Raw genomic sequence first — 57,671 nt, forward strand, 5'->3', positions numbered from 1 at the left:
GAATCTCCCGCGTCGCTCGACCTGCCGCTGCTCGGCGGACTTGCCGCCGTACCGGCCGGTCGGCGTCCTGAGCCTGCCCGCCACTGACCCTCCCTCGTCGCTCGGTGCTCCCCCACCGCCAATTTTGTCGTGTACGAAGTCTTGTGGCGCAGGGCCCCCCTTCCTTACTTTCCAGTAAGTAAAGTCTGAACGCTTCCGTGTTCAGATGTGGGCGGACCTTTCCGCCCTGCCCCCACGTCTTTCACCCGCAGAGGAGAGAGCAGTCATGCCTGCCTTCAGATCCAGGCACCTTTGCTCCGTAGCCGCCGCCCTCGTCCTGACCGTCACCGCTCCCGCCACCGCCGCCACCGCCGTCTCCGACGCCTCGACCGCCGCCGCACTGCGCGAGGTGCTCTTCGTCGGCAACAACTGGGAGGGCACCGCGGACGTCATCAGGTCCAGCGGTGATTTCGCCAAGGTCGGCCGGATCAACGTGATCCCCGACAAGAGCGCCCGGATGGCGGAGATCAACGCCGACCCGATCAAGTGGATCTACTTCCAGGCCATCCGCAACGGTGTCGGCGAGGGCCACGACCAGTTCGTCGACGACATGTACACCACGCCGGACGGCGGCTCGGTGGTCGTCTCCCGGCCCAGCTTCGCCGATGTCGTCTCCATCGACCTGGCCTCCGGGAACATCAACTGGCGCTTCCCGGTGTCCGGTTACCGCTCCGACCACATGGCCGTATCGCCCGACGGCACCCGGGTCGCCGTCTCCGCGTCGATCTCGAACACCGTGCACGTCCTGAACATCGCCACCGGCAAGCAGCTGGGCTCGTTCAAGACCGGCGACAAGCCGCACGAGAACATCTTCACCAGGGACGGCAAGTACATCTACAACATGTCGATCGGCGACGTGAACACCTCGCAGGACGCCCCGTGGCAGGACTTCACGAAGGGCGACCGGCGCATCACCGTCGTCGACGCGAGCACATACCAGCAGGTCAAGGTCATCGACATGCGTCAGCGGCTGGACGCGATCGGCCTCACGGACTACTCGGACGCGGTGCGTCCGGCGGTCTTCTCACCGGACGAGTCCAAGCTGTACTTCCAGGTCTCGTTCTTCAACGGCTTCTTCGAGTACGACCTCGCCACGGACCGCATCACCCGGACGAAGACCCTGCCGAAGAACCCGGCGACCAGCGACGACCGCACCACCTTCGTCAACGACTCGCGCCACCACGGCATCTCGATGAGCCCCGACGGCGGCAAGCTGTGCGTGGCGGGCACGATGGACGACTACGCGACGGTCGTCGACCGCGCCACCCTCCAGGAGGGCCCGCTGGTCACCGCCTCCAAGCCCTACTGGGCCACGGTCAGCGGCGACGGCAGGAGCTGTGTCATCTCCGAGAGCGGCGCCGACCAGGTCACGGCGATCGACTTCGCCACCGGGCAGAAGGTCGTGTCGGTGCCGGTGGGCGACCATCCGCAGCGGGTCCGGCTCGGCCATGTCGCGGCGAACTGGACCGGAACCGGCAGCTGACGGTTCCTCGTGCACCGGGGTGGGTGGCGGTCACCGCCACCCACCCTTGTGTCGTGCCCGGCGGGGCTAGCCCACCTTCTGGGTCACCCATGCCGACAGTTCCGTGCGGGCGGCGGCCAGCAGGGTCGCGGACGGTGCGGTCGCCCCGTTGGTGACCAGCGCGTAGTGCACGGTGCCCGAGTCGGGCGCGCTGAGCAGCAGGCGCCGGCTGCCCGTGCCGCCCGGTTCGGCGGCCGCGGCGATCTTCGTGGTCGTCGTGTACGCGGGCGGGGCGTACACCGTGCCGAGGTCGGAGACGACCGTCGTCGTGGCGGTCGGGAAGGAAGCCGGCAGATGCAGATCGGTGGGCGCCGTGCCGCCGTTCGAGCGCCACACCAGCAGCCCGTACTGGCCGGAGCCGACGAGCTGTTTCGTGTTGGGCAGGGAGCTGGGGACCGGATTCCAGGTGAGCGTGGTGGAGCCGTCGCGGGAGCGGTCCTCGTAGGTGAAGGCGACGGTCGTGCCGGAGGTGGCGCTCGGGTAGATCCGGTCGAGCAGCCGGGCGTCCTGACGGAGGGTCGCCGTGCCGCCGTCGTCCAGGCGGACGGCGGAGAGGTCCTCGTCGTTCCAGGCGTCGCCGGTGGTGAGCACCTTGTCGGCGTTGCCGTTCATCAGCTCGTGGTGGCGGCCGTTGTAGATGTCCCACTGCCACTGCGAGCCGGAGAGGACCGGGCCCGAGGTCGCCGGGGTGGTCCACCAACTGGCGCCCTTCACACGGGAGTCGAGTGCCTGGTACATCGCCTTCAGGACGGTCGGCGCCTTGCCGGCGGTCGAGCCGTTCAGGGGGTGGCCGAACTCGCTGACGATCGCCGTCGTCCCGGCCGCCGACGCGCGGTCGCGGACCGTCGCGAAGTCGGTGACGTACTGGCCGTCCTCCGCGTTGCCCCACATCAGGACCCCGGAGATGGCCTTCTGGTCGTAGAAGTGGGTGTTGAAGACGTAGCGGGAGCCGAGCGTGCCCGCGTCGAGGAGGCCGCCCTCCTCCTTGCTGACGTTGCCGTTCCAGAAGAGGTTCGGCTCGACGAAGGCGGGCTTGTCGGTCCAGCCTGCCGCGTCCATCCGGGCCCGGAACTTCACGTAGAAGGGCCACAGCACGTCGCGCTCCCACGTGCGGCTGGCCTGGCCGGAGTCGTAGGTGCCGGCGTAGGGCTCGTTGTAGGGGTCGAAGCCCAGGACGCCGGCGAACTGCTCGGTGGTGAGGTTCGCCTTGAGGTACGCCATGGTCTTCTGGGCGGTGGCCAGGAAGTAGTCCTGCAGGCCGTAGTCGTTGTGCCAGAAGTCGTACTGGGCGGCCTTCACCGCGCCGTTCTGGGTGATGTTCTGCCCCCAGAGGAAGCAGATGCCGCAGGACTCGGCGGGGTAGCCGCCGAGCGCCACAGCCCACGCGGGTGCGCCGTCGCCCGTGTACCAGCTGCCCGAGTTGAACAGGTAGCGGGAGTAGAGGTCCTGGTGGAAGTCGGGGTAGACGCGGATGCCGGCGTCGAGGAAGGCCTGCATCTGGCTGGTGGCGGCGGCCAGGTAGGTGGTGTCGACCTGGCCCTTCGCCGGTTCGGCGTAGGCCCAGGAGAGCAGGAAACGGACGGAGTTGCCGCCGCCGAGGGCGCGCAGGGCCGTCGCGGACTTCCTGGCGTCGGCGACGGAGGCGAAGGGCAGGCCCTTGTTCTCCGCGAGCTTGGTCTCGCCGGAGACGTTGTAACCGCGCAGTACGACCTCGCGGCCGGCCGCGTCGACGAAGCGGCCGCCCGACACGGTGAGCGCCGTGCCGTCGAAGGAGAGGGAGTCGGGGAGCGTGGCCGCGCCGGCGGTCGGGGAGCCCGCCACCGTCAGGAAGCCACAGAGTCCGCAGAGGACCACCAGAACAGCGAGCAGACGTGCCCGGATATTCGGCATGTCCACTACAGTCCGGTGATTTCCGGACACCGTCAATACCTTCTGACCCGCGAGTAAGTTCATTCCCCGTCAACCCAGTTGACAACCCGGCCTCGCCGGTTCGCCAGGTGTCCCTCGCGGTGCGGACCGGCGGGCGACCCGGCTGCGGATTACCGTTCAGGAGAAGCGGCCGATTCGGCCGTCGCGGCCGGAAGGGGAACCGATCGTGCGCGAGATTCTCCCGGCGCTGAACGGGTGGTACGCGGCCGGTGTGCCGTTCGGGCTCGCCACCGTGGTCGCCGTCAGCCGCAGCGCGCCGCGCGATCCGGGCGCGGCGATGGCGGTGGGGCCGGACGACGAGGTCGTGGGCAGCGTGTCCGGGGGCTGCGTCGAGGGCGCGGTGTTCGAGCTGGCCCGGGAGGTCGTGGCCGACGGGGCGGCCCGGCTGGAGACCTTCGGCTACAGCGACGAGGACGCCTTCGCCGTGGGGCTGACCTGCGGCGGCGAGATCACGCTGCTGGTCCGTGCCGTCACGCCCGGCCTCGACCCGTCGTTCGGCGCCGTCGCGGAGTCGGTCGCCGCGGGCGAGCCGGTGACGGTGGCCACGGTCACCGACGGCCCCGCGCCCCGCGGGGCCACCCTCGCCGTCTGGCCGGACCGGACCTCCGGCACGCTGGGCACGGAGGGTCTGGACGCGGCCGTCACGGCCGACGCGCGCGGCGAACTCGCCCTCGGCGTCACCGGCGTACGGCACTACGGGCCACGCGGCCAGCGGCGCGAGGACGCCGTCCCGGTGTTCCTGCACTCCTTCGCGCCGCCGCCGCGCATGCTGGTGTTCGGCGCCATCGACTACGCGGCCGCCGTGGCCCGGGTCGGCGACTTCCTGGGCTACCGGGTCACGGTCTGCGACGCCCGGCCGGTCTTCGCCACCCCGAAGCGCTTCCCGCCGGGCGTCGAGGTGGTCGTGGAGTGGCCGCACCGGTATCTGCGCGGCACGGACACCGACGACCGGACGGCGATCTGCGTGCTGACCCACGACCCGAAGTTCGACGTGCCGCTGCTGGAGGCGGCGCTGCGCCGGCCGGCCGCGTACATCGGGGCGATGGGCAGCCGGCGCACCCACGACGAACGCCGGGCACGACTCGTCGAGGCCGGACTCACGGACGGTGAGCTGGCCCGGCTGCGCTCACCGGTCGGGCTGGACCTGGGGGCCCGTACGCCCGAGGAGGTCGCCGTGTCGGTGGCCGCCGAGATCGTCGCGCTTCGCTGGGGCGGCAGCGGTGCTCCGCTGACCGCGACGGCCGGGGCGATCCACCGCGGGAAGTGAGGCGGCCGGCCCTTTCCGTCCCGATTTTTCCCCAGGAGGTGTGAAGCGCGCACGTACCGGGTACCGGGACATAACGGACAGGATGTATGTCCTCTGTCCTTCGTCTCGCGAAGGAAGGAGGTCCGTTGAAGCAACGCACACTCGCAAGTTCCGGGCCGCCCCCGACCCTCTCGGCCGGGCGCGGCCCGGTTCTCCGTCATCGGCCGCTCCGTCAGCGGCTTCTCGGTCATCGGCGCGGTGGCAGCCGGTGCAGGACGAGGTCCGTGAGCCGGCCGTCGGCCGCGGTGGCGGTCAGATAGGTGCAGTGCGGCTGCCGGCGGCGGTCGGTCGGGGACCCCGGGTTGAGCAGGCGGGGTCCGCCGGGGGCGGTGGTGTCCCAGGGGATGTGGCTGTGGCCGAAGACCAGGACGTCCAGGTCGGGGAAGCGCGCGGCGCAGCGGGCCTCCCGGCCCTGGGCGGGGCCCGTCTCGTGGACGACCCCGAACCGCAGTCCGCCCAGTTCGGCGAACGCGACCTCGGGCAGCCGGGCGCGCAGGCCGGGCCCGTCGTTGTTGCCGTACACGCCGACGAGCCGGCGGCTGCGGCTCTCCAGCAGGTCGAGGGTGTCCGTGTCGACCCAGTCCCCCGCGTGGATCACCACGTCCGCGTGCGGGAGCTCGTCGAGCAGCGGGGCGGGCAGCGCCTTGGCGCGCTTGGGGAGGTGGGTGTCGGACATCATCAGCAGGCGCACGGCGCCAGGGTACAAAATCCCCGACTCGGGCCGATCCGGACAGGTGGCGCGTCGGCGGCGGGGTTAGCATCGGGCCACGCGCACCCTCCGTCCCGCGCACGGCAGAGCGATCCAGCACGGCAGAGCGATCCAGCAAGGGGGCCAGGAGCCCGATGCCGGTCAAGGTCAGCGTCATCGTCCCCGTCTACAACCCCGGTCCCTACATCGAGGACTGTCTCGCCTCGCTGCTGAGGCAGTCGCTCCCGCCGGACGAGTACGAGGTGATCTTCGTCGACGACGGCTCCACCGACGCCACCCCCGCCCTGCTCGACGCGGCCGCCGCCGAGGACTCCCGGATCCGGGTCGTCCACCAGGAGAACTCCGGCTGGGCGGGCAGGCCCCGCAACGTCGGCATCGACGTCTCCCGGGGCGAGTACGTCATGTTCGTCGACAACGACGACCACCTCGGCGACGAGGCCCTGGAGCGGATGTACGCCTACGGGGTCGCGAACGACGCCGATGTCGTCGTGGGCAAGATGGCCGGCAGGGGGCGCTCGGTGCCGGTCGAGCTGTTCCGCACCAACCGCCCGCACGCCACCGTCGAGAACGCGCCGCTGATCGACAGCCTCACCCCGCACAAGATGGTCCGCCGGGCGTTCCTGGACCGCACCGGCCTGCGTTTTCCCGAGGGGCGGCGCCGGCTGGAGGACCATGTCTTCGTCACCGAGGCCTATCTGCGCGCGGACAACGTCTCGGTGCTCAGCGACTACGTCTGCTACTACCACGTCCGGCGCGACGACGCCGCGAACGCGGGCTTCCAGCGGTTCGAACCGGTGGGGTACTTCAAGAACCTCCGGGAGGCCCTCGACGTCGTCGAGCGGTACACCGAGCCGGGCGCGCTGCGCGACCGGCTGTTCCGGCGCTGGCTGCGCGTGGAGATGGTCGAGCGGCTGCGGGGCAAACGCTTCCTCGGCCTGCCCGAGGACTACCGCAGGGAGCTGTTCGAGGAGATCCGAGGGGTCGTCGTCGAGCGGTTCGGGCCGGGTGTGGCGGCACCGCTGCAGCCCACCCAGCGGGTCGTCGCCGCGCTGGCCGCCGACGGACGCTACGACGACGTCGTCGCGTTCGCGGAGTGGGAGGCGGGCGTCGCGCTCGCCGTCGACCCGGAGGACGTCACCTGGCAGGGCGGCGTTCTGCGGATCGCCTTCGCCGCCGAGCTGACGCACGACGGCGGCCCGATGACCTTCCCGTCCGCCGGGGGCTCCCCGCAGTGGCCGCCGCGGGACGTCGCCGAGGCGGTCCGGTGGCTGGGCACGGACACCGTGGGCCGGTTCGACCGGGCCGTGCCCGATCTGCTGCTGCGGGAGCGGGCCAGCTCGGCGCAGTACTTCCAGCCGGTGGACGTGGTCCGCGAGACGGTCCCGGCCGGCGACGGCAGTCAGGTGCGGCTCGTCCTGCGGGCGACCGCCACCATCGATCCCGCCACCGCGCTGAGCGGCGGTCCGGCGGGCGAGGGACTGTGGGACGTGTACGTGCGCGTCGGTCTGGGCGGCTGGACGAAGGAGCTGCGGCTGGGCCCGGCGCCCCGCCACGGCCGTCCCGTCCCGCCCGCCGGGGTGGTCGCGGGGCGCGTGGTGCTGCCGTACTGGACCGACCGGTACGCGAGCCTCGCGCTGGACGTCGGCCACGCGGGCAAGCGGCTGGGCCTGGGCCGCGTGGCGGCCGGGGACGTCGCCGTCGCGGAGGACCGGCTCCAGGTGGCCCTGCCGCTGCACGTGCCCGAGGCCGCCGATGTCCTGCTGCGGCTGACAGGGGCGAAGTCCGGCGGCTCCCGCGAGGTCTTCGGGACGCTCTCGCCGGGCGGCCGGCTGGCGGCCGTCCTGCCGGTCGGCGATCTGCTGGGCAGGACCTGGCTGACGACGGTGTGTCTCACCCCGGACGCGGACCCGGCGCGCTTCCACCCGCTGCCCTTCGCCCTGCACGTCGCCTCGGACGGCGTCGTCGTGGTGCCGGCGCCCCAGCCCGCCGGTGCGCGACGACTGGCCCGCAGGGTGCGCCGGGCGCTGTACCGGGCACTCCAGAACGTCACGCCCCGGAGGAGGTGACGGCATGCGGCCACTGGACATCGAGGGGGCCTGGGTGCTGGAGCCCAGGGTCTTCCCCGACGCGCGGGGCAGCTTCCACGAGTGGTACCGGACGCCGGAGTTCCGGGCGGCCACCGGCTACGACCTGGGGCTCGCCCAGGCCAACTGCTCCGTCTCCCGCCGGGGCGTGCTGCGCGGGGTCCACTTCTCGGACGTGCCGCCGGGGCAGGCCAAGTACGTGACCTGTGTCCGGGGGGCGGTGCTCGACGTGGTCGTCGACCTGCGGGTGGGCTCACCCCTGTTCGGGCGCTGGGAGGCGGTCCGGCTGGACGACGACACCCGGCACGCGGTGTTCCTCGCCGAGGGCCTCGGCCATGCCTTCCTGGCCCTCACCGACGAGGCCACCGTGGTCTACCTCTGCTCCACCGGGTACGCGCCCGAGCATGAGCACGGGGTGCACCCTCTCGACCCGGCGCTGGGCATCGACTGGCCGCGGGGCGTGGAGCCGGTGCTGTCGCCGAAGGACGCGCGGGCGCCTTCACTGGCCCGGGCAAAGGCGTCGGGGCTGCTGCCGTCGTACGCCTCCTGCCGGGAGCGCTACCAGGAGCTGAGGGTCAGCGGCTGACGGCCGCCCGTTCCAGCGCTCCGCGCAGCGGCTCCCAGCCCCGGGAGCGGTCGAGTCCCCGGTTGCGGGCCCGTACGAGGGGCTTCCAGAAGCCCGCCCGCAGCAGGGTCTCGGGCCGTACCGCGCGCACCCGTTCCAGGACCGCCTCGGGAACCTTCTGCGGGTCGGGAACGTCGAACTCGGCGATGATCTCGTGGTACTTGTCGCGCAGCACGGGGTTGCGGGGGTCCGCGCCGAAGACGACGAGCTGTCCGGTCGGCTGGGTGTCGACGGGGACGGCCACCAGGTCGGGGCGGTAGCGGGACAGGATCTCGATGAGCTTGTAGACGTCGCCGGTCCAGGCGGTGGTGTGCCGGTCGCGGGCGGCCTCGTCGACGCCGCGGGGCAGCATGTCGTCGAAGACGATCACGCTCGACCAGTCGGAGTGCTTCTCGACGTTGATGAAGTCGCGCAGCGCGTACTCGAACAGGTGCATGCCGTCGATGAAGGACAGGTCGAGGGTGGTGCGGCGCCAGTGGCCGAGGGGGTGGCGGCCCCGGGCGAGGTTGCGCACCGGGTGGCGGCCGCCCTTCAGATGGGCGAGGGGGTTGCGGCGGGCGAAGAAGTCGTCGCTGGTGGCCTTCACCAGGTGGACGTCGCAGCGGATCTCCGAGGTCACCTTGAACGCGGGGTCGACCGCGATGCTGGGCACCCGGGACAGCCGCAGGCTGCGGCCGTCGTTGACGCCGATCTCCAGGTAGTTGCGGTTGGCGGTGGCCTTGTGCAGTTCCCGCAGGAACTCATGGCGTTTCACGAAGGGACTCCTTGAGGGACACCGTGTCGAAGGACGCCTTGCGGATCGGTGGAAGTGCCTGCCCCAGGGCGGCGCGCCAGTCCCGTGGCGGTGACAGGCCCACCTCCTGCCAGCGGTCGTGCGCCAGGACGCTGTAGGCGGGCCGGGGCGCGGGCCGGGGAAACGCGTCGCCGGTGGTGGGGCGCACCCGGTCCGGGTCGGCGTCCACGGAGCGGAACACCTCGCGGGCCAGGTCGTACCAGGTGGCCTCGCCGGCCGCGGTGGCGTGGAAGACGCCCGTCGCGCCGCGGCCGACCTTCGGTCCCAGGTCGGCGATGCGGGCGGCGACGTCCGCGCTCCAGGTGGGCTGGCCGCGCTGGTCGTCGACGACGTCGAGGGTGTCGCGGCGGGTCTCCAGTTCCAGCATCGTGCGGACGAAGCTGCGGCCGTGGACGCCGTAGAGCCAGGCGGTGCGCACGATCACGCCGGCCTCGGGGAGTGCGGCCCGGACGGCACGTTCACCGGCCAGCTTGGTGCGGCCGTAGGCGGTGCGGGGGGACGGCGGATGGTCCTCCCGGTAGGGGGCGCGGGCCGCGCCGTCGAAGACGTAGTCCGTGGAGACGTGGACCAGGCGGGCGCCGTGCGCGGCGCAGGCGGCGGCGAGCAGCCGGGGCCCCTCGCCGTTGACCAGCAGCGCGCGGGCCTCGTCGGTCTCGGCGTCGTCGACGGCCGTGTAGGCGGCGCAGTTGACCACCAGGTCGGGCCGGTGCGCGGCGAACGCCCGGGCCACGGATGCGGGCCGGGTGATGTCCAGGCCGGTGCGGTCGAGGCCGGTCACGTCCTCGCCGCGCCGGGCCAGTTCCTCCACCGTGTCCCGGCCGAGCATCCCGCCCGCGCCGGTGACGAGCCATCTCATGGCATCCGCGCTGTTCGTTTCAGGGGCTCCCACCAGTCGCGGTGGTCCCGGTACCAGGCGACCGTCTCGGCGAGAGAGGCCGCGAAGTCGTGGCGGGGCCGGTAGCCGAGTTCGGTGCGGGCCTTCGTCCAGTCGACGCAGTAGCGCAGGTCGTGGCCCTTGCGGTCCTCGACGTGACTGACCCGGTCCCAGTCGGCCCCGCAGGCGTCGAGGAGCAGACCGGTCAGCTCGAGGTTGCTCAGCTGGGTGCCGCCGCCGATGTTGTGGACCTCGCCGGGGCGGCCCTTCGTACGGACGAGGTCGACGGCCTCGCAGTGGTCCTCGACGTGCAGCCAGTCACGGACGTTGCGTCCGTCGCCGTAGAGGGGGACCTGCTCGCCGTCCAGGAGGTTGGTGACGAAGAGCGGGATCAGCTTCTCGGGGAACTGGCGGGGGCCGTAGTTGTTGGAGCAGCGGGTGACACGGACGTCCAGGCCGTGGGTGCGGTGGTAGGAGAGGGCGATCAGGTCGGAGGAGGCCTTCGAGGCGGCGTACGGGGAGTTGGGCCGCAGCGGATGGTCCTCGGTCCAGGCGCCGGTCTCGATGGAGCCGTACACCTCGTCGGTGGAGACGTGCACGAACGGGCCGACGCCGTGCCGCAGGGCCGCGTCGAGCAGCGTCTGGGTGCCGAGGACGTTGGTGCGCACGAAGGTGCCCGCGCCGTCGATGGAGCGGTCCACGTGGGACTCGGCGGCGAAATGGACGACCTGGTCGGCGGCGGCCGTCAGCTTGTCGACGAGGCCGGCGTCGCAGATGTCGCCGTGCGCGAAGTCCAGCCGGGGGTGCCCGGCGGGCAGGTTGGTGCGGCTGCCCGCGTAGGTGAGCTTGTCCAGGACGGTGACGCGCACGGCGGGGTCGCGGGCCAGCAGGCCGCGCACATACGTGGAGCCGATGAATCCGGCGGCCCCGGTGACGAGGAGGTTCATGTGTGGATCTGTACCTTGCTGTGGTCGCCGAGGACCAGCCGGTGGGCGCGGGACACGCCGGTCGCCGGGGTGACCTCCACATGACGGCCGATCAGGGAGTTCTCGATGCGGCCCACTCCCTCGATGGAGGAGTCGCGCAGCACGATGGAGAACTCCAGCTCGCTGTCGGTGATCCGGCAGTTCTCGCCGACGGAGGTGAAGGGGCCGACGTAGGAGTCGCGGACCTCGCTGCCGGCGCCGAGGACGACGGGCCCGACCAGGCGTGAGTTCACCACCCGGGCACCGGCCTCGACGACGACCCGGCCGACCGTCTCGGAGGCCTCGTCGACCTCGCCGTCGATCCGGCGCTCGACGCCCTCCAGGACGGTCCGGTTGACCTCCAGCATGTCGACGACGTTCCCGGTGTCCTTCCAGTAGCCCTTGATGATCGTGGAGCGCACCCGGGCGCCGGTGTCGATGAGCCGCTGGACGGCGTCGGTGATCTCCAGCTCACCCCGCCGGGACGGCTCGATGGCGCGTACGGCGTCGTGGATCGCGGACGTGAAGAGGTACACGCCGACCAGGGCCAGGTCGCTCTTGGGGTGCGCGGGCTTCTCCTCGAGGCCGACGACCTGTCCCGCGGGGTCGAGTTCGGCGACCCCGAAGGCGCGGGGGTCGGGGACCCGGGTGAGCAGGATCTGGGCGTCGGGCCGGGTCCTGCGGAACTCGTCGACGAGGTCGGTGATGCCGCCGACGATGAAGTTGTCGCCGAGGTACATGACGAAGTCGTCCTCGCCGAGGAAGTCACGGGCGACGACCACCGCGTGGGCGAGGCCGAGAGGCCTGTCCTGCGGGATGTAGGTGATGTCGAGCCCGAACCGGGAGCCGTCGCCGACGGCCTCCCGGATCTCCTGCGCGGTGTCACCGACGATCACACCGACCTCGGTGACGCCTGCGGCGGCGATGGACTCCAGGCCGTAGAAGAGCACGGCCTTGTTGGCGACCGGTACCAGCTGTTTCGCCGAGGTGTGGGTGATCGGCCGCAGGCGTGTCCCGGCGCCGCCGGACAGCACGAGAGCCTTCATCAGCGTCACTCCAGCCCCGGTCGCCCGGCCGATTCATTCACGCAGACGCACTGTCTGCCGGTCAGTCCTCACCCCTGACAATGTTCCATTCCGCGCCGGACTGCATCCCGGCGACCGCGCCGGGGACGGCGACGGCCGCCAGGCAGGTACGCGGGGCGGCCGTTCCGCGGCGCAGCCGGCGTGCCCTGGCCCAGCCGGTCTCGGCCCGGCGGGCCGCCGGCTTCTCGTCGATGTACGCGGTCACGACTGTTCGTCCCAACGGGGGCGGCGCTGGTCGGTGCTGTCCCGGGTGCCGGTGGGCCGCAGTTCGTGCGGGGAGAGGCGTTCGCTCTCGTCCGTCGCCCGGGGCATCTCGTTGGGCTCGCGGGCCCGGCGGGTCTCGTGGGCCGGGCCGGAGCCGGGCCTGCGCGGCTGTTCGTGCGGCTTCGGAGGCGCGGGCTCGCGCGCCCGGACCTTGATGCCGAGCCGGAAGGCCCAGATCAGGCCGCCGACGAGCACGATCCCGACGGCGATGAAGACGACGGTGGCCAGGACGGACTTTCCGGATGCCGCGAGAAAGGCGGAGGCGAAGGTGTCCATGGGCGGCGGGTACCCCGTTCGTACTCCCGGACACCTGGCGGCCCGGCGGCCCGGCGGCTCAGTGTTCCAGCGCCAGCTCGCTCCACACCTGCTTGCCGCCGCTGACCGGTACCGTCCCCCAGGCGTCGGACATGGCCTCGACGAGGAGGATGCCCCGGCCGCCGGTGGCCTCCCAGCCCAGGCTGGTCGGCTTGACGGGGGTGCGGGGCGAGGCGTCGGTGACGGCGACGCGCAGCCGGCGGTCGATCAGCACGAGGTCGAGGCGGACCCGGCCGTCGGTGTGCACCAGGGCGTTGGTCACCAGTTCGGAGACGACCAGCAGGGCGGTGTCCATGGCCTCGGCGGGCACGCCCCAGGCGCGCAGGGTGCGCCGGGTGAAGCGGCGGGCCTGCCGGGCCGCCTCGGGCACCCGCCACACCGTCCAGCCCTCGCGCAGGGGTTTGACGGCCATGCCGTCGTAGCGCATGAGGAGCAGGGCGACGTCGTCGCCGCGGTGGGCGTTGCCGAGCAGGGCGTCGGCGACGAGGCCGAGGTGGGCGGGGTCGGACACGGCCAGTTCGTGGGCGAGGCGGTCCAGGCCGGTGTCGATGTCCATCTCGGCGGACTCCACGAGTCCGTCCGTGGTCAGGGCGATGACGGTGCCGGGCAGCAGCCGCAGCGGGGTCATCGGGAACTCTGCCCGGGTCACGACCCCGAGGGGCGGTCCGCCGTCCGTCTCGGCGATGTCGGTCGATCCGTCCGGGTAGCGCAGGACGGGCGGCGGGTGCCCGGCCCGTACGCACCAGGCGGTGCCCTCCTCCATGTCCACGTCGACATAGCAGCAGGTGACGAAGAGGTCGGTCTCCAGCTCCATCAGGAGCCGGTTGGAGTGGGAGACCACGACGTCCGGCGGGTGACCCTCGGCCGCGTAGGCGCGCAGAGCCGTGCGCATCTGGCCCATGAGGGTGGCGGCGCCCGCGCTGTGTCCCTGGACGTCGCCGATGACGAGGGCGACGTGGTGGTCGGACAGCGGGATGACGTCGTACCAGTCGCCGCCCACCTCAAGGCCGGCGGTGGCCGGCAGGTAGCGGGCTACGGCGACGGCGCCGGGGAGTTCCGGCAGACGGCGCGGGAGCAGCTGGCGCTGGAGCATGCCGACGAGTTCGTGCTCGGCGTCGAAGGCGCGGGCGCGCGTCAGGGCCTGACCGGCGAGGCCGGCGGAGGCGGTGAGCAGGGCGCGTTCGTCGGGGCCGAAGTCGTGCGGCTCGTCCCAGCCGATGAGGCAGGCGCCGGCCATACGGCCCCCGGCGGACAGCGGCAGGACGGCGAGGCCACCGGGGCCGACCTCGGCGAGGGCCGGTTCCAGGGCGGTGCCGGCGGGCCAGATCCGGGCGCGGCCCTCGCGCAGGGCGGCGGCGAGGGTGGGCATGGCGCGCACCGGCGCGTCCGGCCATTCGGCGCGCCACTCCAGCTGCCACAGCTCGGGCCAGGACTCGGGCTCGGGCGGGTCGAGGACGGTGACGACGAGGCGGTCGTTCTCCAGCTCGGCGAGCGCGATCCGGTCGGCCCGCAGCGGCTTGCGCAGCGCGGCGACGACGGCCTGGCCGACGTCGCTGACGGTGCCCGCGGTGGCGAGCGCGGTGGCCAGCCGCTGGACGCGGGCGACGTCGGTGACCTCGCCGTGCAGGGTGGAGGCGTCGGTGACGGTGCCGACGAGCCGCGCCGGCCGGCCGTCGCCGGGGAGCAGCCGGCCGCGCAGCCTGAGCCACCTCGGCGGCCCGGTGGGCTGGAGGACGCGGAACTCCAGCTCGCGCTCGCCGATCGACATGTGGCCGGCCTCGACGACGGACATCAGCGAGGGCAGGTCCTCGGGGACGGTGAGCCCGAGGAGCGTCTCGACCCGGCCGTCGAACCGGTCCCGGCTCACCCCGAACAGCTCCAGGATCGCGTCGCCCACCTCGACCCGGCCGGTGTCCATGGCCAGGCTGAACGCGTTGGGGCGCAGTTCCTCGTCCTCGGCGGGGACGGCCGGGGCGGGGACGGAGACGGCCGCGGCGACGAGCTCGAGGCAGACCCGCTCGTCGGCGCCGAAGCCACCGGGGCGCTCGCTCACGGCCAGCAGACAGCCGCCCGTGCCGCCGTGCACGGGCAGGACGGCCAGGTGGACGTCCCGGGTGGGCATCCGCCGCGCCTCCGCGCAGTCGGCGAGCTCCGCCGGGCCCAGCCACACCGGCCGTCCGGCGCGGTGGGCGTCGGCGGCCGGCGAGTGGCCGTCGAGCGGGTAGCTCTCGCGCAGTCCGTACAGGGTCCTCGGGACGCCGGCCGAATCGACCAGGCGGAGCAGGTCGCCGTCGCCGCCGGGCGTGTACACCGCGGCGAGGGCCGCGCCAGCGAAGACGAGCGCCTGTTCGAGCGTGCGTCTCACTCGTTCGGGCGAGGCGGGATCGGCTGTGATCGTTTTGAGCGCGATTTCGGCACGCAGGGGCCCCGTTCTGCGCTCCGCGGCACCCTCACTGACCACGTCCGCCATTACAGCGCCAAAGGTGCCCCCGCGCAGCCCCTGTGGCCGTTTCGTGGAGGCGTCGAGGGGCACGGGCACCGGCCGCGCTCGAAACGGACCGAACATGTCTTTACGCGTGCGTTCCGCACGGGGATGTCGTGACAGGCGTGACTGTCCACGACCCCCGTCCGCTTGCGAGTCTCTTGGCCGGGCCACGGAAAGGGCCACGGAAGGGGACGCATGGACAAGCGGTACGAGGTGTACGCGCTGGCGGACGCGCACTTCTACGAGACGCCCGACCGGCTGACCGGCGACGGTCCCGCACCGCTGTTCGACACGGCGCGCCGCCCGGTTCCCGAGGGCTGGACCTCGGCGCGGACCGGCGACTGGCTGACCCTGACACCGCTCGACGCGGACGGCTCCCCGGCACCGGGCCCCGCCCAGGGCTGGAAGGTCCACGCCTCGGCCACCCGGGCGAACGCGGAGCGGATCGCGGCGATCGTGTGGGACTACTGCGTCCCGCGGCGCGTCCCGTTCAAGTTCGTGCCGGGCCCGCACCTGCTGCATCTGCGCAACACCAAGTACGCGGGCCGCGACACCAGCGGCAAGTTCGTCACGGTCTACCCGTCCGACGAGGAGCGGCTGCACACGGTGCTGCGCGAACTGGGCGCCCTGCTGGACGGCTTCGAGGGCCCGTACATCCTGACCGACCTGCGCTGGTCCGACGGCCCGCTCTACGTCCGCTACGGGGCCTTCGCGCGCAGTTACGTCGTCGACGACCGGGGCTCGCTCGTGCCGGCGGTGCGCGACGGCGCGGGAATCCCGGTCCCGGACCGGCGGGCGCCCTCCTTCCAGGTGCCCGGGTGGGTGACGCTGCCCCCGTTCCTGGAGCCGCACCTGGCCGCCCGCAACACGACGACGGTGGGCGAACTGCCCTACCGCATCGAGAAGGCGCTGCACTTCTCCAACGGCGGCGGGGTCTACGCGGGCACCGACACCCGGGACGGGCGCAAGGTGGTCCTCAAGGAGGGCCGGCCGCACGCGGGGCTGGCCTCGGACGGGGCCGACGCGATCACCCGGCTGGAGCGGGAGAAGCGGGCGCTGGAGGCGCTGGCGGGAACCGGCGTGGTCCCCGAGGTACGGGACTGGTTCACCCTCGGCGACCACCGCTTCCTGGTCATGGACCTCATCGAGGGGCGTCCGCTCAACTCCTTCTTCGCGGAGCGGCACCCGCTGCTCTCCCCCGACCCCGATCCGCGGGCCGTCGCCGCCTACACGGCGTGGGCGGTACGGATCCACGGGGCGGTGGAACGGGCGGTGCGCGAGGTGCACGCGCGCGGGATCGTCTTCAACGACCTGCACGTCTTCAACATCATGGTCGCGCCGGACGAGGAGTCGGTGTACCTGATCGACTTCGAGGCGGCGGCCCCCGCCGGGGAGAACGGCCGGCAGGTCGTGGCGCACCCCGGCTTCTTCGCACCGCCCGACCGCCGGGGCGCCGACGTCGACCGGTATGCGCTGGCCTGCTTGCGGCTGGCCCTGTTCCTGCCCGTCACGACGCTGTTCGTGGTGGACCGGGGCAAGGCGGCGCATCTGGCCGAGGTGATCGCCGAGCAGTTCCCGGACGTGCCCGGCGCGTTCCTGGACGGGGCGGTCGCGGAGATCACCCGCGACATCCTCACGGACGGTCCCGCCCCGGACGGACCCGCCGCGGACGGCGGCGGGTCCGGCGCCCCGGTGCGGGCCGCCGCCCGGGTGCCGTCGGCGCCGGCCTTCCGGGTGGAGCCCGGTGACTGGCCGCACAGCCGCGACTCGATGGTCAAGGCGATCCTCGCGTCGGCGACCTTGGAGCGCGCCGACCGGCTCTTCCCCGGGGACGTCGCCCAGTTCTCCGACGGCGGCGGTCTCGGGCTGGCGCACGGCGCGGCCGGCGTGCTGTACGCGCTGGCGGTGACCGGCGCCGAACGCCACGAGGACGGCGAACGCTGGCTCCTCGACCACACCGCCCCGGCCCCGACGGGCACCCCGCTCGGCCTGTACGACGGCCTCGCGGGCGTCGCCCACGTGCTGGAGCTGCTGGGTCACCGGCAGCGGGCGCTGGACCTGGTCGACGGCATCCTGCGCGAGCGGTGGCAGAACCTCTCCTCGGACCTGAACGGCGGGCTGGCCGGACTGGGGCTCGTCCTCGGCGACCTGGCGCGCCGGACGGGTGAGCCGGGCTTGCGCGAGCGGGCCGCCGAGGCCGCCGACATCGTCGTACGACGACTCGCCGAACCCGTGCCGGACACCCCCCGGCGGCGCCGGGCCGGGCTGCTGCGGGGCGCGAGCGGACCCGCGCTGTTCCTGCTCAGGCAGTACGAGGCGACCGGCGACCGCCGGTTGCTCGAGGCGGCCGGCGTCGCCCTGCGCCGGGACCTGGCGGCCTGCGCGGAGCGCGAGGGCGGTGCGCTGGAGGTCGACGAGGGGTGGCGGACCCTGCCGTATCTCGGGGACGGAAGCGTGGGGGTGGGGGCGGTGCTCGACGACCACGCGGCCCATGCCGAGGACGCCACGGGGGAGTTCGGACGGGCCCGCGCCGGCATCCTCACCGCGGCCACCTCGCGCTTCTACGCGCAGCCCGGCCTCTTCCAGGGCCGCGCCGGCATGATCCTGCACCTCGCCCGCACCACCACGCCCGGCGCGACCCGGACCCGGCTCGACGGGCAGATCGCCGCGCTGGGCTGGTTCGCGATGCCCTACCAGGGCCAACTCGCCTTCCCCGGGCACCAGATGATGCGGCTCTCCATGGACCTCGGCACCGGAACGGCGGGCTGCCTGCTCGCCCTCGCCGCCGCCCTCGACCCGGACGGCGCGGGCGCCACCGCGCACCTGCCGTTCCTCCCGCCGCCGCAACGGCGGCCCTCATGACGCGGCTCCGCGACAACCGACGGAGTCGTGACGCAACCCGTCCCCCACGGGACGTGACATCCAACCGACGGAAGGACACACCATGGCCCTGCTCGACCTTCAGACGATGGAATCCGACGAGCACACCAGCGGCGGCGGAAACAGCACCGTGAGCCTGCTGTCCTGCATCAGCGCCGCCAGCGTTCTGCTCTGTCTCTGACACCCGGGACGGGCACGACACGCTGAAGGCTCCGGGCGGTCCGCTCCCCAGGGAGGGGGCCGCCCGGAGCCCGGCCTCCCCATACCTCCGAGGAAGCGCGGGAGCAGGATGCCGATGGACCGGACGACCGGTGAGCTGCTCGGCGCGGCCACCCGGCACAGCGGGTCCCACTGCCTGGCCCTGGGCCTGCTGAGCGTGACGGCGACCGGTGCCGGACTGCTGCTGCCCGCGGCTCTCGGCCGGGCCCTCGACCTGCTGCTCACGCACTCCCCCGCGACCCGCTGGGTGCTGTGCTGCGCGGCCCTCGCCCTGCTGCTGACCCTGCTCGACGCGTGCGAGACCGTCCTCGGCGGCACTCTCGACGCCCGGACCACCGCCTTCCTGCGCCGCCGGGTGACCGGCCATGTCCTGGCGGTGGGGCCCCGCGCCACGGCCCGTTTCGGCGCCGGGGATCTCGTCGCGCGGGTGGTCGGCGGCGCCGCCCAGGCCGGTGCGGCGCCCGGCGCCCGCGCCGCGCTGCTGGCCGCGCTCGCCGGACCCGTCGGCGCCGTGGTGGCGCTGGCGCTGATCGACCCGTGGCTCGCGGCCGTCCTCCTGACCGGCGCGCCGGTCCTGACGCTCCTGCTGCGCTCCCTCGCCCGGGACACCTCGGCCTGCGTGGCGGACTACCAGCGGGCGCAGGGGCGGATCGCGGCCGCGCTCTCGGAGGCGGTCGGCGGGGCCCGCACGATCCGCGCGGCGGGCACGGCGGCCCGGGACACCGCACGGATCCTGCGGCCGCTGCCCGGGCTGTCCCGGGCGGGCCGGCGCATGTGGCGGGTCCAGGGCCGGGCCGCGGCACGGGCGACCGCGGTGGCGCCCCTGCTGCACCTCGGGGTCGTCGCCGTCGCGGGCCTGCTGCTCACCCGGCACCGGCTGTCGCCGGGCGACGTCCTCGCCGCGTCGCGCTACGCGGTGCTCGCCACCGGCGTCGGCGTGCTGGTCGGGCAGCTCTCCGGCCTCGTCCGGTCCCGGACGGCGGCCGAACGTCTCGCCGAGGTCCTGACGGAACCGGCTCCTCCCTACGGCGACCGCCGCCTGCCACCGGACGGCCCGGGGCGGCTCGAACTGCGCGGCGTGACCGCCCTGCGCGGCGACCGTACGGTGCTGGACGGCGTCGACCTGGTGGTACCGGGCGGGACGACACTGGCCCTGGTGGGCCGCTCGGGCGCCGGCAAGTCGCTCCTGGCCGCGCTGGCGGGCAGGCTCACCGACCCGGACGCCGGCGAGGTCCTGCTGGACGGCGTCCCGCTGCCCGCCCTCCCCCGGGCCGAGCTACGGGCCGCGGTCGCCCAGGCGTTCGACCGCCCGGCCCTGCTGGGCACGACGATCGAGGACACCGTCTCCCTCGGCCTCGCCTCCCCCGCGCGGGTCCGGGAGGCCGCCCGCACGGCCTGCGCCGACGACTTCGTCCGCCGTCTGCCCGACGGCTACGCCACGCCCTGCGCGGACGCCCCGCACTCCGGTGGCGAGGCCCAGCGTCTCGGCCTGGCCCGCGCGTTCGCCCACGGCGGCCGTCTCCTCATCCTCGACGACGCCCTCTCCAGCCTCGACACGATCACCGAACGCCAGGTCACCCGGTCCGTGTTCGGCCCCACCACGACCGCCACCCGCCTCGTGGTCGCCCACCGAGCCGCCACGGCCGCCCGCGCCGACACGGTGGCCTGGCTGGACGGGGGCCGGGTGCGGGCGGTGGGGACGCATGAGCAGCTGTGGCGCAGGGCTGAGTACCGGGCGGTGTTCGGGACAGGTCCCGGGACCGGTGAGGAAGCTGGAGCCGGTGCGCGGGCGCGGGCGCAGGACGAGCCCGGCCCGGAGGCACCGCGGTGAGCCGGGCGGCCGGCACGGAGGGGCTCGGTACCAGGGGGCTCCGCTTCCTGCTGGGCCGGCGGCCGGCCCTGTGGCGACTCGTGGGCTGGTCGGTGCTGGAGACGGGCCAGACCTTCCTGCTCGGATACGCCCTGGCCCGGGCGCTGGACGACGGGTTCCTGGCCGGGCGGGCCGAGGTGGGGCTGCGCTGGCTCGCGGTGGCCGGGCTCGGGGTGCTCTTCGGCGCGTACGGGACCGGACGGGTGTACGGGGCGGTCGCCGCGCTGGTGGAACCGCTGCGGGACCGGCTGGTGACCCGGGTGGTGCGGCGAGGGGTGCGGGAGGCGGACGGCGGGGCGCTGTCCGGACTCACCCAGCAGGTGGAGATCGCGCGGGACAGCTTCGCGGGCCTGGTGATGGTCTCGCGCTCGTTCGTCTTCACGTCCGCCGGCGCTCTGGCCGGCCTGTGCGCGCTCGCGCCGCAGCTGCTCCTGGTGGTCGTGCCGCCGCTCGCCGCCGGCGTGGGCCTGTTCGCGGTGACCCTGCGTCCGCTGGCACGACGGCAGGAGGCGTTCCTCGCCGCCGACGAGGCTCTGGCGGGGAACCTGGGCGTCGTCTGCCCGGGACTTCGGGACGTCACGGCGGCCGGTGCGGAGGACCGGATCGCCCTGGACACCGGCGCACTCGTCGACGCCGAGCTGCGGGCGGCCCGCGCCCTGGCCCACTGGGGCGTGGCCCGCGTGGCGTGTCTGGCGCTCGGCGGCCAACTGCCGCTGGTCCTGCTGCTGGCCGGCGCCCCCTGGCTGCTGGACCACGGCGTGACCCCCGGCGCCCTCGTCGGCGCCCTCGCCTATGTCACCCAGTCCCTGCTCCCGGCCCTGACCGCCCTGGTCCACGGCCTGGGCACGAGCGGCTCCCGCCTGACGGTCGTCCTGCGGCGACTGGCGCCACGCGGCGAGGCACCGGAACTCCCCGCCGAAGGCGAGCGCCGGACGGCGACCCGGTGGCACCGGCCGCCCGCCACACCGCCGACACCCGACACCCGACGCCCGGCAGGCGCGGCCCCGACCGTGCCCCGGCCCCGGCCCCTGCCTCAGGCGCGCAACGCGCCCCGGCACCCGCCGGCCGACCACCCCTGGCCGAGCGGAACACCGCGGGCACCTTCCCTTCGGTCCACCCCTGTGGTGGCCCCGCCGAGCCCCGCACCACCCGCGCTCGCCCTGACCTCCCTCACCTTCGCCTACGGTCCCGCCTCCGCGCCCGTCGTCGACGGCCTCACGCTCACCCTGCCCACCGGGGCGCATCTGGCCGTCGTGGGTCCGAGCGGGGTCGGGAAGTCCACGCTGACCGCGCTGGTCGCCGGGCTGCTGGAGCCGGTGCGCGGGGAGATACGCATCTGCGGTCGGCCGGTGCCGAGCAACGACGCGGCCGCTCGGCGTGTGCTCATCCCGCAGGAGGCGTACGTGTTCAGCGACACCCTCGGCGAGAACCTCACGCACCTGCGGCCGGACCCCGTGCCCGAGGAGGAACTGCTCGCGGCGGCCGAGGCGGTCGGGCTGACCCCGTTGCTCGACGCGCTGGGCGGCCCGGCGGCGAGGGTGGATCCGGCGGCGCTGTCGGCCGGCGAACGCCAGTTGATCGCCCTCACACGCGCGTACCTGTCGTACGCACCGCTCGCCCTCCTCGACGAGGCGACCAGTCACCTGGACCAGGCGGCGGAGGCCCGCGCCGAGCGCGCCTTCGCCGCCCGGCCGGGCGGCACCCTGGTCGTCGTCGCCCACCGCATCAGCTCGGCCGGGCGCGCCGGCCGGGTGCTGGTCATGGACGGGCCGCGGACCACGTACGGGACACACGACGAGGTGCTGCGACGCTCTTGCCTGTACCGCGATCTGGTCGGCGGCTGGGAGGAGGCGGGGAAGGAAGCGGCACAAGAAGATGCGGCAGGGGAGGAAGGGGGAGACACAGGAACGGGGGACGGCTCACAGCCAGCCCTGCCCCTGCGAGATACGGATGGCGTCGACGCGGTTGCGGGCACCGGTCTTACGGGTGATCGCCGCCATGTAGTTGCGCACGGTCCCGTGGGACAGATGCAGGTTCCCGGCGATCTCCGCGACGGAGGCGCCCTCGGCGGCGAGGGTTAACACGCTCAGCTCGCGACGGGTCAGCGGCATCTCGGCGGCCTTGAGGAAGCCGAAGCCCAGCGAATCATTGACGAAACGTTCCCCCTGGGCGACCTTCCGGATGCCGCGCAGCAGCTGCTCCGGTGTGCCCGCCTTGTCGACATAGCCGAGCGCCCCCGCCTCCAGCGCCCGTTTCAGCAGACCCGGCCGGTTCGCGCTGGCGAGCACGAGCAGCCGCGGCGGCACCGGACCGCCGCCGCCCCGCAGGCATAAGTCGGCCAGCGGCGGAAGGCCGTATTCGTCGGAGCAGTCGAGATCCGCCGCGCAGACGTCCGGTCGCACCGCCCCGACGCGGCCGGCCGCGCTGCGCCAGGGGACGTCGTCCACCCGAAGGTCGGGTTCCCGGGACAGCCATTGTGCGAGGACCGATCTGACCAGACACGCGTCGTGCACCAGAAGTACCCGGATCACTGCCGCCCCTTCAGCTCTTGCCGTACGCCGGTTCCGTGGTCTCGTCCGTGGTCTTGAACGCCTGCCCATTCTTCGGCTCCGGGACCATTTCGCAGCGCGAAGATCCGGCCATCGGGATGCGCGGGGGCGCATGCGGAGCGCCCGTAGCCCGTCGCGCGCTTCGACCGAGGGGGTGTGAGGGTGGTCCGACGGGGTAAGGGGCGGCCCTCGGCGGGCGCGTCGCTCGCCGTGCGCACCGGGCCGCCAGGGGGCAGATTTGGACCCGAAGCTCGCGCGGCGCCGGGCGAGGAGGTGGTCGCCGTGTCGGACGGGCAGATGTCGTCCGGTCAGGCACCTGCGGCCGTATGGGCGCCGGTCGGCCAGCCGCTGCTCTCCCTGGCACTGACCTCGATGATGGACGCGGTCGGGGCGCACTCGGGCGCCGTGTATCTGCGTCCGGGCGACGAGCCGCTGCTGGAGATGGCGGTGATGGCGGGGCTGCCCCGGTCCTTCGCGGCGCCCTGGGAGCGGGTGGGGCTGAGCGCGCCGATCCCGGTCGCCGAGGCGGTGCGCGAGCGGCGGCTGGTGTGGGTGGGCGGGGTGGAGGACATGGCCCGCCGTTATCCGCGGATCGCCGTCGTGCTGCCTTATCCCTTCGCACTGGCCGCACTGCCGGTGCTGACCGCGACCCGGGTGTACGGCGCGGTCTTCGTGACCTGGCCCGGCTCGCACCCCCCGGAGCTCTCCGACCGGGAGCGCCGGGAGCTGACGACGGCCTGCGAGCGGCTGGCGCTGCGGCTGGAGCGCGCCGCGTCGAAGAACCGTTCGGTGCGGGCCGAGACGGATCTGCTGGACGCGGGCCCGCTGGGCGCTGTCGCCGACACGCTCGGCACGATCGAGGCGGCCCGGATGGTCTCGCGGCTGCCGTACGGGATGTGCTCGCTCGATCTGAGCGGACGGGTCGGCTTCGCGAACGAGGCGGCCGCCGAAGTGCTCGGCGTCCCGGTGGGCGGGCTGCTGGGTTCGCAGCTGTGGGCGGCGGTTCCCTGGCTGAACGATCCCCTCTACGAGGAGCGCTACCGGGCCGCGCTGCTCAGCCAGGAGGCCACCTCGTTCGTGGCGCTGCGCCCGCCCTCGCAGTGGCTGTCGTTCCGGCTGTATCCGAGTACCACCGGGATCAGCGTGCGGATCAGCCGGGCCCGGGCGGTGTCGGAGATGAGCCCGACCGACGCCCGCTCGGAGGACGCGCCGACCCGGCTGGTGTCGATGTCACAGGCGCTGAGCATGGCCGGAGCGCTCACCGAGACCGTGAGCGTGCAGGACGTGGTGGGGCTGGTGGCGGACGAGATCGCGCCGGCGGTGGGCAGTCAGGCGCTGGCGCTGCTCGGCGCGCGGGCCGGCCGGCTGCACGTGCTGGGACACCACGGGTACCCCGACCCGCATCTCGTGGAGCGGTTCGACGGGACGCCGCTGTCCTCTCCCACGCCGGGCGCGCACGCGGTCGCGCACGGCGTCCCGGCGTTCTTCGACTCCCTGGAGCACCTGGAACGTCTGTACCCGTCCAGGCGCTCCTCCCCCGACGGCTTCGCCGCCTGGGCCTTCCTGCCGTTGATCGCGTCCGGCCGCCCGGTGGGGGCCTGTGTGCTCGCCTACGCCGAACCGCACGCGTTCTCCACGCACGAGCGTGCGGTGCTGACCAGCCTCGCCGGGCTGATCGCGCAGGCCCTGGACCGCGCCCTGCTCTACGACGTCAAACACCAGCTGGCGCACGGGCTGCAGGCGGCTCTGCTGCCGCACTCGCTGCCGTCGCTGGCCGGGATCGAGGCGACCGCCCGCTATCTGCCCGCCACCCGGGGCATGGAGATCGGCGGGGACTTCTACGACCTGGTGCCCTCGCACCCGCACGCGGCGGCCGTGATCGGGGACGTGCAGGGGCACAACGTGACCGCGGCCGGGCTGATGGGGCAGATCCGCACCGCCGTCCGCGCGTACACGACGGTGGGGCAGGAGCCCGGGGAGGTCATGCGCAGCACCAACCGGCTGCTGATCGACCTCGGCTCCGACCTGTTCGCGAGCTGTCTCTATCTGCGGCTGGATCCGGCGCGGGGGCGGGCCGTCATGGCCCGGGCCGGGCATCCCCCGCCGCTGCTGCGCCGGGCGGACGGCCGGGTGCGCGTCCTCGATCTCGCGGGCGGTCCGCTGCTGGGCATCGACGCCTCGGCCGTCTATCCGACGACGGAGGTCGAGCTGACCGACGGCTGTGTCCTCGCTCTGTACACCGACGGGCTCATCGAGACGCCGGGGGTGGACATCGAGGACGCGATCGCCGACCTGGGGCGGCGGCTCGGCGAGGCCGGGGCCCGTCCGCTGGCGGAGCTGGCCGACGAGCTGGTGGGCCCCTACGCGGCGGCGGACGAGCGGATGGACGATGTGGCGCTGCTGCTGCTGCGGGCGCGGGACGACGGCTGAGGGCCGTCGCCGGGCGCGAACATGAACGGCCCGGCCCCCGCCGGAGGGCCGGACCGTTCAGGTGCTGCCGTGTCAGTGCGACTCGTTCACACCCGAGCCGTCGTCCTGGCCGTTGCCGGTCTCGTCCTGGCCGTCGCCGGTCTCGTCCACGCCGCCGTCGGCGTTCTCGTCGACGCCACCGTCGGCCGCCTGTTCGCCGCCGCCCTCGATGGCTTCGCCCGTCTGGTCGTCGATGCCGTCACCGTTCTCGTCCACGGCGCCCGCGCCGGCTTCCTCGCCGCCGACCGCGTCGCCGCCGCCCACGATGGCTTCGCCCGTCTGGTCGTCGATGCCGTCACCGTTCTCGTCCACGGCCCCGGCCCCGGCCTCTTCGCCGCCGACCGCGTCACCGGCGCCGATGCCGCCGTCGCCGAGCGTCGCGCCGACCGCCTCGAGCGCGGTGGTCACCGGCTGGAAGAACGTCTCGCCGCCGACGGTGCAGTCACCGCTGCCGCCCGAGGTCAGGCCGATCGCGAGGCCGTCCTGGGTGAAGAGCGAGCCGCCGCTGTCGCCGGGCTCGGCGCAGACGTCCGTCTGGATGAGGCCCGTGACGGTGCCCTCGGGGTAGTTCACGGTGGCGTCGAGGCCGAGGACCTGACCGTCGTTGAGACCGGTGGTGCTGCCCATCCGGAAGACCTGCGTGCCCACCGTCGCCTCGGCGGCCTGGGTGATCTGGAGGGTCTGGTCGCCGAGGTTGACCTCGCTCGCGGCCACGGTGGCGGGGTCGTCGTACTTCACGAGCGCGAAGTCGCCGTCCCCGGGGAAGGTCGCCTGGTCGACGGTGGCGATGGGTTCGCCGTCCTCGGAGTCGGACCACTGCTCGGCCGCGACCCCGCAGTGACCGGCCGTCAGGAAGGCCGGGGAGCCGTCGCCCGCCGTCACGTTGAAGCCGAGGGAGCAGCGTGCCCCGCCGCCGAATATCGCGTCGCCGCCGGCGACCTTCGTCGTGAAGGTACCGGCCGACTTCTGGATCGTCGCCACGCCCGAGCCGAGGGTCTTGACGGTCGACTCGATCTGGTCCCACTTGTTGCCGGTGACCGTGGAGTCGGCCGTGACGAGGATCTTGTTCGTCTTCGGGTCGACGGCCCACGCGGTGCCCGTGATGGTCGCCTCGGTCTTCAGCGTCTTGGCGGCCGCCTCGAGTTCGGCCGTGCTGTTCTCGACCTCGCGGACCTTGGCTCCCGCCTTCTTCGCCTGCACGATGACGTTGTTCTCGTCGCCGGAGACGTTGACGACGTTGACGACCAGTTGCTGGCCCTCGCTGTCGTAGTAGGAACCGGCGAAGGCGTCACCGAGCAGCTTCTCGAGCTGGGACGCGAGATCCGAGGCGTCGCCCGCCTTGAGGGTCTTCACCGCGGCGGCGTCGTTGGAACCGCCGTCCTGGGAGGCGTTGGCCTGGGGAAGCAGGATGGCCGCCGCTCCGAGCGCCGCCACACCGCCTGCCGCGATGATGGCCTTGCGCTTCGTAACTCGCTTGTGACTCAAAAAACTCGACCTCCTGGGGGACGGGGTCTGGCTGCCGGGTTCGGCAGCTCCGTACAGCGACGCCTGGTTGGCCATGAGTACGCAGGGGTCGCGGGGTGCGTTCAATCGCGTTTGCCAACTTCCTTTGCTCAAACGTGAATCGGCCATGGCCGGGGCCCGACCTCGCGGCCCCGGGAACAATCGCCCATATGACGATGACGACCGCCGAAGCCGACAAGATCCTTTCGGTCGGCTCAACGCCCGGGCGCCGGCTTGGGACTTGTTCGTCGCAGACGTCGACGAGCGCCGAGGATTCGGAGTTCTCCCTGGTCACGGATGCCGGAGCGAGAGGGTGGGGGGCTTTCGGGGCAGGTGCCCGCGGCGGCCGAGGACACGGCGGCCGCGATCGCCGCATCGGCCGTCCGTGGGGCTCCGGAAGAAGGAAGACGGCGTGCGGGCCGACTTCGTTCCGGCGCGCGGTGACCGATTCGGATGTCCTGAACCGAGCGGTAGGAACGCGGCCGGGCCCTCGAAAGCGGTTGCCGACCTGTGCGGCAGCTATGTGCTTCCCGGGTGGGCCACTCCCCGACCGGCACATCTCGTAGTCGGCCGATCACTCTCCGTTCAGAACGGGGGGCCGAATCCCCACTGCCGAGAATCTGCACATCGAATGCCCAAGCGGGTCACCGCGAGCAGGGGTTCTGCACAACCGCTCGGTGCTCGCCACACCTTTGGGGCGGGAGTGTCGGATTCGCCACGAGACCGCCGGACGCTCATCGGAGCAGTTCCCGCCCATGCTGTGAAGAAGTCGCCGACAAGCGGTGGGCGCGTCTGCACCGTTTCACGCTCCCGTGACACAAGTTCCCAGGTGAACGCCATGATTGATTGGCTGCGCCGACTGCGGACCTGCTTTGATCCATCGCACCGCAGGGTCATCGCGGTCTCCCGGAAACGGGTGCCCGGTGCCCGTGCTCGCGGCCGTCATCTGTCCCCAGAGGGGGCCGCTCCCCCCTTATGAGATATCCATGTGAAGGGAAGTTCCACCATGAACTCCACCCCCCAGGTTGAGACCGTCGAGATCTCCGACGCCGAGCTGGACAACGTCTCCGGCGGTCTGTCCCTCAACGCCGTCGGCACCGTCACCGGCCTGGTGGACGGCATTGCCCCGGTCTCCGGCCTGGTCAACACGGCCGTCGGCACCGTCGAGGGTGTCACCGGCCTGAACACGGCCCCGGTCACCGGCCTGGTCGCCGGTCTCTGACCGCACCTTTCGTGACCCCTTTGAGTCCCGGAGCCGTCACCCGGCTCCGGGACTCTTCGGCGCCCTGAAACTCCCGAGGTAGGCCCGTGCAGTTCCGCCAACAGGCCCTCGCCAAACTCCAGTCACCGGAGGAACTCGACCTGCCGGTGCGTTTCGCGCGCCCTCAGGGCTGGCTGGTGCTGTCCGTGACCGTGGCCGTCATGGCGGCCGCGTCCGTGTGGGCGGTGACCGGTTCGGTCGCCTCCACGGTGAGCGCGCCCGCCGTCCTCACCCACGGCGAGGGCAGTTACATCCTCCAGAGCCCCGCCGCGGGCCAGGTCACCGCGGTCCTCGCGAAGGAGGGCGCGCGGCTGCCCGCCGGCTCACCCGTGCTGAAGGTGCGTACGGCGCAGGGCGACGCCGTGGTGCGGACGGTCGCCGCGGGCCGGATCACCGCACTCGCCGCCACCATCGGGCAGATCATCTCCACCGGCGCGAACGTCGCCGCCGTCGAGAAGGTCGCCGACGCCGACGACCCGCTGTACGCCACCGTGTACGTCCCCGCGGAGAACGCCGCCTCCATCCCGTCGGGCGCTGCCGTCGACCTGACCGTGCAGACCGTTCCCTCGCAGGAGTACGGCGTGCTGCGCGGCCATGTGAAGTCGGTGGACCGTGCGGCCCAGTCGGCGCAGGCGATCGCCGCGTTCCTCGGCGACAGCCAGCTGGGCCGGCAGTTCACCGAGGACGGCCGTCCGGTGGCGGTCCTGGTCCGCCTGGACAGGTCCTCGGCGACGAAGAGCGGCTACCGGTGGTCGTCCGTGGACGGGCCGCCGTTCGCCCTCACCTCCATGACCATGGCCACGGGCTCGATCCGGCTGGCCGACCAGCGTCCCGTCGATTGGCTGCTCCCGTGACCACCACCGAGCAGCCGCGGACCCGGCGGCGTGCCGCGCCGCCCCGGCGCACGGTTCCCAAGAGCCGGACGAAGACCGTGCGCACGCCCACCGTGCTCCAGATGGAGGCCGTGGAGTGCGGGGCGGCCTCGCTTGCCATGGTCCTCGGGCACTACGGCCGGCACATCCCGCTGGAGGAGCTGCGCATCGCGTGCGGTGTCTCCCGTGACGGCTCGCGGGCGAGCAACCTGCTCAAGGCGGCCCGCAGTTACGGCCTCACGGCCAAGGGCATGCAGATGGACCTGGCGGCCCTCGCCGGGGTGAGGTCGCCCGCGATCCTCTTCTGGGAGTTCAACCACTACGTCGTCTACGAGGGCCTGGGCCGTCGCTTCGGCCGCCGGGGCGTGTACATCAACGACCCCGGCAAGGGCCGGCGTTTCGTGCCGATCGAGGACTTCGACGGCAGCTTCACCGGTGTCGTGCTGGTGCTGGAGCCGGGCGAGGACTTCGAGCGGGGCGGACGCAGACCGGGTGTGCTGGGCGCGATGCCGGCCCGGTTGCGCGGCACCGCGGGCACCCTGCCGGCGGCCGTGCTGGCGAGTCTGCTGCTGGTGGTGGTGGGCGCGGCCGTACCGGCGCTCAGCCGGACCTACATCGACATGTTCCTGATCGGACGGCAGACCTCGCTGCTGGGCGTGCTGTTCGTCTCGATGGGCACGTGCGTGGCCCTCACGGTGGCCCTGACCTGGCTCCAGCAGGCCAACCTGCACCACGGCCGGATCATCTCCTCGACCCTCTCCAGCGCCCGCTTCCTCCGTCATCTGCTGCGGCTGCCGGTCACCTTCTTCTCCCAGCGCAGCCCGGCCGACCTGGTCCAGCGGCTCCAGTCGAACGACGCGGTCGCCGAGACGCTGGCCCGCGACCTGGCGTCGGCGGGCGTGGACGCGATCGTCGTCGTCCTGTACGCCGTCCTCCTCTACACCTACGACCCGCAGCTGACGTTCGTCGGAATCGGTGTGGCGCTGCTGAACATCGTCGCGATGCGGATCGTCATCCGGCTGCGCGCGACCCGGACGGCGAAGCTGCGCGCGGACAACGCCCGGCTCACCAACACGGCCTACTCCGGCCTGCAGTTGATCGAGACGATGAAGGCGACCGGCGGCGAGGAGGGGTACTTCCGCAAATGGGCCGGTCAGCACGCCACCACGCTGGAGGAGCAGCAGCGGCTCGGGGTGCCGAGCGCCTGGCTGGGCGTGGTCGCGCCGACGCTCGCGACCCTCAACAGCGCGCTGATCCTGTGGATCGGCGGCATGCGGGCGATCGAGGGCCATATCTCGGTGGGTCTGCTGGTCGCCTTCCAGGCTCTGGTCACCCGCTTCACCGCCCCGCTGACCCGCCTCAACGGGGTCGCGGGCCGGATCCAGGACTTCGCGGCGGACGTGGCCCGGCTGAAGGACGTGGAGAACTTCCGAGCCGACCCGCTCTACGACCGCCGCTCCGGCGCCGACTCCACACGCCGGCTGCGCGGCCATGTCGAGCTGGAGAACATCACCTTCGGCTACAGCCCGCTGGACAAGCCGCTGCTGACGGGCTTCGACCTGACCGTCGGACCGGGTCAGCAGGTGGCGCTGGTCGGCGGCTCGGGCAGCGGCAAGTCGACGGTGTCCCGGCTGATCTCGGGCCTGTACACGCCCTGGGAGGGCGTGATCCGCGTCGACGGGCAGCGTCTGGAGGACATTCCGCGCGGGGCGCTCGCCTCCTCGGTGTCCTTCGTCGACCAGGAGGTGTTCCTCTTCGAGGGCTCGGTGCGGGACAACGTGGCGCTGTGGGACCCGTCGATCCCGGACGACGCCGTCGTCGACGCGCTCAGGGACGCGGCACTCCACGACACGGTCATGCGGCGGCCCGGCGGCATCCACAGCAGGGTCGAGCAGGACGGCCGCAACTTCTCCGGCGGTCAGCGCCAGCGCCTGGAGATCGCGCGGGCGTTGGTGCGCCGGCCCAGCATCCTCGTGCTGGACGAGGTGACCAGCGCGCTGGACGCGGAGACCGAGCAGGTCGTGATGGACAACCTGCGCCGGCGCGGCTGCGCCTGCGTGGTGATCGCCCACCGGCTCAGCACCGTGCGCGACAGCGACGAGATCGTCGTACTCCAGCACGGCACGGTCGTGGAACGCGGGCGGCACGAGGAACTGGTGGCGCGCGGCGGCTCGTACGCGGCGCTGGTCAGGGAGCGATGAGATGACTGCCGAATCCGAGGGCGACGTCGTCCTCGCCGCGCTGGGGCAGCTGGGCGCGCGGATCGACTGCGCGGGCCTCGGCCGCCTCGACCTGGAGGGGCCGCAGGTGCTGTGGCTGGTCGCGTCGGGCGCGCTGGACCTGTTCGCGGTGGACGCCGAAGAGCAGGGCCACTGGCACCACCTGGGCCGGCTGGAGGCGGGCGCCCTGCTGCTCGGTCCGGTCACCGGGCCCCACCACACCCTCGTCGCGCGCCCGCTCCGCGACTGCGTGGTGCACCGCGTCGGGCTGCGTGAGCTGTACCAGCCCGCGAACACCCAGACCTGGTCCTACGACGCGTACGGCAACCCCCAGTACGTGCCGCCGACTTCGAGCCCCCTGGAGTACGCGCTCGCCCTCGGCGCCGGCCGCGGTCTGTCGATCCTCTTCCAGGCGCCGATGGCCACCGAGCGGGCGGCGGAGGTCCAGGACGACGACGTCTTCTGGATGCAGGTGCCGCCGGGCAGCGTGCAGTACGGCTCGTTGTACGGCGCGGAGGCGGCCGCCGACCTGCTGATGGACCCTGCGGTGTGGCAGAGCATGGTCGACCAGCAGTACCGGCTGCTGACCACGCTGGACCGCTGGATCGAGCAGCTGGAGCACACCCACGAGACCCGCACGGCCGCCGGGATCAAGGCAGGCGAGGCGGTCCGCGCGCAGGCCGACCGGACGCTGCTCGCCTCGATCGGCAGGAGCGGCAGAGGTGACAGGAACGGCAGGAGCACGGACAGGCGCGCGACCGCCGCCGACGCCGACGCCACCTACGCGGCGTGCCTGCTCGTCGCCCGGGCCGCCGGGATCACCCTCGCCGAACCCGCGCAGATGGGCGCCGACAGCGACCGGCTGGACCCGGTGGAGCGGGTCGCACTCGCCTCACGGGTGCGCGCCCGGGCCGTACGCCTGGACGGCCGCTGGTGGCGGGACGACGTGGGGCCGCTGGTCGGGCACCGGGCCCTGTCCGGTGCGCCGGTGGCGCTGCTGTGGCGGCGCGGCGGCTATGTCGCCGTGCACCCCGCGACCGGGCGGGAGACCCCGGTGGAGAAGGCCAACGCGGAGGAGTTCGAGCCGCGGGCGGTCATGTTCTACCGTCCGCTGCCGGAGCAGGGCCCCGGCCCTCTCGGACTGTTGCGGTTCAGCATGCGGGGCACGGGCGGGGATCTGACGAACCTGCTGCTCAGCGGGCTGGTGACGGTGGTGATCGGGGCGCTGGTGCCGATCGCGACCGGCAAGGTGCTCGGCGAGTACGTGCCGAAGGCCCAGCAGGGTCTGATCGTGCAGGTGTGTCTGGCGGTGATGGTCAGCGGCGTGGTGGCGGCGGCGTTCACGCTGTTGCAGAACCTGACCATGCTGCGGCTGGAGGGCCGGATCGAGGCGACGCTCCAGCCGGCCGTGTGGGACCGGCTGCTCAGGCTGCCGACGAAGTTCTTCGCCGAGCGTTCGACGGGCGAGCTGGCGAGTGCCGCCATGGGCATCAGCGCGATCCGCCGGCTGCTGGCGGGACTCGGTCCGTCGGTCGCGCAGTCCGTCACCATCGGCGCGATGAACCTGGGGCTGCTGCTCTGGTACAGCGTGCCGATGGCCCTCGCCGCGGTCGGCATGCTGGTCGTCATCGCGTCCGTGTTCCTGGCGCTCGGGCTGTGGCAGGTGCGCTGGCAGCGGCGGCTCGTGGTGCTCTCCAACAAGCTCAACAACCAGGCCTTCCAGACCCTGCGGGGCCTGCCGAAGCTGCGGGTGGCGGCCGCCGAGAACTACGCGTACGCGGCCTGGGCCGCGCAGTTCGCGCGCAGCCGGGAACTCCAGCAGCGCCTCGGCCGGATCAAGAACCTCAGCACGGTGCTGGGTTCGGTGTATCTGCCGCTGTGCTCCCTGCTGATGTTCATGCTGCTGGCCGGTCCGGCTCGGGGCGCGCTGTCGGCGGCGGACTTCCTCACCTTCAACACCTCGATGACGATGCTGCTCACCTCGGTGACCTCGCTGACCGGTGCCTTCGTCTCGGCGGTGGCCGCGCTGCCGCTGTTCGAGGAGATCCGGCCGGTGCTGGAGGCGACGCCGGAGGTCCGCACGGCGAACACCCGCCCCGGCCCGCTGACCGGCGCGCTCGAGGCCCGCCGGCTCTCCTTCCGCTACTCCGACGACGGTCCCCTCGTCCTCGACGACGTCTCCTTCGAGGTGCGGCCGGGCGAGTTCGTGGCGGTCGTCGGCCCGAGCGGCTGCGGGAAGTCGACGCTTCTCCGGCTGCTCATCGGCTTCGACAAGCCGGTCTCGGGCAGTGTGCTGTACGACGGCCAGGATCTGGCGGCCCTCGACCAGTCGGCGGTCCGCCGGCAGTGCGGGGTGGTGCTCCAGCACGCCCAGCCGTTCACCGGCTCCCTGCTGGACGTCATCTGCGGCACCGAGGCCTACACGCCGGAGGAGGCGATGGCGGCCGCCGAGCTGGCCGGCCTCGCCGAGGACATCAAGCGCATGCCGATGGGACTGCACACGATCGTCTCGGGCAGCGGGTCGGTCTCGGGCGGCCAGCGTCAGCGCCTGATGATCGCCCAGGCGCTGATCCGCAGGCCGCGCATCCTGTTCTTCGACGAGGCGACCAGCGCCCTGGACAACGAGACCCAGCGCACGGTCATCGAGAGCACCCGCAAGCTCAACGCCAGCCGGGTCGTCATCGCGCACCGCCTGTCGACGGTGATGGACGCCGACCGGGTCGTGGTGATGGAGAACGGCAAGGTCGCGCAGCAGGGCCCGCCCGCCCAGCTTCTCGCGGACACCGGCGGACGGCTGCACGAGCTGGTGCGCCGGCAGCTGGCCTAGGCCGAGCCAGGGCCGGTCCCGGCTCCCGGGGCCCCCTCCCACAGCTCCGGTACCGGGGCGCCGTGCGGCGGCCGAGGACCGGGGCCCGGCGGCCGGTCTGGCCGTCGATCAGCGCGCGGGCGTCGGACGCCTGCTCGGCGAGACGCGTCGTCCGCAGTCGTCGCGGTCGGTAGGGCCCTCGCTGCGGGAGTTGCCGCGCCGGTCGTGGGTGATCACCGTGAAGGCGTCGGCGAGGTCCTCGGCCACGGCCGTGCGGTAGCCCGCGTCTCCCCCGGCCCCGCTGATCATCGGCAGCGCCGGGCCGCTGCCGCGCACCTCGCGGTACAGCCCCGTGCCGCCTACGTCGAACACGCCGCCGCGCATGTCCGGGCTCCCTCACTAACGAAACTTTGCCGTTTCGCTGAAACTGGTCTAACCTCGATGTGTACGAAACCGTTTCGTTTACGTGTTCCCTGCCCTCACGTCCCTGGAGTGGTTCCCCTTGTCCCCGAAGACCTTGACGGACGGCACCCGCACGGGCGCCGACCAGGGGCCGTCCGCAGCATCCGCCAAGAAGTGGTGGATCCTCGCCGTCGTCGCCCTGGCCCAGCTGATGGTGGTGCTGGACGCCACCATCGTGAACATCGCCCTGCCCTCCGCCCAGGCCGACCTCGGCTTCTCCGACGGCAACCGGCAGTGGATCGTCACCGCGTACGCGCTGGCGTTCGCCTCCCTGCTGCTGCTCGGCGGCCGGATAGCCGACCTCTTCGGCCGCAAGACGGCCTTCCTGATCGGCGTCGTCGGCTTCGCCGCCGTCTCGGCGCTCGGCGGCGCCGCGACCGACTTCGAGATGCTGGTCACCGCCCGCGCGCTGCAGGGAGCCTTCGGCGCGCTCCTCGCGCCCGCCGCGCTGTCGCTGCTCAACACCACGTTCACCGACGCCAAGGAACGCGCCAAGGCGTTCAGCGTCTACGGCGCCATCGCCGGCGCGGGCGGCGCGGTGGGCCTGCTGCTCGGCGGCATCCTGACCGACGCGCTCGACTGGCGCTGGACGCTCTACGTCAACGTGGCCATCGCCGTCGTCGCCTTCGCGGGCGGCTGGCTGCTGCTCTCCAACCACCGCGACGCCCAGAACTCCAAGCTGGACGTGCCGGGTACGGTCCTGGTCGCCGCCGGTCTGTTCTCCCTGGTGTACGGCTTCTCCAACGCGGAGACCCACGACTGGGACTCACCGCAGACCTGGGGCTTCCTGATCGCGGGCGGGGCGCTGCTCGCGGCCTTCACCTGGTGGCAGACCCGGGCCGCGCACCCGCTGCTGCCGCTGCGCATCCTCCTCGACCGCAACCGGGCGGCCTCGTTCCTGGCCGTGCTGATCTCCGGCGCCGGCATGTTCGGCGTGTTCCTCTTCCTCACGTACTACCTGCAGCTGAACCTGGGCTTCAGCCCGACCAGGACGGGTGTGGCGTTCCTGCCGATGGTCGGAGCGCTCATGGTGGCGGCGCAGATCGGCACCACGGCCCTGGTACCGCGCCTGGGCCCGAAGGCGGTCATCCCGCTGGGCTTCGCGATCGCCGCGGTGGGCATGGCCTGGCTGACCGGGATCGGCGTCGGCTCCCACTACCTGAGTGCGGTGCTGCCGCAACTCGTCATCACCGGTATCGGCCTCGGCCTGGTCATGCCGCCCGCCATGCAGATGGCCACCGGCGGGGTCGCCGCCGAGGACGCCGGCGTGGCCTCCGCCACGGTCAACGCCATGCAGCAGGTGGGCGGTTCGATCGGCACGGCCCTGCTGAACACCCTGGCGGCGAGCGCCGCCGCCGACTACCTCGTGGGGAAGAACCCGGCGAACGAACTGGTCCAGGCGCAGGCCACCATCGAGAGCTACACCACCGCCTTCCTGTGGTCGGCCGGCTTCTTCGCGGCGGGCGCGGTCATCGCCTTCCTGCTCTTCCGCCGCGGGGTTCCGCAGCAGGACGCGGACGCGGCACCGGTCGTCCACATGTGACGGGCCTTCGGCCAGAGCCGCAGAGCCGCAGAGCCGCACCAGGGAGAGGGGCCGCCGTCCGCGAGGGACGGCGGCCCCTTCGTGCCGCGTCACCGAGGTGCACGGCACGGAGATGTTTAAGCCTGGGTACTCGCGGTCCATGAGAATCAGCGTGCTGGATGTGGGGTCCAACACCGTGCGGCTGGTGGTGGCGGACGCGGCGGGCGGCGTCCCTCTGCCGGTGCACACGGCCAAGTGGCGGTTGCGGCTGGCCGAGCAGGTCGCCCCGGGCGACCCCATCCCGGACGAGGCCGTGGAACGGCTCGTCCGCGCGGTCGCCGCGGCGGCCAGGACCGCGGACCGGTGGGGTGCGGCGGGCCCGCTGGCCTTCGCGACCGCCGTGGTGCGCGCGGCCCCCAACCGGCGCGAGGTGCTGCGCGAGGTCCGGTCCAGGACCGGCGTCGCGCTGTGCACCCTGCCGGGCGAGGTGGAGGCCGAGCTGACGTTCCTCGGGGCCCGCCGCTGGATGGGCTGGCGCTGCGGCCCGCTCGCCCTGCTGGACATCGGCGGCGGTTCCTTCGAAGTGGCCTTCGGCCGGGGCCGGTTGCCGGACTTCGTGGCCTCGCTGCCGCTGGGGGCCGGCCGGCTCACCCACGACTTCTTCGCGGACCACGACCCGCCGCCCGCCGAGGCCCTCCGTGCGGCACGGCGCCGGATCCGTCACCAGCTCAGGGACGTGGCCGCCCGGGTCCGCTGGGAGGGTCCGCGTACGGCGGTGGCCACCTCCCGCACCTTCCAGCAGCTCGGCCGGCTGTGCGGGGCCGCCCCCGGACGGCACGGCCCCTTCATGGACCGCACCCTGCGCCGCGGCGACCTGCGCGAGGCCATCTCCACCCTGGCCGCGCTGCCCGCAGCCGAGCGCGCCCGGCTGCCCGGCATCTCCGCGCCGCGCGCGGCGCAGAGCCTGGCCGGCGCGGTGATCGGGCACACGGCGATGAAGCTGACCGGGCTGACCTCGGTGACCGTCTGCCCGTGGGCGATCCGCGAGGGCGTCATGCTGCGGCACATGGAGGACGGCCCGGCCTGGTGGGCCGAGGTCACCCGGCTGGTCGACACCGAGGCGGACGCACCCCCGGAGCCGGTACCCCTGCGCCTCGCGCAACACGGCCCCTGACCTGCCCGAACGCCGACCGAGACCACTTCACGGCCTGGTGGGCGGGCATGGTTCGGCCGTGGTCCGGTCCGGCCGGGGTGAGTCGTCGGGGCCGTCGGATGCGGAGTGTCGCTCCGCGTGATCCGTGCCCGGAGGGTGGCCCGGTGCCCGCTGGGTACCCGGCGCGTATGGCACACGACCCCCATGGACCACAGCTGCCGGTCGCCCGCGGCCCGGTGTCCGCGGCCGTCCGCGGATATCTGGCGGGCACCGATCCGCTTCCGGCGGCGGAGACGGTCGCCTCCGCGTCCGCGTACGGCGACGACCTCCAGCTGGCCCTGTACCTCTGCTACGAGCTGCACTACCGCGGTTTCGCGGGGGTGGCCCCTGACCGGGAGTGGGATCCCGGCCTGCTGCGGGTGCGGGCCGCGCTGGAGCACCGCTTTCTGACCGCCCTGCGCGAGGACACACCGGCCCACGACTCCGTCGAGGACGCCCTCGCCGAGCTGCTCGTCGAGCCGGTGGAGGGCTCGGGCGTCAGCCATTTCCTCGCGGCCGAGGGCGAGTTGTGGCAGGTGCGCGAGTACGCGGCCCAGCGGTCCCTGTACCACCTCAAGGAGGCGGACCCGCACGCGTGGGTGCTGCCGAGGCTGTGGGGCCGGGCCAAGGCGGCGATGGCGGCGGTGGAATTCGACGAGTGGGGCGGCGGCCGCCCCGACCGCGTCCACGCACGGCTGTTCGCGGACCTGATGACGGACCTGGGCCTCGACACCACCTACGGCCGCTATCTGGACGCCGCGTGCGCCGAGACGCTGGCCACGGTCAACATGATGTCCCTCTTCGGCCTGCACCGGGCTCTCAGGGGCGCGCTCGTGGGCCACTTCGCGGCGGTCGAGATCACCTCCTCGCCCGGTTCCCGGCGGCTCGCGCAGGCGATGCGCCGCGTGGAGGCCGGGCCCGCCGCCGAGCACTTCTACGACGAGCACGTCGAGGCCGACGCGGTGCACGAGCAGGTGGTGCGCCACGACGTCATCGGCGGTCTGCTGGAGGAGGAACCGCACCTGGCCCCCGACATCACCTTCGGCCTCGACGCCACCGGGTATCTGGAGGACCGCCTCGCCGCCCGCCTGCTCAGCGCCTGGCGCGCGGGAGAGTCCTCGGTGCGTGCCCCACTCACCGAACCGGAAAAAGCCCATATTTCCTGATTGTCGGGGTACTTGGTCGGCGTGAATCCTCTCGCACTCCCGGGCGTGTACGCCCCTCAGGAGGACACCGCCCTGCTGGCCGGGGCCCTGTCCGAAGAACCGTTGCTCCCGGGCGCCGACGTCCTCGACGTGGGGACCGGCAGCGGCGCGCTGGCTCTGGAGGCCGCACGGCGCGGCACGCGGGTCACCGCGGTCGACGTGTCCTGGCGCGCGGTGTACTCCGCCCGCCTCAACGCCTGGCGGGAACGACTGCCGGTGCGTGTACACCGCGGCAATCTCTTCGCCCCGGTGCACGGACAGTCCTTCGACCTGATCCTGACCAACCCGCCCTACGTGCCCGCCCCGGCCGGCGACCGTGCGGGCCGCGGGACGGCCCGGGCCTGGGACGGCGGCGGTGACGGAAGGCTCGTGCTGGACCGGATCTGCCTGGAGGCGCCCCTGCTGCTGCGGCCCGGCGGAGTGCTGTTGATGGTCCACTCCGCGCTCAGCGACCCCGCGAGCACCCTGACGGCGCTGCGCGCGTCGGGCCTGAAGGCGTCCGTGACGCGACGCCGCCGTATCCCCTTCGGCCCGGTCCTGCGGGAGCGCAGGGACTGGCTGCGGGAGCGGGGCCTGCTGTCCGCCGACGACGAGAACGAGGAACTGGTGGTCGTCCGTGCCGAACTCCCCTGCTGACAGGCCCTGCCGGATCAGCGTCCAGCGCCGGGGCCCGCTGCTCGTGGAGGGGCCGGTCGAGGTGGAACTGGAGGACGGCAGCACCGTCACCTCCGACCGTTTCCGGGTCGCCCTGTGCACCTGCCGGCGCAGCCGCCGCTATCCCTGGTGCGACACCAGCCACCGGGAGCGGTCCTAGGCCGTCCGCGTGCCCTTCCGCCCACACATGCACCGGAGACCGGCGGGCAGCCCCACACTGCCCGTCCGGCCTCCGGGTACGGAATCGCGCTGCTCCCGTGCCAGGGGCCCGCACTCCCCACCTCGCGAGCCTCTCTCGGCGTCCACGGGGACCACGCGATCCCGGTCTCAGAACGCGAAGAGGCTGCTCCCGGCAGCGTTCTTCACGCACTCGTTGGAGAAGGCGCGCTCGAAGGAGACGCGCCTGCCCTGCCATACGCCGTCGACGGTGACGACCACCGGGTCGTACTGCCTCGTACAGACGGCGTCACCCGGACCGGCCAGGGCGTCGAGGTCGCCGCCGGCGGCGCGCAGTTCGGCGCAGGCGAGGGCGGCCGCGGGATGGGTGCCGGAGGGCGTCGGGGCGCAGTTCAGGGTGACGGCCCGGGCCGCGTTGACGGTGGCGGCGTTCTCTCCGTGACCCACGGTCAGCACGAGGGCCGACGGGGCGTAGAGGGAGGTCGGCGCTGCGGCCGGGGCGGCGAGCGCGGACCCGGTGAGGGATCCGCAGACGGTGGCGGCCGTGAGGCCGAGGGTCGCTGCCCAGCGCGCGGTGTTCCGCATTGTGTGCATCCTTCCGCTCGATTCGGGGGTGTGCCGGTCCAACTCGGTCGGTGTCGAACCCGGCGAGCGTGAGTCTGCCGAGTCCGCCGCCGAATCTCACATCGACCCCATGGGTTTCAGTAACCTTGCGTATTGAAGCAGTGGCGAGAAGTAACGAAATTCGAACGTTCCAACGCCGAAAGCAAGCGCTTCTTGATCCCTTCGGTCGACGCGATGACCGGTTTCCATAGCTTCGTTAATCGGCCTGAAACATTCCGCTCACCCGCCCCGATCCCTCCGCGCACCCCTCCCTTCCGCTCTCGGCGGACTTCTTCTCGACCCCTTGTGTTCATCGACCAGCGGAGTAATCGTCATTACATGATTACGACCGAGCAGAAAGAGAAGCTGAGGGGCTGGTTCGCGGGTCGCCTGCCCGACGACCTCTTCGAGGAGCCGGCCGAGGTGACGGTCGACCGCGAGGAGATCACCGTGATCGGCCGCATCCCCGCGCCCCGGCTCACCGAGGACGCCCGACCCGCCGAGCGGGAGGCGGCGGTCACCGCCCGGATCCAGGAGTTCCGGGAGCGCACCCGGGAGACCCGGATCGCCATGGCCCGCGACGCCGAGCACCGGTTCCGGCGCAAGGTGTCCTGGGGTGTGGTGTGCGACGGGGAGCGCGCCCTGTTCACCCACGTGGCCGCGCCCGTCATGACCCGGCTGCGGCAGCCCGAACGCCAGGTCCTCGACACCCTGATCGCCGCGGGCGTGGCCCGCAGCCGCAGCGACGCGCTCGCCTGGTGCGTGCGGCTGGTCCAGCGCCACACCGACGACTGGCTCACCGAACTGCGGGACTCCCTCGAACAGGTCCAGCGGGTGCGGGCCCAGGGACCGGACACGGGTCCCGACCCCGACGGCTCCGGCTCCGGCTCCGAACACGGAGAGGTGGCTGATTCGTCCACTCCCGACACGGAAGAAGGATGATTCATCCTCTGGTCGGGGTCTTGCCCCACGCCGTAGGTTCGGCAGACCCCGATCAGTGACGGCATCCGCCCGCGTCGCCCACCCCGCGACGGGACGGCCGCTCACCGTGCCGCGCCACCCCGCGCTCCACCGTCGACCGTCTGTTGCTGGAGCTCCCTTGACCCCGCCGTCCCCCGAACCCGCCCCGTCCGCGCCGTCGGCGTCTTCCCCGTCCCTCACCGAGGTCGAGTCCCACGGCGTGGACCGCATCCCGGACGCCGAGCGCACCGCGACGCCCCTCGACCTGTTCCGGCTCGCCTTCGGCGGCGCGAACACCTTCTCCACCTGCGTGCTCGGCGCCTTCCCGATCCTCTTCGGCCTGTCCTTCTGGCAGGGTCTCGCCGCCACCCTCCTCGGGGTGGTCGTGGGCGCGCTGATCCTGTGCCCGATGGCGGTGTTCGGGCCGGTCAACGGCACCAACAACGCCGTCTCCTCCTCCGCGCACCTCGGTGTGCACGGCCGCGTGGTCGGCTCGTTCCTCTCCCTGCTTACGGCGATCGCGTTCTTCTCGATCTCGGTGTGGAGCTCCGGCGACGCCCTGGTCGGCGGCGCGCACCGGCTCTTCGGCCTCCCCCGCGGCGATCTGACGTACGCCGTCGCCTACGCGTTGTTCGCCGGGCTGGTGCTCGCGGTCTGTGTATACGGCTTCCGGTTCATGCTGTTCGTCAACAAGGTCGCGGTCGCCTCGGCCACGGTGCTGTTCCTCCTCGGCGCGATCGCCTTCGCCGGCGACTTCGACGCGTCGTACGCGGGCGTCTTCACGGACTCCGCGGACGCGGCCACCGACGCGCTGTTCTGGCCGTCCTTCTTCGGCGCGGCGCTGATCGTGCTGTCCAACCCGGTGTCGTTCGGAGCGTTCCTCGGCGACTGGTCGCGCTACATCCCGGCCGCGACCCCACGCCGCAGGGTGGTCGGCGCCGCGTTCCTGTCGCAGATCGCCACCCTGCTGCCGTTCGTCTTCGGCCTCGCGACGGCGAGCATCATCGCGTCGAAGGCCCCGGAGTACGTCGACCCGGCCGCGCCCGACTTCGTGGGCGGGCTGCTGGCGATCTCACCGACCTGGTTCTTCCTGCCGGTGTGTCTGCTCGCCCTGATCGGCGGGATGTCCACGGGCACGACCTCGCTCTACGGCACCGGTCTGGACTTCTCGTCGGTGTTCCCGCGGCTGTCGCGGGTGCGGGCGACCGTGCTGGTCGGTCTGCTGTCGATCGTGTTCATCTTCGTCGGCCGGTTCGGCCTGGACCTCGTCCAGTCCATCTCGACGTTCGCCACGATGATCATCACGTGCACGACGCCGTGGATGGTCGTGATGATGCTGGGCTTCTGGACCCGGCGCGGCTGGTACGACCCCGAGGCCCTCCAGGTCTTCAACCGCCGTCAGCGCGGCGGGCGTTACTGGTTCGCGCACGGCTGGAACTGGCGCGGCATGACCGCCTGGTGGGTGTCGGCGCTGCTCGGTGTGCTGTTCACCAACATCCCGGGCCAGTTCGTCGGCCCGCTGGGTGATCTCGCGAACGGCATCGACATCGGTCTGCCGCTGTCCCTGGCCGTCGCCACCGTGCTCTACCTGGCGTTGCTGCGGCTCTTCCCCGAGCCCCGGGCGGTGTACGGGCCCGAGGGGGCGCGGCTGGCCAGGACCGTGGAGGCGCCGGTGCCGCCGATCACCGGTCCTGGCACGGACGCCGGCGAACTCGCCGCCGTACCGTCCGGGTCGGCCGTCGACCGAACCGCCTGACCGCCCGACCGCCCCCCACCGACCCGCCGGTATGGTCGCCCTGCGACGGCGTGACGACGATCGACCACGGGACGGCGAGAGGCGGGACGTACGGATGGCGAAGCACTGGGCGGACTTCCAGTACGAGATCTATCTCAACGGCATGACGGGCGCGGTCCCCCGGCTGCCCACCGACCTGACCCGGCTCGAGGAGCTCACCGAGCAGCGCCTCGGGCCCGGTCCGGTCGGCTATGTGGCGGGCAGCGCGGGGGACGGCAGCACTGCGCGGGCGAACCGTGCGGCCCTGGAGCGTCGCCGGATCGTGCCGCGCATGCTGCGGGACGTGCACGAGCGGGACCTGTCGGTCGAGGTGCTGGGCCGCGCCCTGCCCGCGCCGCTCGCTCTCGCGCCGGTCGGGGTGCTGTCGATCATGCATCCGGAGGCCGAGTCCGCGGCGGCCCGGGCGGCGGCCGCGCGGGGGGTGCCGTTCATCCTGTCGTCGGCGTCCAGCACGCCGATCGAGCAGGTGGCCGAGGCGATGGGGGACGCCGAGCGCTGGTTCCAGCTGTACTGGTCCAAGGACCGCGAGGTGACCCGCAGTTTTCTCCGGCGGGCGCGGACGAGCGGGTTCACGGTGCTCGTCGTCACCCTGGACACCCCGCTCCTCGCATGGCGGCCCCGTGATCTCGACCAGGCCTATCTGCCGTTCCTGCACGGCGTGGGCACCGCCAACTACTTCACCGACCCGGCCTTCCTGGCGGGCCTGGCCAAGCCGGTCCACGAGGACCCGAACGCGGCCGTCCTGCACTTCGTCAGCCTGTTCGCCGACCCCGGCAAGACCTGGCCGGACCTGGCGTTCCTGCGGGAGAACTGGGACGGGCCGATCGTCCTCAAGGGTGTTCTGCACCCCGACGACGCCCGGCTGGCCGCCGACGCGGGGATGGACGGCGTGGTGGTCTCCAACCACGGGGGCCGGCAGGTCGCCGGTTCGGTCGCGGCCGCCGACGCGCTGCCCCGGGTGGCGCGGGCGGTCGGCGACCGGCTGACGGTGCTGTTCGACAGCGGGGTCCGCACCGGCGACGACGTCTTCAAGGCGCTCGCCCTCGGCGCGCGGGCGGTACTGCTGGGCCGTCCCTACGCCTACGGCCTCGGCCTGGACGGTCAGCCTGGCGTCGAGCACGTGATCCGCTGTCTGCTCGCCGAGTTCGACCTCACCCTGGCGCTGTCCGGCCACGCCGGCCCGGCGACCCTGAGCCCGGCGGACCTCGTCGAGGAGGCCGGGTGACGACGGGCGGGTGACCGCGCGGCCACCGGTCGCCGCCGTACTGCCGGACCGGCCGGGGGCGGGGTGCTTCGTGCCTCAGGCGGTGCCGTCCGCCAGGTCGACCGGCTGGGCCGACGCAGGCGCGTCCGTGCCGGTGACCGCGAGGGAACCGGGAGTGGCGGAGGCGACGTCGGTGAGCCAGCGCTGGCCGGTGGAGTGGTCGCGGACCTTCACGACCACATCCGCGCCCGGGTTCTCACCGGCCGGTGAGAGAGCGAGCGCGTCGTCCCAGCGGGGCAGCAACTCGCCCTGCACGGTGAGGTCGTAGCGGACGTCGTCCCCGCGGGCGTCGCTGTCGTCCACGCACGAGCCCAGGATGACCACCCCGGCGTCCGCGTGGGAGTCCACGCACAGACCGGGCCCGGCGACGCTGCGCAACTGCCCGTCGTCGTCGTACGACCACTGCTGGGTCGCGTCGGAGGAGCAGTCCGCCAGTTCGACGGAGGCGCCCGCCTTCGCCTCGCCCCGGACGTCCAGGCAGAGGTCGGCGGCGGCGTTGCGCAGCCTGGTCTGCAGTGGCGCGGTGGGCAGTTGGGCGGTACCCGGGGCGGTCGGCGAGGCGGTGGCGGCCTGCGAGTCGATGCCGGGGACGCTGCCGCTGGTGGAGGCGGCCGGGTCGGCGCCGCTGTCGTCCGACCACATGCCGGCGGCGAGCAGGGTGGTCAGCAGGCCCGCCGAGGCCAGGCCGACACCGGTGAACAGCGCGCGCGGTGAGCGTGACTCCCCCGACGACCGCCGGCGGGGCGAGGGGAGGCGCGAGAGCAGGTTGCCGCCTCTGCCGCGGGTGCCACGGCCGTGCCGGGCGGAGCCCTTGAGCCGTACGGTCTGCTGCTTGGCGCGGCCGGGGCGGGTGTCGTGGTAACGGCGGGCGCCCCAGCCGAGCACCGCCTCGGCGAGCAGCACGCCGAGGCCGCTCTCGAAGTGGCCGAGCTGTTCGGCGGCGGCCCGGCAGTAACGGCACTCGTCCAGGTGCTTGCGGACGTCCGGCAGGAGGTCGCCGCCGCGGCGGATCGGAACGTCGAGAAGCCGGTTGTAGAAACGGCAGTCCTTGCTCGGCGCGAGCTCCCGGTGGGCGCGGACCACACCCTCGCGCAGCTTGTCCCGGGCCTGCTCCAGCGCGGCGGCCACGGTGTCGGTGTCCATACCGAGCAGACCGGCGGCGACGGTGACCTGTTCGGCCTCGACCTCCACGTGCCACAGGACGCACCGGGCGACCGCGGGAAGGCCCTGGAACGAGCGTTCCGCCAGCACCCGGTTCTCCGGGGTCATGGACTTCGCGGCCCGCATCCCACGGGCGCCGGCCGGCTTGCGCAGCACCGGCAGCACGCCGGACAGTTCCTCGTCGGCTGACCACAGCCGGGCCATGTCCCGCACGGTCACCAGCAGTCGGGGCCGCAGCGCGGTCCCCGGCTCGCCCAGCTTCAGCCGGTCGAGGACCTGGTGGAAGGCGGCCGCGGTGACCATCGACGCGACGCTCCCGGAGGAGGCGAGGCAGATGACCGCGTACTCGTGCACCGGACGCCAGTGCCGGGCGATCAGCAGGGCGGTGGACTGGGCGACCTCGCCGTCCGCGCCGCCGCGTATTCCCGCGGCGAGCGACTCGTCGGATTCTCCGGGACCCCCGCCCGGCGGAGGGTAGGGCGGACGAGGAGGCTGAGGGCTGGGCACTGAGCGAATTCCTTTGGTACGTACCTGTTCGGTGCGGCAGGGAGCGTGAATTCGCCTCCGCCGACGAACGCAGGGGACCCGGCCATGACCCCCCGCACGGGCGGTTCACCTTTGCACAACTGAGTCGCGCACAACAAGGCGACGGCTGAAGCTGCGCCTTGTTGATGAAAAGTCGATAGCGGGGCCGCCGCACATCGGGCATCGCGCCTTTCGACGGCCCCTGCCGACCCGGCCGAAATCCGCCCTTGCGCCCCGTGTGAAACACGCGCACACAGTGGGGCGCCGCGCACGCTCCCGGCGCACCGGCCCGCGTAGTTGGCTGGAACCGGCCACTTCCTCGGAGGCCCCGCGCAGGACGGCGGCTCTCCTGCGCGAAACGGCCGCCGGCCTTGTTCCTCCCGCCCTCGGCCGGCGGCCCGAAACGCTTTGCGCATGGCTAGATCTGCCAGGACCGCAACCGGTCCGCCGCGCCGTAGACGTCCGTCTTCCCGTCCAGCAGATCGCGGGCGAGGTCGACGAGCGCGCCGTACGGCGGATCGATGCCGGCCCCGCTGGTGAACATGTACGCCACCGCCGTCGCGCAGGCGAAGCGGGCGTTGGCCGAGGGCAGGGGTTTGAGCAGGGTGAGGGTGTGCAGCAGCGCGGCGGCCCGCCAGGCCGGGTCGGAGTCCACGCCGAGCTTTGGCGGATCGACCCGGTGCCGGGCGACGGCGGCGACCAGCGCCGAGAAGTCGTTGACGGTGGGCTGCTCCGGCAGAACCTCTTCGTGGCGCTGGAGCAGCCAGGGCACGTCGATGTGGATGACGGAGGTCATCGGTCAGGCGACCCGCCCCTCGCCCCGCGCGGAGCGTTCGTCGTCGGGGAAGGCGGCGGCGAACTCGTCCGCGTGCGAGGCGAAGAACCTGCGGAAGGCCTCCGCGCCCTCCTGGAGCGCCCGGTGCCGCGCGATGTCGGCGGCGGCCGCCTCCCGCACGAGTGCCTTCATCGACGTACCGCGTTCCTTGGCGATCTGCCGCAGGTCCTCCAGCTCGCGATCGCTGAATTCCACATTGAGGGCTGGCATGCCTTTCACGGTACCGCGCGGGTACTTACTCGTAAATATCCCCAGGTCAAACTGATGACCGCGCGGTACCGGAGGGTGTCCGACCCTGCACGCTACTGATCAGGGAAGGTCAATTACTGCTCCGGTCCTCTCCCTGATCCGCCACAAAGGAGGCCAGTCGGGCCAGCGCGGCGTTCCAGTTGATCGCGGTTTCGTTCGTGGACCAGGACTGGATGTCGTCGATGTAGCAGAACTGGCCCACGCAGCCCTGGAGTTTCCCCTGCGCGTAGGGGTCCTGGATGCTCGAGTTCGCGCCGCCCGCCAGGGTCCCCCGCGGCGGGTCCGGCAGGCCGGGGTCCAGCTGGCTCGCGTACCAGCGGCTGTGCTGATGGTGGGAGTTCACCTCGCCGTAGCCGGTGACGTACGACAGGTTCAGGGCGTTGCGCCCGAGGACGTAGTCCATGCTCTGGACGGCCCCGGCCCGGTACTTCGAGGCGCCGGTGAGATCGTAGGCCGTGGCGATGACCACGGCGTTGTTGAGGACCTGGTGGCTGGAGCCCCAGTCGTAGCGGTTGCCGTCGGGTGCGTAGGGCATGCCGTACGGCTGTCCGGCCAGCGTGGCGAGATAGGTGTCGGCGCCCCGCACGACCGACGCGCGGACCTTGTCGCGGCCGGGCAGCCGGTTCGGGACGGTCGCGAGGTCGAGGCGGCCGGCGGCGGCCGTGCGGGACCAGTCGAAGCCGCTGGGGACGAAGACGTCGGCCGTGTGCACGGGAGAGTTCACCACCTTGTCGGCGAACTGCTTCTCCCCCGTGCTCAGATACAGCTCGGCGGCCGCCCAGTAGAACTCGTCGGTCGCGTCGTCGTCGTTGTAGGCGCCGCCGCCGACGCCGTCGTTCGGGTCGGCGTACACGTCCGGATGTGCGAGGGCCGCCGTGAAGGCCTTGCGCGCGGCCGTGAGCGCCTTCGCCGCGAAGGCCTTGTCGTAGGGCCGGTACAGGCGGGCCGCCTGGGCGGCCGTGGCGGCCAGATTGAGGGTCGCGGTGGTGGTCGGCGGGTGCAGTTCGCGCTTCTGCGGATCGTCGCTCGGCAGCAGCGGCAGGCCGGTCCACTGCTCGTCGTGGATCTTGTGGTGGGCCATGCCGGCGAGCGGCTGCCCGTCCGGTACCTGCATCTTCAGCAGGAAGTCGAGCTCCCAGCGGGCTTCGTCGAGGATGTCCGGCACCTTGTTGCCGCTCTCCGGGAGAGCGAGCGTGCCGTCGCCGAGAGCGGCCGGGTCGCCGGTGCGGGCGAGCAGGGAACGTTCGTAGGTGCTCAGCAGCTCCCAGGTGGCGATGCCGCCGTTGACGACGTACTTGCCGTGGTCACCGGCGTCGTACCAGCCGCCGGTGACGTCGAGGGTGTAGTCGCACACCCCGGGCCGGCACGGGACCGCGGAGTCGCCCTGGTTGGGAGCCGCGTTCACATGGCCGGCCGCCCTGCCGTAGCCGGGCCGCAGGTCGTCCCGTATCGCGATGCCGCTGCGCTGCGTGTAGTAGTACTTCACCGCGTCCAGCCGGAGCCGGTCGTAGTCGGCCGTGCCGATGTCGAAGGGGCGGCTGGTCTCGCCGTCGGCGACCAGCGTGAAGCCCGTCCCGCGCGCGCGGTAGCCGCCGAAGTCGATGGAGTGGACGCGCTGTCCGGAGGAGACGTCGAGACCGCGCGGCACGCTCCAGCCGTGCGCGACCGTCGCCCCGGACGCGTTCCTGAGCTGCCAGGGCAGCTTCGCGCCGGCGTCGGTGACCAGGGTGGCGTTCTTCGGTCCGGCGGGCAGATAGGCGACCTGGTTGACGCGCACGCGTGGCCCGGTGTCGGGCTGGTACACCTCCGGCGGCACCCCGCCCAGCAGCGACACGTCGTCCAGGCAGAACCGCCAGGGATCCGCGCTCCCGCCGACCTGGAAGGCGACCTGCCCCTGGGTGCTGTCGACCGGCGAGGTGAACGTGTACGTGTGGGCGTCTCCCGACTCGCCCAGCACCGGCGTCGCCTCGTACCAGGTGTCGTACGGGGAGACACCGAGGCCCACGATCGCCCGCACCACATGCCCCTCGGGCACACCCGAGGCGCTGAAGGAGAACCGGTACGACGACCCCTTCACCAGGGTGATCGCGTCCTGACCGACGGCGGAGTCCCAGCGGTTGACGGTGCCGCCCGGCACGTCCGCGCACAGCCGGCCGTCGGCGGGAGCGGCGGTGACGTTGCTGGTCCACCACGGGTCGGCGGTCGTGTCGAAGCCGCCGTTCCTGACCTGTTCGACCTCGTCGGCACCGGCCTGCTGCGCGGGCAGCGCGGTGAGCGCCGCGCCCAGCAGGGCCGCGAGGGACAGCAGGGTGGTTCTGCGTCGTTTCACGTCCAGGCTCCTCGGGGAGGGCGGGACGCTCCGTGCGGGATCCGGGTGCCATCCCGTGGGAGCGCTCCCAGAGCGGGGTCGCAGGACATGCTTGTTGGAGTCATGACACCCCGTCAACGGTCCTGACGAGATGACTTCGTGGCCGTTGTCAGTGGCGCGTCCTACTGTGGACCGTCCGAGCACCGATCAGGCCCATGCCGAGGAACCGGAGATCTTCATGACCACCCTGCCCGACCGGCCGAACACCGCCCTGCTCGTGATCGACGTCCAGAAGGGCGTGGTGGCGGGCGCGCCCCGGCGCGACGAGGTGATCGCGAACATCGGCACCCTGATCGACGCGGCCCGCGCGCAGGACGTGCCGGTCGTCTGGGTGCAGCACTCCGACGACGACCTCGAACAGGGCAGCGAGAACTGGGAGTACGTCGAGGAACTGGTCCGCCTCGACGCCGAGCCCCTCGTGCACAAGAACTACCAGGACTCCTTCGAGGACACCGTGCTGGAGTCGGTGCTCTCGGAGCGCGGGGTGGGCCGGGTCGTCGTCACCGGGGCGCAGACCGACGCGTGCATCCGCTCGACGCTGCACGGCGCCTTCGTGCGGGGATACGACGTGACACTGGCAGGCGACGCGCACACGACGCAGGACCTGAGCAAGTACGGCGCTCCGGCGCCGGAACAGGTGATAGCCCACACCAACCTGTACTGGTCGTGGCAGAGCGCACCCGGGCGCGGCGCGGGCACCGTGGACACGGCGAAGGTGACGTTCGAGGCCGCCGACGCGGGCTGAGGCGCCTTCGGCGCGGGGCGACCGGACCGCGCCGGCACCCGGGCCGGCCGACCGGCCCGAGCCGTGCGGCCCGGGCCGCCTGGTCCGGGCCGGGCCGCCTGGTCCGAGCCGGGCGGGAGCGGTGTGAGCCGCCCGGTCCGAGCCAGTACGGTCCGCCCGGTCCGGGCCGGAGCCCGTCCGCCCGGTCCGAGCCAGTACGGTCCGCCCGGTCCGGGCCGGAGCCCGTCCGAGCCAAGGCGGTCCCAGCCGGACGGGACAGGCCGTGGCGGTCCCGGCGAGGCGTGCGGGCCGGCGGTCCGACTACGGCCGCGTGGGAAACCCGCCGACGGGCAGGTCGGCGGGCCAGCCGGTCAGCCGGTCGGGCCGACGAGGAGTACGGCGTCGCCCGGCTGCTGCTCGACGCCGGCCGCGTCCCGCGCGGCGCGCTGGAACTGTGCCACCTAAGCCGGTCAGCCGGTCAGGCTTCCCACTTGGTGATGCGGACCGATCCTTGGCTCGTGCCGGGTGCGCTGCTGGTCAGGGTCAGCCGCAGCCCGGAGCCGCGGACCGGGTCGAAGGTGAGAGCCGTCGGCGCGTCCGAGGCGGTGGCCCAGTCGACGGTCGCCCCGGTGACCGGCACATAGCGCTCACCGTCCCACACCTCAGCCTCGACCGCCGCGGGCAGGCTGTGCGTGGCGTCGACGGTGAAGGACACCTCCACCCGGTCGAAGTCCCGGGTGCGCCCGTAGTCCACCGAGACCCGGTCCCGCGGCCGGGCCCCGCCGAAGGCGGGCAGCAGGGCGGTCGCCGCCTTGGCGAAGGCGTTGGACCAGCCCGTGGCCGGGTCGCCGTCCAGCAGGGCGGCGGGCAGGGTGTCCGGGCGACCGGAGTAACTGGCGTCCGCGTAGGGGTGGTCGACGGGCGCCGGCAGGTCGGGGGCGAAGGCGGCGGCCGGGGTGGTCGCCTTCGAGCGGGCATCCGTGGTGCGCACGGTGGCCGTGCCCTTGCGCAGGCCGTCCACACGCGCGGTCACCTTCAGGGCGCCGGTCCCGGTGCCGGAGCGGACGATGGCGAGAGCCTTGCCGTGGAAGGCGGTGCGCGTACTGGCCTGGTAGCGCTCGGCGCTCTCCTCCCGCCCGTTGTCGAGGCCGGCGAGGGAGCCGCCGGTCACCTCGAAGGAGATGAGGTGTTCGGCGTCGGGCACCACGGTGCCGTGCGCGTCGACCACGTCGGCGGTGACGAAGACCAGTGAACGCCCGTCCGCGGGGAGGGACTTGCGGTCCGGGGTGAGGCGTACGGCGTGCGGGGCGCCGGCCGTGCGCAGCACGTCGGTGGCGACCGTCCTGCCGCCCCTGCGGGCCACCGCTTTCAGCTCACCCGGCCTGTAGGGCACCTGCCATGTCAGGTGCAGCTTGCCCGCGCTGCCGTTCGGGCTGGTGTAACTGCCGGGATAGGGGCCTGTCGTGAAGGTCCTGTCGTCGCCGGTGGCCTCGGTGGTCTCCAGGTAGGTGCGGCCGTCGACGGTCTTCTTGGTGTCGAACTTCCGTATGCCCAGGGACTTTCCGTCGAGGTACAGCTCCACGGTGCCGACGTTGGAGTAGGCCCACACCTCGACCGTGTCGCCCGCCTCGTGGTTCCAGGTCGTCGGCAGCAGATGGACCATCGGCTCGTCGGCCCACTGGCTCCGGAAGAGGTGGTACATGTCCTTCGGGAACCCGGCCGTGTCGACCGCGCCGAAGAACGACGCCTTCACCGGGAAGACGTTGTACGGGGTGGGCTCGCCGATGTAGTCGATGCCCGACCACAGGAACTGACCCGCGAACCACTTCCGGTCGCGGTCCTTCTTGTGCCCGTACTCGCCGCTCATCGTCCAGGAGGCGAGGTTGTTGTCGTAGGACGAGGTCGCCCGCCTGCCCGGGGTGTGGTTCTCGCCGGTGTTGAGGTGCTGGGGCTCCTGGTAGGTCCCGCGGGTCGAGGTCTCCGAGGACGACTCCGACTCGAAGAGGAACAGGTGCGGGTAGGTGGTGTGCAGGACGTCCACCGACTTGGCGGTGTTGTAGTTGAGGCCGAGGCCGTCCAGCTTGGCGAGCATCAGGTCGGCGGCGGAGCCCTTGGCGGGCGGGGTGCGGTACTTGTCCGAGCCGATGATGAGCGGACGGGTGTCGTCCGCCGCCCTGATCGCGGTGATGATCCGGTCCGCCATGGCGAGGCCGGCGGTGGAGGTGGAGTCGGTGATCTCGTTGCCGATGGACCACAGGAGGACGGCGGGCGAGTTGCGGGCGGCGAGCACCATCTCGGTGGCGTCCCGCTCGCACCACTCGTCGAAGAACCGCCCGTAGTCGTACCGCGTCTTGCCGGTCCTCCAGCAGTCGAAGGCCTCCACCAGCATCACGATGCCCAGTTCCTCGCAGACCCGGATCATCTCCGGCGACGGTGGGTTGTGGGAGGTGCGGAAGGCGTTGACGCCCATCGACTTCATGATCGTCATCTGTCGGCGGACGGCGTCGACGCTGATCGCGGCGCCGAGCGCGCCCAGGTCGTGGTGCAGGTCGACGCCCTTGATCTTGGCGTACCTGCCGTTGAGGTGGAAACCCTCGTCCGGGTCGAAGCGGAAGCTGCGGATGCCGAACGGGGTGCGGTAGGTGTCGGTGACCCGGCCGGCGACGCGCAGCTCGGTCTCCAGGGTGTAGCGGCGCGGGGTCTCGAAGTCCCATCGCTGCGGGTCGGTCACGGTGAGTTCCTGGGTCTCCGTGGCCCGGTCGGATACGGCGACCGTGGAGGATGTGCGGGCGACCGTGCGGCCGTTCGGGGCGAGGACGCGGGAGACGACCTCGACGTCCGCGCTCGCGCCGGACGCGTTCGCCACGGTGGTCGCGACCCGGACGACGGCCCGTTCGTCGGTGACCTCGGGGGTGGTGACGTACGTGCCCCAGCGGTCCACGTGCACCGGCTCGGTGACGACCAGGCGGGCCTCGCGGTAGATGCCGCTGCCGGAGTACCAGCGGCTGCTCGGGAGCCGGTTCTGCACTTTGACCGCGATCACGTTCTCGGTGGTGCCGTCGGTGTGCAGCAGGTCGGTGAGGTCGAGGGCGAAGCCCGTGTAGCCGTAGGGGTGCCGGCCGACCTCGGTGCCGTTGCAGTAGACGTAGGAGTCCATGTAGACGCCGTCGAACTCGACCGAGATCCGCCGGCCGGCGCGGCCGGGCGGCAGGGTGAAGGCGAGGCGGTACCAGCCCAGGCCGCCGGGGAAGAAGCCGGTACCGCTGGTCGTGCCGTTCTGCGTGGTGGGCGTCTGCTCGATGCTCCAGTCGTGCGGAACCGCCACCGCACGCCAGGTCGAGTCGTCGTGGCCGGGGTCGGCCGCGTCCGCGTACTGCCCGGTCGGGTCGGTGATCCCGCCCGGGTTGGCCAGCGCGAAGCGCCAGCCGTCACGCAGCGCGACCGTGTGGCGGCCGGAGGCGCTCACGGCGGCCGCGGCGGCCCGCGCCACCGGTGTGCCGAGGAGCGCTCCGGCGGCCGGTGCGGCCGCGGAGGCGAGAAGGACCGATCTGCGAGTGACCGTCATGGCCGGCTCTCCCTCATCAGGAACCAGAAGTACTCACAACTGATCGTTAACAAACAGAATCTGACGACGGACCACTCCTGCCCGTCAAGGGGCCGGAGGTGTCCGCCCGTCCCGGCGGCGCACTGGATCTCCCTCGCACAGGGATCGCACGGGAATCGCGCAGGACAGGCCGGTTTTAGCTCTTGACCTCGGCGGGAACTCGCTGTTCAGCCGAGCTGTGGGGGTTCCCGTCCGCCCGGGAGCGGGACACACTAGGCTGGAACGGAAGTGACGTGCCTGTTCACTGTGAGTGTCCGCGATGGAGTGCCGAGATGAGTCCGGAGTATCCGTTCGACGAGGCCGCGACGGCCCGGGCGGTCGTCGACGACTCCGGCGCGCTGGTCGGGTGGAACGAGGGCGCCCGGGCCCTGCTCGGCTGGACCCCGGCCGATGTCCTGGGCCGGCCCGCCGGGGAACTGCTGGCCGACGGGACGCCCGACTTCACCGGTGTGCGCTGGCACGGAACAGTCACTTTGCGCCATCGCGACGGCCGCCCGGTCCGGGTATGGCTGCTCGCCCACCACTTCCCCACCCGGCCCGACGCCCCCGGACACTGGCTCGTCGTCACCCCGCTGGCCGGGGGCGGCTCCGGCTCCTCGGACGGTCTCCTCGCCGCGGCGGGCCTCGTCCAGTCCCCCTGTGCGGTGGCCGTCTACGACGACCGGCTGCGGCTGCGCCGGATCAACGACGCGATGCGTGAGGTCATCGGACTGCCCGAGGAGCGCATCCGGGGCCTGCGGCTCGCCGAGATCAGCGGCGGACCGCGGAGCACGGAGCTCGAACAGCAGATGCTGCAGGTGCTCACCAGCGGCCGGCCGCAGGACGTGCAGACGTACACACGCAGCGGAGGCGAGTCGCGGGCCCATGCCTGGCTGGCCCGGATGGCGCCCGTCACCGACGCCGACGGCCGGATCCGGGGCGTGTGCCTGTCCGCCCACGACTTCACCGAGAACTACCTCGCACGCGAGCGGCTACAGCTGGTCAACGAGGCCAGCGTGCGCATCGGCAGCACCCTCGACGTCATCCGGACGGCTCAGGAACTGGCGGAGGTCTGCGTGCCCGCGCTCGCCGATTTCGTCAGCGTCGACCTGCTCGACCCGCAGGACGGCGGGGAGCTGCCGAGCCGGTTCAGCCCGCCGGTGGGACTGCGGCGCGCCGCGCACCACTCGGTGAACCCGGGCAGCCCGGAGGCGGTGGCCAAGCCCGGCGAGGTGCAGGAGTATCCGACCGGGTCGCCGCAGGCCGACTCGCTGGTCGCGGGGCACACCATCATCGGCTCCATGGCGGGGGGCGGTCTGGACGCGTGGCTCGCCTGGGACCCGGCACGCGGCGCCCGGGTGCGGGAGCTCGGCATCCACTCCACGATGTCCGTGCCGATCCAGGCGCGCGGTATGACGCTCGGCGTCGCCGTCCTCACCCGGTTCCGCCGGCCGGACCCGTTCACCCCGGACGACGTGCTGCTGGCCGAGGAGATCACGGCCCGGGCCGCCGTCTGCATCGACAACGCCCGCCGGTTCTCCCGCGAGCGCGAGACGGCCCTCGCCCTCCAGCGCAGTCTGCTGCCGCGCACCCTGCCCCGCACCGCCGCCGTCGACGCCGCCTCCCGCTATCTGCCGGCCGCCCGCGCCGGGGTCGGCGGCGACTGGTTCGACGTGATCCCGCTGTCCGGGATGCGCGTCGCCATGGTCGTCGGGGACGTCATCGGGCAGGGCATCCAGGCCTCGGCCACCATGGGCAGGCTGCGCACCGCCGTGCGCACCCTCGCCGACATCGACCTCGCCCCCGACGAGCTGCTCACCCACCTGGACGACCTGGTCGTCCGGCTGTCGGAGGAGGCCGGTGGCGAGGACAACCCCGGCGAGGTCGGCGCCAGCTGTCTGTACGCGGTGTACGACCCCGTGTCGCGACGCTGCACGCTGGCCAGGGCCGGGCACCCCCCGCCCCTGGTGCTGCGGCCGGACGGCCCGGCCCGGCGGGTCGACCTGCCGGCCGGTCCCGCACTGGGGCTGGGCGGACTGCCGTTCGAGTCGGCCGAGCTGGAGCTCGGCGAGGGCAGTGTCCTCGCCTTCTACACCGACGGTCTGGTCGAGTCCCGCGAGCGGGACGTGGACGCCGGTCTGCGGCTGCTGAGCGAGACGCTGGCGGCGTACTCGGACTCCCTGGACGAGACCTGCGACCGGATCCTGCACGCCCTGCTCCCGCCCGGCGGCGCCGCCGACGACGTGGCCCTGCTGCTCGCGCGCACCCGGGGCCTGCCCTCCTCCCAGGTCGCGACCTGGCACATCCCCGCCGACCCCTCACTGGTCGCGCCCATCCGTAAACAGGCGGTCGAACAGCTCTCCCGCTGGGGACTGAGCGAGGCGTCCTTCACCACCGAGCTGGTGGTGAGCGAACTGGTCACCAACGCCATCCGCTACGGCTCCCACCCCATCCGGCTCCGGCTGATCCATGACGCGACCACGCTGATCTGCGAGGTGTCCGACACCAGCCACACCGCCCCGCACCTGCGCCGGGCGAAGACCTGGGACGAGGGCGGCCGCGGCCTTCTGCTGGTCGCCCAGCTCACCCAGCGCTGGGGCAGCCGGCACACCCCCGAGGGCAAGACGATCTGGGCGGAGCTGAGCCTGCTCGACGAGGAGTAAGACAGCCCTCCGGTCACTTGGCGGGCGTTTTACCCGCGTGTGTTTTCCTGGACGGACACCCGGACCAGTCAGTTGGGCGGGCACCACCACACCGCTCCCGGAGATCCACATCAACGCCCCGCTCGCCGAAACGCTGTCCGTCGTCCTGCTCGCCGCCGCCCTCGGATGGGCCGTGCTGCGCCCCGCCGGGCGGTCCGAGGCCCTCGTCGCCGTCCCCGCCGCCGCCCTGGTGATCGCCCTGGGGGCGGTTTCGCCCGAGCACGCGCTCGCGGAGGCCGAACGGCTCGGACCGGTCGTCGGCTTCCTCGCCGCGGTGCTGGTGCTGGCGCACCTGTGCGACGTCGAGGGTCTCTTCACGGCCTGCGGGGCGTGGATGGCCCGGCGCTCGGCGGGCAGTCCCCGGCGCCTGCTGGTCGCGGTGTTCGCGCTGGCCTCCGTGATCACCGCCGTGCTCAGTCTGGACGCGACCGTGGTGCTGCTGACACCGGTGGTGTTCGCCACCGCCGCCCGGATGGGCGTGCGGGCCAGACCGCACGTCTACGCGTGCGCGCACCTGTCGAACACCGCTTCGCTGCTGCTGCCGGTGTCCAACCTCACCAACCTGCTGGCGTTCGAGGCGAGCGGGCTGAGTTTCACCCGGTTCGCCGCTCTGATGGCGTTGCCCTGGGTGGTCGCGATCGGCGCCGAGTACCTGGTCTTCCGGCGCTTCTTCGCCGCCGACCTGCCCGCCGCCGAGCCCGCCGAGGACGACGGCCCGGCACCCGAGCTGCCGCTGTTCGCGCTGGTCACCGTCGCCTGCACGCTCGTCGGGTTCGTGGTGGCGTCCGCCGTCGGGATCGAACCGGCGTGGGCCGCGTTCGCCGGCGCCCTGGTCATGGCCGGGCGCGCGCTGGTGCGGCGGCGGGTGACACCGGTCGCCGTGGTGCGGGCCGCCGCGCCCGGGTTCCTGGCGTTCGTGCTGGCGCTCGGCATCGTGGTGCGCGCGGTCGTCGACAACGGGCTCGCCGACGCGTTGCGGCACGCCCTGCCGGACGGCTCGGGCCTGCTCGCCCTGCTCGCCGTCGCCGCGCTGGCCGCCGTCCTCGCCAACCTGATCAACAACCTGCCCGCGGTGCTGGTCCTGGTGCCGCTCGCCGCCCCGGCCGGGACCGGGGCGGTGCTCGCGGTGCTGCTCGGCGTGAACATCGGCCCGAACCTCACCTACGCCGGGTCTCTGGCGACGCTGCTGTGGCGGCGCGTGGTGCAGGCGCGCGAGGAACGTGTCGGACTCGGGGAGTTCACCCGGCTGGGTCTGCTCACGGTGCCGGCCGCGCTGGTCCCGGCCGTCGTGGCGCTGTGGGCGTCGCTCCAGGTGGTCGGGGTCTGACCGCTCGGGTCAGTTGCGCCCGCCGCCGGACCCGGAACCCGAGCCGTATCCCCCGGATCCGTTGCCGTACCCGGAGCCCCCGTAGCCGTATCCCGAGCCGCCGGACGAGCTCGACTGGCCGTCCCACGAGCAGTAGTAGTACGGGTAGTACGAGCAGGACGTGGTGTTCGAGCCCGAGGAGGAGCCCGTCGGGCTCGTGGTGGTCGGGGCGGCGGACGGCGTCGGCGTGGGCGTCGGGGTCTTCGCGGCCTTGGGCGTCGGGGTCGACGCCGGGGCGTTTGAGGCGGTGCTGTCGGCGCCCCAGTTCACGAACTGCATCTGCGGGTCGGGCTGCGAGGTGTCGATCACCCAGCGCTGGGCCGCGCTGTCCACCCGGTTCTTCAGGACGAGGGCACCCGATCCGTCGGTGGCGGCGGGGGCCAGCGCGAGGTTCTGGCCCGAGCGCGGGACGAGCGTGCCCTGGAGCGTGAAGTCGTACCGGACGTTCTTGGGGTCCGGCTGGGAGGCGCCCGCGCACGGGGCCAGCCGCACCGAGAAGCCCAGGTGGGAGTCGAGGCACAGATCGGCGTTGGCGGCGCTGCGCACCAGCCCGTCCGGTTCGTACGACCACTGCTGGCCGGCCACGGAGGAGCAGGCGGCGAGTTCGGTCTCGACGCCGCTGACGGCCTTGGTGCCGACGATGCCGATACACAGCCCGGAGGCCACGTTGTGCAGACGGCC

General features: G+C 72.7%; 43 protein-coding genes and 1 pseudogene (2 of these 44 running past the window's edge). 24 read left to right on the forward strand and 20 right to left on the reverse strand.

All coding sequences use genetic code 11. The features are described from left to right. Window positions 1–84: the beginning of a TetR/AcrR family transcriptional regulator gene (locus ACFWBD_RS00490; protein ID WP_385660539.1), read on the reverse strand. 579 nt of this gene lie to the left of the window's left edge; only the first 84 of its 663 coding nucleotides appear in the window; its start codon is at window positions 82–84; its stop codon lies beyond the left edge, outside the window. 181 nt (window positions 85–265) lie between these two features. Between ACFWBD_RS00490 and ACFWBD_RS00495 the strand changes: the two genes are divergently transcribed. Then, complete coding sequence (locus tag ACFWBD_RS00495; RefSeq protein ID WP_385660542.1) at window positions 266–1,522, forward strand: YncE family protein; 1,257 nt, start codon at window positions 266–268, stop codon at window positions 1,520–1,522. Window positions 1,523–1,588: 66 nt separating this feature from the next. Here ACFWBD_RS00495 and ACFWBD_RS00500 read toward each other — a convergent pair whose 3' ends face one another. Next, window positions 1,589–3,451 carry a cellulase family glycosylhydrolase gene (locus tag ACFWBD_RS00500; RefSeq protein ID WP_385660544.1) on the reverse strand — a complete coding sequence of 621 codons (1,863 nt, stop codon included), beginning with the start codon at window positions 3,449–3,451 and terminating at the stop codon, window positions 1,589–1,591. Window positions 3,452–3,656: 205 nt separating this feature from the next. On the opposite strand from ACFWBD_RS00500, the gene ACFWBD_RS00505 reads away from it, so the two are divergent. Next, on the forward strand, window positions 3,657–4,757 hold the full coding sequence (locus ACFWBD_RS00505; protein ID WP_385660547.1) for an XdhC family protein: 1,101 nt from the start codon (window positions 3,657–3,659) through the stop codon (window positions 4,755–4,757). 226 nt (window positions 4,758–4,983) lie between these two features. Here ACFWBD_RS00505 and ACFWBD_RS00510 read toward each other — a convergent pair whose 3' ends face one another. Further along, complete coding sequence (locus ACFWBD_RS00510; RefSeq protein WP_385565241.1) at window positions 4,984–5,487, reverse strand: metallophosphoesterase family protein; 504 nt, start codon at window positions 5,485–5,487, stop codon at window positions 4,984–4,986. 152 nt (window positions 5,488–5,639) lie between these two features. Here ACFWBD_RS00510 and ACFWBD_RS00515 point away from each other — a divergent pair, with 152 nt between their 5' ends. Continuing rightward, window positions 5,640–7,571, forward strand: a complete 1,932-nt coding sequence (locus ACFWBD_RS00515; protein WP_385660549.1) for a glycosyltransferase family 2 protein — start codon at window positions 5,640–5,642, stop codon at window positions 7,569–7,571. Between the two features lie 4 nt (window positions 7,572–7,575). Further along, window positions 7,576–8,175, forward strand: coding sequence for a dTDP-4-dehydrorhamnose 3,5-epimerase (gene rfbC / locus ACFWBD_RS00520; protein ID WP_385660551.1), 600 nt, complete (start codon window positions 7,576–7,578; stop codon window positions 8,173–8,175). Here rfbC and ACFWBD_RS00525 read toward each other — a convergent pair. The 7 genes from ACFWBD_RS00525 to ACFWBD_RS00555 all read right to left on the reverse strand — a co-directional run bounded on the left by ACFWBD_RS00525 (window position 8,165) and on the right by ACFWBD_RS00555 (window position 14,980). Beyond that, window positions 8,165–8,968, reverse strand: coding sequence for a class I SAM-dependent methyltransferase (locus ACFWBD_RS00525; protein WP_385660553.1), 804 nt, complete (start codon window positions 8,966–8,968; stop codon window positions 8,165–8,167). The two genes, rfbC and ACFWBD_RS00525, sit on opposite strands and share 11 nt — an antisense overlap. Next, window positions 8,955–9,863 (reverse strand): dTDP-4-dehydrorhamnose reductase, encoded by a 909-nt coding sequence (rfbD, locus tag ACFWBD_RS00530; protein ID WP_385660556.1) that lies wholly within the window; start codon window positions 9,861–9,863, stop codon window positions 8,955–8,957. Before rfbD ends, ACFWBD_RS00525 begins: the two co-directional genes overlap by 14 nt. Further along, the gene (gene rfbB, locus ACFWBD_RS00535) at window positions 9,860–10,828 is read right to left on the reverse strand and encodes a dTDP-glucose 4,6-dehydratase (protein ID WP_385660558.1); all 969 of its coding nucleotides are present in this window, start codon (window positions 10,826–10,828) and stop codon (window positions 9,860–9,862) included. The genes rfbD and rfbB overlap by 4 nt, the downstream gene beginning before the upstream one ends. Continuing rightward, window positions 10,825–11,892, reverse strand: coding sequence for a glucose-1-phosphate thymidylyltransferase (locus tag ACFWBD_RS00540; protein WP_385660561.1), 1,068 nt, complete (start codon window positions 11,890–11,892; stop codon window positions 10,825–10,827). Before ACFWBD_RS00540 ends, rfbB begins: the two co-directional genes overlap by 4 nt. A gap of 61 nt (window positions 11,893–11,953) precedes the next feature. Further along, entirely contained in the window at window positions 11,954–12,136 is a 183-nt protein-coding gene (locus ACFWBD_RS00545; RefSeq protein ID WP_385660564.1) for a hypothetical protein, read from the reverse strand. Beyond that, window positions 12,133–12,471: a DUF6479 family protein gene (locus ACFWBD_RS00550; protein ID WP_385660566.1), complete on the reverse strand. Its 339-nt coding sequence runs from the start codon at window positions 12,469–12,471 to the stop codon at window positions 12,133–12,135. The genes ACFWBD_RS00545 and ACFWBD_RS00550 overlap by 4 nt, the downstream gene beginning before the upstream one ends. Before the next feature lie 58 nt (window positions 12,472–12,529). Beyond that, window positions 12,530–14,980 (reverse strand): SpoIIE family protein phosphatase, encoded by a 2,451-nt coding sequence (locus ACFWBD_RS00555; RefSeq protein WP_385660568.1) that lies wholly within the window; start codon window positions 14,978–14,980, stop codon window positions 12,530–12,532. 210 nt (window positions 14,981–15,190) lie between these two features. Between ACFWBD_RS00555 and lanKC the strand changes: the two genes are divergently transcribed. The 4 genes from lanKC (at window position 15,191) to ACFWBD_RS00575 (ending at window position 22,045) form a co-directional block, all read left to right on the forward strand. Beyond that, window positions 15,191–17,857 carry a class III lanthionine synthetase LanKC gene (lanKC, locus tag ACFWBD_RS00560; protein ID WP_385660571.1) on the forward strand — a complete coding sequence of 889 codons (2,667 nt, stop codon included), beginning with the start codon at window positions 15,191–15,193 and terminating at the stop codon, window positions 17,855–17,857. Window positions 17,858–17,939: 82 nt separating this feature from the next. After that, complete coding sequence (locus ACFWBD_RS00565; RefSeq protein WP_020128989.1) at window positions 17,940–18,056, forward strand: SapB/AmfS family lanthipeptide; 117 nt, start codon at window positions 17,940–17,942, stop codon at window positions 18,054–18,056. 108 nt (window positions 18,057–18,164) lie between these two features. After that, a complete protein-coding gene (locus ACFWBD_RS00570; RefSeq protein WP_385660575.1) occupies window positions 18,165–19,925 on the forward strand; it encodes an ABC transporter ATP-binding protein in 1,761 nt (586 codons plus the stop codon). Beyond that, window positions 19,922–22,045: an ATP-binding cassette domain-containing protein gene (locus ACFWBD_RS00575; RefSeq protein WP_385660578.1), complete on the forward strand. Its 2,124-nt coding sequence runs from the start codon at window positions 19,922–19,924 to the stop codon at window positions 22,043–22,045. Before ACFWBD_RS00570 ends, ACFWBD_RS00575 begins: the two co-directional genes overlap by 4 nt. Here the strand turns inward: ACFWBD_RS00575 and ACFWBD_RS00580 are convergent. Beyond that, window positions 21,968–22,627, reverse strand: a pseudogene (locus tag ACFWBD_RS00580) (LuxR C-terminal-related transcriptional regulator); the annotation flags it as partial. The gene ACFWBD_RS00575 and the pseudogene ACFWBD_RS00580 sit on opposite strands and share 78 nt — an antisense overlap. A 159-nt stretch (window positions 22,628–22,786) precedes the next feature. Here ACFWBD_RS00580 and ACFWBD_RS00585 point away from each other — a divergent pair. Continuing rightward, complete coding sequence (locus ACFWBD_RS00585) at window positions 22,787–24,943, forward strand: SpoIIE family protein phosphatase (protein ID WP_385660580.1); 2,157 nt, start codon at window positions 22,787–22,789, stop codon at window positions 24,941–24,943. 72 nt (window positions 24,944–25,015) lie between these two features. Here ACFWBD_RS00585 and ACFWBD_RS00590 read toward each other — a convergent pair whose 3' ends face one another. Further along, window positions 25,016–26,467 (reverse strand): trypsin-like serine protease, encoded by a 1,452-nt coding sequence (locus tag ACFWBD_RS00590; RefSeq protein WP_385660583.1) that lies wholly within the window; start codon window positions 26,465–26,467, stop codon window positions 25,016–25,018. Window positions 26,468–27,491: 1,024 nt separating this feature from the next. On the opposite strand from ACFWBD_RS00590, the gene ACFWBD_RS00595 reads away from it, so the two are divergent. The 4 genes from ACFWBD_RS00595 (at window position 27,492) to ACFWBD_RS00610 (ending at window position 33,664) form a co-directional block, all read left to right on the forward strand. Beyond that, window positions 27,492–27,707 (forward strand): type A2 lantipeptide, encoded by a 216-nt coding sequence (locus ACFWBD_RS00595; protein ID WP_385660586.1) that lies wholly within the window; start codon window positions 27,492–27,494, stop codon window positions 27,705–27,707. 86 nt (window positions 27,708–27,793) lie between these two features. Continuing rightward, window positions 27,794–28,600 carry an HlyD family efflux transporter periplasmic adaptor subunit gene (locus ACFWBD_RS00600; RefSeq protein WP_385660589.1) on the forward strand — a complete coding sequence of 269 codons (807 nt, stop codon included), beginning with the start codon at window positions 27,794–27,796 and terminating at the stop codon, window positions 28,598–28,600. Then, window positions 28,597–30,819, forward strand: a complete 2,223-nt coding sequence (locus ACFWBD_RS00605) for an NHLP family bacteriocin export ABC transporter peptidase/permease/ATPase subunit (RefSeq protein ID WP_385660591.1) — start codon at window positions 28,597–28,599, stop codon at window positions 30,817–30,819. Before ACFWBD_RS00600 ends, ACFWBD_RS00605 begins: the two co-directional genes overlap by 4 nt. Window position 30,820: 1 nt before the next feature. Further along, window positions 30,821–33,664 (forward strand): NHLP bacteriocin export ABC transporter permease/ATPase subunit, encoded by a 2,844-nt coding sequence (locus tag ACFWBD_RS00610; RefSeq protein ID WP_385660594.1) that lies wholly within the window; start codon window positions 30,821–30,823, stop codon window positions 33,662–33,664. Between the two features lie 108 nt (window positions 33,665–33,772). On the opposite strand, the gene ACFWBD_RS00615 is transcribed toward ACFWBD_RS00610, so the two are convergent. Then, on the reverse strand, window positions 33,773–34,027 hold the full coding sequence (locus ACFWBD_RS00615) for an alpha/beta fold hydrolase (RefSeq protein WP_385660596.1): 255 nt from the start codon (window positions 34,025–34,027) through the stop codon (window positions 33,773–33,775). 118 nt (window positions 34,028–34,145) lie between these two features. Between ACFWBD_RS00615 and ACFWBD_RS00620 the strand changes: the two genes are divergently transcribed. From ACFWBD_RS00620 to ACFWBD_RS00640, 5 genes are all read left to right on the forward strand, one after another. Next, a complete protein-coding gene (locus ACFWBD_RS00620) occupies window positions 34,146–35,648 on the forward strand; it encodes an MFS transporter (RefSeq protein WP_385660598.1) in 1,503 nt (500 codons plus the stop codon). Window positions 35,649–35,787: 139 nt separating this feature from the next. Then, entirely contained in the window at window positions 35,788–36,801 is a 1,014-nt protein-coding gene (locus ACFWBD_RS00625; protein ID WP_385660601.1) for a Ppx/GppA family phosphatase, read from the forward strand. 167 nt (window positions 36,802–36,968) lie between these two features. Next, entirely contained in the window at window positions 36,969–37,985 is a 1,017-nt protein-coding gene (locus ACFWBD_RS00630) for an iron-containing redox enzyme family protein (RefSeq protein ID WP_385660604.1), read from the forward strand. Between the two features lie 45 nt (window positions 37,986–38,030). Beyond that, window positions 38,031–38,660 (forward strand): HemK2/MTQ2 family protein methyltransferase, encoded by a 630-nt coding sequence (locus ACFWBD_RS00635; RefSeq protein ID WP_385660607.1) that lies wholly within the window; start codon window positions 38,031–38,033, stop codon window positions 38,658–38,660. Beyond that, window positions 38,641–38,838, forward strand: a complete 198-nt coding sequence (locus ACFWBD_RS00640; RefSeq protein WP_062643333.1) for a CDGSH iron-sulfur domain-containing protein — start codon at window positions 38,641–38,643, stop codon at window positions 38,836–38,838. The genes ACFWBD_RS00635 and ACFWBD_RS00640 overlap by 20 nt, the downstream gene beginning before the upstream one ends. A 167-nt stretch (window positions 38,839–39,005) precedes the next feature. Here ACFWBD_RS00640 and ACFWBD_RS00645 read toward each other — a convergent pair whose 3' ends face one another. Further along, window positions 39,006–39,440: a protease inhibitor gene (locus ACFWBD_RS00645; protein ID WP_385660611.1), complete on the reverse strand. Its 435-nt coding sequence runs from the start codon at window positions 39,438–39,440 to the stop codon at window positions 39,006–39,008. A gap of 357 nt (window positions 39,441–39,797) precedes the next feature. Between ACFWBD_RS00645 and ACFWBD_RS00650 the strand changes: the two genes are divergently transcribed. From ACFWBD_RS00650 to ACFWBD_RS00660, 3 genes are all read left to right on the forward strand, one after another. Continuing rightward, complete coding sequence (locus ACFWBD_RS00650) at window positions 39,798–40,400, forward strand: hypothetical protein (RefSeq protein ID WP_385660612.1); 603 nt, start codon at window positions 39,798–39,800, stop codon at window positions 40,398–40,400. Window positions 40,401–40,557: 157 nt separating this feature from the next. After that, the gene (locus tag ACFWBD_RS00655) at window positions 40,558–42,174 is read left to right on the forward strand and encodes a purine-cytosine permease family protein (RefSeq protein WP_385660615.1); all 1,617 of its coding nucleotides are present in this window, start codon (window positions 40,558–40,560) and stop codon (window positions 42,172–42,174) included. 94 nt (window positions 42,175–42,268) lie between these two features. After that, a complete protein-coding gene (locus tag ACFWBD_RS00660) occupies window positions 42,269–43,438 on the forward strand; it encodes a lactate 2-monooxygenase (RefSeq protein ID WP_385660617.1) in 1,170 nt (389 codons plus the stop codon). A gap of 75 nt (window positions 43,439–43,513) precedes the next feature. Here the strand turns inward: ACFWBD_RS00660 and ACFWBD_RS00665 are convergent, their stop codons facing one another. The 4 genes from ACFWBD_RS00665 to ACFWBD_RS00680 form a co-directional block, all read right to left on the reverse strand. Next, entirely contained in the window at window positions 43,514–45,145 is a 1,632-nt protein-coding gene (locus ACFWBD_RS00665; protein ID WP_385660620.1) for an RICIN domain-containing protein, read from the reverse strand. A 436-nt stretch (window positions 45,146–45,581) separates the two neighbouring features. Beyond that, window positions 45,582–45,959, reverse strand: a complete 378-nt coding sequence (locus ACFWBD_RS00670; protein WP_385660623.1) for a toxin Doc — start codon at window positions 45,957–45,959, stop codon at window positions 45,582–45,584. A gap of 3 nt (window positions 45,960–45,962) precedes the next feature. Continuing rightward, window positions 45,963–46,208 (reverse strand): hypothetical protein, encoded by a 246-nt coding sequence (locus ACFWBD_RS00675; protein ID WP_385660626.1) that lies wholly within the window; start codon window positions 46,206–46,208, stop codon window positions 45,963–45,965. 109 nt (window positions 46,209–46,317) lie between these two features. After that, entirely contained in the window at window positions 46,318–48,576 is a 2,259-nt protein-coding gene (locus ACFWBD_RS00680) for a glycoside hydrolase family 9 protein (protein ID WP_385660629.1), read from the reverse strand. A gap of 217 nt (window positions 48,577–48,793) precedes the next feature. On the opposite strand from ACFWBD_RS00680, the gene ACFWBD_RS00685 reads away from it, so the two are divergent. After that, window positions 48,794–49,360, forward strand: coding sequence for a cysteine hydrolase family protein (locus ACFWBD_RS00685; protein WP_385660632.1), 567 nt, complete (start codon window positions 48,794–48,796; stop codon window positions 49,358–49,360). A gap of 457 nt (window positions 49,361–49,817) precedes the next feature. Here the strand turns inward: ACFWBD_RS00685 and ACFWBD_RS00690 are convergent, their stop codons facing one another. Next, window positions 49,818–52,904, reverse strand: a complete 3,087-nt coding sequence (locus ACFWBD_RS00690; protein WP_385660635.1) for a glycoside hydrolase family 2 TIM barrel-domain containing protein — start codon at window positions 52,902–52,904, stop codon at window positions 49,818–49,820. Between the two features lie 311 nt (window positions 52,905–53,215). On the opposite strand from ACFWBD_RS00690, the gene ACFWBD_RS00695 reads away from it, so the two are divergent. Further along, the gene (locus tag ACFWBD_RS00695; protein ID WP_385660638.1) at window positions 53,216–55,585 is read left to right on the forward strand and encodes a SpoIIE family protein phosphatase; all 2,370 of its coding nucleotides are present in this window, start codon (window positions 53,216–53,218) and stop codon (window positions 55,583–55,585) included. A 109-nt stretch (window positions 55,586–55,694) separates the two neighbouring features. Continuing rightward, a complete protein-coding gene (locus ACFWBD_RS00700) occupies window positions 55,695–56,951 on the forward strand; it encodes an arsenic transporter (protein ID WP_385661478.1) in 1,257 nt (418 codons plus the stop codon). A gap of 9 nt (window positions 56,952–56,960) precedes the next feature. Here the strand turns inward: ACFWBD_RS00700 and ACFWBD_RS00705 are convergent, their stop codons facing one another. Further along, a protein-coding gene (locus tag ACFWBD_RS00705; protein ID WP_385660641.1) for a ricin-type beta-trefoil lectin domain protein crosses the window boundary here: on the reverse strand, window positions 56,961–57,671 show its final stretch. Its footprint extends 1,287 nt past the window's final position; the window shows 711 of its 1,998 coding nt (coding positions 1,288–1,998); the start codon falls outside the window, past its right edge; it ends in the stop codon at window positions 56,961–56,963.

Source organism: Streptomyces sp. NPDC060002 (genome assembly GCF_042737245.1).
GTDB lineage: Bacteria > Actinomycetota > Actinomycetes > Streptomycetales > Streptomycetaceae > Streptomyces.

Coding starts and splice junctions, on each gene's coding strand:
- ACFWBD_RS00495 (WP_385660542.1), top strand. CDS start 266: ATGCCTGCCTTCAGATCCAGGCACCTTTGCTCCGTAGCCGCCGCCCTC.
- ACFWBD_RS00500 (WP_385660544.1), bottom strand. CDS start 3,451: ATGCCGAATATCCGGGCACGTCTGCTCGCTGTTCTGGTGGTCCTCTGC.
- ACFWBD_RS00515 (WP_385660549.1), top strand. CDS start 5,640: ATGCCGGTCAAGGTCAGCGTCATCGTCCCCGTCTACAACCCCGGTCCC.
- rfbC (WP_385660551.1), top strand. CDS start 7,576: ATGCGGCCACTGGACATCGAGGGGGCCTGGGTGCTGGAGCCCAGGGTC.
- rfbD (WP_385660556.1), bottom strand. CDS start 9,863: ATGAGATGGCTCGTCACCGGCGCGGGCGGGATGCTCGGCCGGGACACG.
- rfbB (WP_385660558.1), bottom strand. CDS start 10,828: ATGAACCTCCTCGTCACCGGGGCCGCCGGATTCATCGGCTCCACGTAT.
- ACFWBD_RS00540 (WP_385660561.1), bottom strand. CDS start 11,892: ATGAAGGCTCTCGTGCTGTCCGGCGGCGCCGGGACACGCCTGCGGCCG.
- ACFWBD_RS00550 (WP_385660566.1), bottom strand. CDS start 12,471: ATGGACACCTTCGCCTCCGCCTTTCTCGCGGCATCCGGAAAGTCCGTC.
- ACFWBD_RS00555 (WP_385660568.1), bottom strand. CDS start 14,980: ATGGCGGACGTGGTCAGTGAGGGTGCCGCGGAGCGCAGAACGGGGCCC.
- lanKC (WP_385660571.1), top strand. CDS start 15,191: ATGGACAAGCGGTACGAGGTGTACGCGCTGGCGGACGCGCACTTCTAC.
- ACFWBD_RS00565 (WP_020128989.1), top strand. CDS start 17,940: ATGGCCCTGCTCGACCTTCAGACGATGGAATCCGACGAGCACACCAGC.
- ACFWBD_RS00570 (WP_385660575.1), top strand. CDS start 18,165: ATGCCGATGGACCGGACGACCGGTGAGCTGCTCGGCGCGGCCACCCGG.
- ACFWBD_RS00595 (WP_385660586.1), top strand. CDS start 27,492: ATGAACTCCACCCCCCAGGTTGAGACCGTCGAGATCTCCGACGCCGAG.
- ACFWBD_RS00610 (WP_385660594.1), top strand. CDS start 30,821: ATGACTGCCGAATCCGAGGGCGACGTCGTCCTCGCCGCGCTGGGGCAG.
- ACFWBD_RS00615 (WP_385660596.1), bottom strand. CDS start 34,027: ATGCGCGGCGGCGTGTTCGACGTAGGCGGCACGGGGCTGTACCGCGAG.
- ACFWBD_RS00625 (WP_385660601.1), top strand. CDS start 35,788: ATGAGAATCAGCGTGCTGGATGTGGGGTCCAACACCGTGCGGCTGGTG.
- ACFWBD_RS00630 (WP_385660604.1), top strand. CDS start 36,969: ATGGCACACGACCCCCATGGACCACAGCTGCCGGTCGCCCGCGGCCCG.
- ACFWBD_RS00645 (WP_385660611.1), bottom strand. CDS start 39,440: ATGCGGAACACCGCGCGCTGGGCAGCGACCCTCGGCCTCACGGCCGCC.
- ACFWBD_RS00650 (WP_385660612.1), top strand. CDS start 39,798: ATGATTACGACCGAGCAGAAAGAGAAGCTGAGGGGCTGGTTCGCGGGT.
- ACFWBD_RS00660 (WP_385660617.1), top strand. CDS start 42,269: ATGGCGAAGCACTGGGCGGACTTCCAGTACGAGATCTATCTCAACGGC.
- ACFWBD_RS00670 (WP_385660623.1), bottom strand. CDS start 45,959: ATGACCTCCGTCATCCACATCGACGTGCCCTGGCTGCTCCAGCGCCAC.
- ACFWBD_RS00675 (WP_385660626.1), bottom strand. CDS start 46,208: ATGCCAGCCCTCAATGTGGAATTCAGCGATCGCGAGCTGGAGGACCTG.
- ACFWBD_RS00685 (WP_385660632.1), top strand. CDS start 48,794: ATGACCACCCTGCCCGACCGGCCGAACACCGCCCTGCTCGTGATCGAC.
- ACFWBD_RS00690 (WP_385660635.1), bottom strand. CDS start 52,904: ATGACGGTCACTCGCAGATCGGTCCTTCTCGCCTCCGCGGCCGCACCG.
- ACFWBD_RS00695 (WP_385660638.1), top strand. CDS start 53,216: ATGAGTCCGGAGTATCCGTTCGACGAGGCCGCGACGGCCCGGGCGGTC.